The following is a 56,318-nucleotide window of genomic DNA, read 5'->3' as shown; positions in this document are numbered from 1 at the left end:
GGCGGCCAGCAGGTCGAGGTGCACGTGCCAGCCGGCGGTGATGTTGAGCTGGATTGCACGTTCCGGCAGGCGCCGATGGACGACGGTGAGCAGCACATCGCTACCCTTCGCCTCCAGCAGGAAGGAGACGCCGCCGGTATTTCCCCAGGTGATGGAAAGCTTGCGCGGCGGATCGAGTTCGGTGATCCGGCCCTCCATCCGATGCTCTTCGGGGAAGCCCGCGGGGCGCTGGCCAGGCGGGTCGGTCAGCTCGTCGTTACGCCAGACGAACTCGAACGAGCTGCCGGCCTTCATTTCCATCTGGCCTGCGGCCATCCATTGCCGTCGCAAGTCACTCTCGGTGAGATAGGCCCAGACGCGCTCGATGGGGCCGGGCAAAAGGCGCTGGATGGTGAACGTGGCGGGCTCGGTCAGCTCGCCATAGGCGCCGATGGTTCTCATCTGGTTCATTGCTCGTCTCCTTCTTTCGGATTGGGCGATTTCCTGGGCTCATCCTGGGCTTTGCGTGCGTCCTCTTCGCGAAGAAGGCGTTCGAGAACATCGAGACGACCGGTCCAGAAGCGCTCGTAGAAGCTGAGCCACTGATGGGCGCTGGCCAGCGGTCCAGGGGCTAGTCGGCACAGATGCGTGCGGCCCCTCACCTCTCGACGAATAAGCCCTGCGTTCTCCAGCGCCTTGATGTGCTTGGAGGCGGCCGCGAGCGACATCACGAAGGGTTCCGCCAGCTGGCTTACCGTTTTCTCGCCATCGGCGAGATCGCGAAGCATGTGCCGGCGGGTGGCGTCGCCAAGGGCGTGAAAAACCGCGTCCATCTGGGATGTCTCTAATTCAACCATGTAGTTGAATATAGACGCACGCTTTGAGATAGTCAACCGTTTGGTTGAATAATTTATGTGAAGCGCTGCGGGGCTGTTTGCGCCATCGAGCGCGTCGACGTGACGGGAGATACCGACGCGCCCCGCGACAGTAAGGGCGAGGCCCTCATTTGCCTTCGAAGAAAGCGTGGATCGCGGCTTCCAGCTTTTCGATAAGCTGAGGGTTGTGGCAGCTGCCAGCCCAGATCAGGGCGTTTAGCCTCATCTCTTTGTTGGTAAAGCTCACTTTCCTAGAATCCAGCAGGTATTCCGCGATCTCGTAGTGCCGCCCCTTGATAGCCTCGATGAGCGCGTTGTTTCTTCCCGTCTTGTCGGTCAGATTTACTTCCGCGCCATTCTCCACGAGCAACTTGACGACTTCGAGATGCCCGTTCTTCGCCGCCTCGATAAGAGCCGTTCTGCCGTAGTAGTCAGCTCGCGCGTTGATCTCTATTTGGCGGTGTCTCACGAGGACTGAGATACACGCGTAATGTCCCTTGGCCGACGCAAGGCTCAAGGGCGTGCTCTTCCACTTGTTTCTGGAATTCACGTCGATTTCCGGGTCTTCGATCAGCACCTCCACCACAGCTGTGCGGTCATTGAGGGCTGAAAGGTGAAGTGCAGACCAGCCGCCGTCGTCCGACTGATTGATATCGGCGCCAGCCGCCAATTCCGATCGAACCGCCTCCGCATCGCCTTTTTCTGCCGCGATCAGCAGGTGAGACCAGTCTCTTGCCCCTTCGGCTTCCAAGCTGTTGGTCAACGCAGTCGCCTCCTCGGATAGTCGGCAGAATACCACATTATCGGCAATAGTGGCGGCTCCTGTACTCGAGTCCAATGGGCCAAAAGCTGGAACGCTGTCGGCCCGAACGGACATCGAGATCAGCGCTTCACGTCCGTCTCCTCACATTCTCCTGATATCGACTGGCTTTGCCGGCCATCCGGACTAGATAGAGCCTGCGCCGGGCGGAACGATGCAGAAGGACCTGAACATGCCTGAACAGATTACCCTGAATAGACCTGAACAGATCAGATTGAACGACGGCTCCGCCATTCCGCAAATCGGCCTCGGCGTGTGGCAGGTCGATCCAGCCATCACCGCCAAGGTAGTGCGCTGGGGAATCGAGGCCGGCTACAGACTGATCGACACCGCCGAAGGCTATCAGAACGAGGAAGGTGTCGGGCAGGCAATCCGCTCGGCCGGCGTGCCGAGAAGCGAGTTGTTCATCACCTCGAAACTGCGCAACGGCGCGCATCAGCGCGACGCCGCCTTGCGCGCCTTCGACGAGACGATGAGCAAGCTCGGCATCGAGCAGATCGACCTGTTCCTGATCCACTGGCCGGTGCCCAGCCAGGACAGATATGTCGAAGCCTGGAAGACGCTGGTCGAACTCAGGCAATCAGGCCGGATCAAGTCGATCGGCGTTTCGAACTTCAACCAGGACCATCTCGAACGGATCATCGGCGAGACCGGTGTCACGCCGACCGTCAACCAGATCGAGCTCCACCCCCGCTTCCAGCAGCGTGACAAACGCGAATTTCATGACAGGCACAACATCCGCATCGAAAGCTGGAGCCCGCTGGGCAGCGGCCGGCTGTTGAACGATCCGACGCTTGAAAGCATTGCCAGGAAACACGGCAAGTCGCTGGCGCAGACGATCGTCAGGTGGCATCTTCAGGAAGGGCTGATCGTTATTCCAAAGTCGATCCACCAGGACCGCATCGCCGCCAATTTCGATGTCTTCGATTTCGAGCTGGAAGCGAAGGACCTCGAGCTCATTCGGGGCATGGATTCGCCCGACGGCCGCTCCGGCCCGAACCCCGCTACGGCCGCATTCCTGTTCTGAGGGCCGACAGTGAAGCTGCCGATCTCCCCCCCTTGTGGGGGAGATGTCCGGCAGGACAGAGGGGGGCGCTGTCCCGCCGGCCTATTGAACTCTCCGGCTCATATCCCAACCCAGCGGGACCTCAGGCAGCCGGTTCACTGACGGAAAAAAGCTGCAGGCTGCCGGGAACACCTACAAGCTCCATCTCGCCATGCTCTTCAAAAGCCAGACCGGAACCGGCCGCGAGATCACGAACCGTGCGCGACGCGATGATCTCGCCCGGTCCGGCAACGTCGAGCAGATGTGATGCCAGTTGAATTGCAACACCGGTGAAGTCGTCTCCGCGCCTTTCGCATTCGCCAATATGGACTGCCGCGCGAACCTGAAGGTCTAACCTCTTCATTCGACGACGGACCGCGATTGCACATTGGATCGCCCGCGTTGGTCGCAGAAATACCGCGAGAAACCCGTTTCCGGTGGGGCTGATTTCCTGACCGTTAGCAAGATGCAATTCGTTGCGTATCTCGTCGTCGTGTCGCTGCATCAGATCGCGCCGCGCCCGGTCGCCAGCGTTGACGGGAGCCGGCGGCAACCCGACGATTTCCATGTGCAGCACCGTCACAAGCACGCGCTCGCTCGACGTTGCCGGCAGCGAGCCGGTGACAAAAGCCTGGATCTCGTCGACCAAACGATCGGAATTCTCCCCCCAGATTACGTGATCACGGCCGGCAAGCTCAATGTATCTGGCGCCTTCGATATGCGTTGCCAGGTAGCGCCCCTCTTCCGGTTTTACCCAGCGGTCGCCCGCCGTCTGCACGATCAGTGTCGGGACGTGAACGGTTGGGAGAAGGGCGCGAACATCGATTTCAGTGCCCCAGCGCCAGAGCGCGACCGCGTCGGCAGGTGAGGCTGAATTCCTAAGATACGCGGCGAACCATTCTCTCTCGAAACTGTCGTTCATCAGGCTGGGTGCGGCGTTGCTCATGTCCGCCGGCTCCCCCCACTGTCTCTCGACGGCGGTCAGATCTTCTTCTACCTGCTCGCTTGTCCTTGCCCATGGATAATCCGGCGACCATCGGCCGCTGGCATAGGTTCCGTTGAGCACGAGAGCCGCTGTTCGTTCGGGATAGGTCGCCGCGAAAAGCATGCACATAGGCCCCCCTTCGGAGCTGCCGAACAGAACCGTTCGCTTTGATCCGACCGCATCCAACACCGCTCGCATGTCTTCCATCCGCTCTTCCAGCGTTGGCAAACCAACATTGCGATCGGACAGTCCGGTGCCTCGCTTGTCCATACGGATCAGGCGGGCAAAGGAACCGAGACGCTGGAGCATATGCGCCAGCCGCGGCGATGACCAGGCAAGGTCGAGGTTGGAGACCCACCCAGGCACATAGATCAGGTCGACCGGCCCGTCGCCGGTTACCTGATAGGCGATGTTGATTCCGGCCGATTTGACATAGTGGGTCGCGGGGCGCATCGGCTCGGCCCGGGACGCCGGCCGCTCACCTGTTCGGGCTGCCGACGTTGGCGGTGTCTGGGAAGGCGACACCGAGGCGGCTATCCGGGTAGCGGCTTGCGGCGTCACGCGGCGCGTCCGCAGGTCATCATAGAGTTGCCGGGTCTCCGGCTCGGGCTGCAAGCGGAGCTGCAGTTGCAGCACATCACGGCAGCGCTCATACTGTTTCAGCGCGAGGTTAAAGCGGCCCTGGGCGGCATAGGTCCGCATCAGGGCTCGGTGGATATCCTCCCGTAAGGGCTCCAAAGCCAGCAGGCGCACCGCCGCCCGCAGGCATGATGCAAGATCATTCGTTGCCGAATAGTGCGCGACGAGCTTCTCCAGCACGATGGTTGCGATTGCCCTCAATCGCTCGCGCTCCACTCTGAGCCAATCTTCGAACGGCTCCTCCTTCAGGCCGAACCCGTCGAGGAGGTCGCCACGATAGACGACGAGCGCTTGCTCGAGTTGCTCCGGTTCGGAGCCGGCGGCCAGCGACTCGAACCGCGCGACGTCGAAATCAAGATCATCGAGATAGAGCGTAATGCTGTCGCCGTCGCTCAGAAACCTTTCGCCATCGGATGCGCCCATTCCTTTCCTTATGGCGGATAGGGCCTGTCGAAGGTTCATCCGGGCCTGGGTTTGGCTGTTGCCGCCCCACAAAAGCGCGGCGAGCTTCTCGCGCGATTGGGAGTGTCCGGATTGCAGGGCGAGATAAGCCAGCATGGCGCGCGCCTTGCGGCTGAAAACCGGGGCCACCGCTCCTCCGGCAAAGTCAAAGCCGCCTAACAGACAGAGATGAGGGTGCGCCATCGGATCCGCCACAGCCACAGCTTCTTTGCGATCCTTTCCTGTACTTGCCTCTATTTCAACCGTCATTTCGCCCGGCCTGGTGTTTTTCACGAATCCTTCACGCTGGCTCCACCGCGTTTCTCACGACGCAGGGAAGACAAGTGTCGGGAGACCGGTATCTCAGGAGGACGCTGTGCTACCCCCGACGGAATGGCCCATCTGGCATGATGATTCAAGGCAGGACCCGCAGCCGCGCGGCGGGCCACTGCGCCACGACATTGCGCTCGCGCGCTATCTTGAGAACCAGCGGGCCCGCCGGGCGTCAATGATCCAGGGGTTCGATTTCCGGGCCGCCGCGGTCAGCTTGCGCGCACTTTTGACGAATGCGGGTAGCCGTGGATATCGGCTCTTAGAGGTCCTGGGCATTCGGCCCTTTCATATCCCCGAGCCATCCACCAGCGGCACATCTTCTCCTTCCCAGGGGCTCGGCATCGATCCCTTGCTGAGATTGGCCGATGGCAGCGGCATCCAGCACTTCAGTTCGGGTTCGGCATATTCGACGATGCGTCCTGGAGACGAATCGGAAGCGCGCCAGCCTTCGCTGCCGAACTGATCGGCGCGGGCCCAGTAGGCCATGTCGACCTCGGCCGGCCCCTGTTCGGACGGCCGAACCGTGACAAGGATTCTGCTGCCGTCCCTTGGCGCGCTCGACATGTGGCGCCACTGATCGGGCTCGTCCATTGCATTTCCTCCTGCGATCTTCGCCTCGCCCGGATAGTCGCTTCGCGTTCGGAAGCGGTCAACCCGAACTTTTTTGCCTGAGGCAAAACCCTGCCCCGTCGTTGCGGAACAAGTCATGGCACGCCGGGTTTGGGCAAGTTGTTGAAGGAAGCAAAATGAGACCAGCGCCCCGACCGATCCTTAGCATTGTTGCATGGCAGGCCGCGCCTTTCGTTCCCCACCCGGTCCGATCGCAATGAGGCAGGCCGGTTCCGATCGTTCCACCCCACCGGAGGAGGGTAAAGGCGGCATAGGCCGCGCGCTCGGCCTCGGCCTGATAACAGGGGCGGCCGACGACGATTGTTCCGCAATAGGCACCTATGCCAGCGCCGGCGCCCGTTTCGGACCCGACCTGCTTTGGACGGCTCCGGTGACGTTGCCGATGATGTACGCGGTCGTCTACCTGTCGTCGAAGCTCGGTCAGGTATCCGGGCGCGGATTGTTCCACGTCATCAAGGACTTCTACCCGCGGTGGCTGCTCTGGTCGGTGCTCTTGGGTGTGCTCGTCGGCAACACCATCGAGGCAGCGGCGGATCTCGGTGGAATGGCGGCCGCGATCAACATCTTCGTGCCGCTTCCCATTCCGCTGATCGTGCTGTTCGTCGCAGCCCTCATCTTCGCCCTCCAGGTTTTTGGCTCCTATACTTTGATCCGCAACATCTTTCGCTGGCTGGCGCTGGCGCTGCTCGCCTATGTCGGTGCCGCCATTCTGGCCAAGCCGGACGCCGCGGCGGTGCTGCGCGGAACGCTGCTTCCCAGGATCGAGTTCAACCGTGAGTTCCTGTCGATTCTGGTCGCCATCATCGGCACGACGCTGTCCGCCTATCTCTACACGTGGCAGTCCAATGAGGAGGTCGAGGAGGAGATTGCCCAGGGGCGGACAACGCTCAGCCAAAGGAAGGGCGCCACCGACAGTGAACTCCGTCGCTCTCGCCGGGACATCCTCATCGGCATGATGTTTTCAAATCTCATCATGTATTTCATCATCCTGTCGACGGGTGCTACGCTCTACAAGGCGGGCCACCACGATATCGACACAGCTGCGCAAGCCGCGGAGACGCTGCGGCCGCTCGCCGGCCAGGCCGCAAGCGTTCTGTTCGCCGCAGGCGTGATCGGCGTCGGTTTCCTCGCGGTTCCTGTCATGACCACCGGCGCTGCCTATGATGTGGCGCAAGCCATCGGCTGGAAAAACAGCCTGCACGCCCGGGCTCGAGAGGCGCCCAAATTTTATCTCGCCATCGGATTTTTTACCGCGATCGCCGCCGGCCTCAACTTCCTTGGCTTCAATCCGATGAAGGCGCTGGTCTGGTCCGGCATCGTTCAAGGCTTCTCGACGCCGCCCTTGCTGCTGCTCATCATGCTGATGACGAACAACCGCAGGATCATGGGCGACCAGGTGAACAGCCGCAGCACCAACATACTCGGTTGGGCAACGACCGCCGCTATTTTCTCGGCGACGATCGGCCTGGTGGCAACCTGGTTCATGTGATCCGGCGGAAGCAAAGCGACGCTGCCGGTTGGATTACCCGTTCCCGCTTGCGGATTGTCCCAACTTTGCCGGTCTTGGAAATTCCACAACGTCGCCCGTGGGCCGCTTGTATTGTGCCGCGACAATTGCATCGATCAGGAGATCCAGAGCCGCACGAGCCGTGCGGCTCGTCTCGTCCTCGCCGCTCAAATAATGGCAGGCTCGTTCGAGGTGGAGGTGTGCGGCGGCAAAGTCGCTTGTCATAGGCTTCTCCTTGTTGCCCGCCGGCCGGCAAGATGACCGCCTCGATTTACCCAAAAGCAAATATCCACAGCCGGATTTGAATCAAATTGGCCTGACTCACCACATGCCGCGGAGCCCACGCCAGCACCTTGGCCTGTGCCCGCGCCGCGTCCTCTCCGAGGGCCGCTAGGCCATCCAGGATCGTGGCATCAGGACATGGTTCCCCGACGTCGCGCCGGAGCGCCCGAGGGCGACTTGCCGGATATGTCCGGCCGGCTGTTCATGCGCTCTGTCCGACGCGCTGCGCTATCGCGGCTGCAGGCGCTGCGGCGATCTTTCAGCGCGCTACGGCGCGTTGAATGAACCAATTGCGGGCGATGTGCCGCAAACTCAGTTCGCTCATCGCCCTGCTTTTGAAATTTTCTCGCTCTTTTAATTCTACAAACTCTCTAGACTTAAAATAGATCGCCAGACCCAAGATCTTAAAATAGAGCGCTTGAGAGGGAGCCAGGAATGTCGAAGAAGCTCGTGGTGGGGCTGTCGGGCAACTTGACCCGGCCATCGAAGACCAAGGCGTTCGTCAGCCACATTGTCGGGCAGGCCGCCGAAAGCATCGGCGCGGCCTCGGCCGTCTTCGACATCGAGGATCTCGGCGCGTCACTGCCGCAGGCAAGGCGCCTCGGCGACCTCGACCCGGCGGCGCGCAACATCGTCGAACGGCTGCTGGGCGCCGATATCCTGGTGGCCGGCTCGCCGACTTTCAAAGGCAGCTATACCGGGCTTTTCAAACACTTCTTCGACCTGCTCGACCCGTCATCGCTGAGGGGCAAGCCCGTCATCCTCGCCGCAACCGGCGGCGGCGAGCGCCATTCGCTGATCGTCGAGCACCAGCTGCGGCCGCTGTTCGGCTTCTTCGAGGCGCTGACCGTGCCGACTGCGATCTACGCCTCCGACAAGGACTTTGCCAATGGCGTGCTGGTGTCGGAAGCCATCCACGCCCGCGCCCGGCAGGCGGTCGCCGAGGCATGCCGGGTAACCGGAGTGCCCTACGGCGTCGGCCTTGCCGCCTGAACGCACCACCGACCCGAGATCCCCTTCCGATCCATCCAGGAGCACGCCGCTATGACCAGATCCAGCAAATCCAGGCAAATCAAACTGGGCGCTTTCCTGCCCGGCGGCGGACAGCATATCGCCGCCTGGCGCCACCCTGAGGCGCCGGCCGACGGCGCCACCAATTTCGAGTTCCACAGGCAGCTTGCCCTGACCGCTGAGCGCGGCCTGTTCGATGCCTATTTCCTCGCCGACAATCTGACGGTCGGTCTCGGCGCCCGCGAAGGTGGCAATGCCAAGATCGCCGGCTTCGAGCCGGTGACGCTGTTTGCCGCGCTGGCGCCACTCACCACGCATCTCGGCTTTATCGCCACCGCCTCGACCACCTACGAGGAGCCCTACACGCTCGCCCGCAAATTCGCCTCGCTCGATCATCTGTCGAATGGCCGCGCCGGCTGGAACGTCGTCACCTCGGCCGGCGACGAAACCGCGCGCAACTTCAATCGTGAGACGCAGCCTGCCCACGCCGAGCGCTATGCCCGTGCGCATGAGCATGTCGAGACGGTGAAGGCGCTGTGGGACAGCTGGGAGGACGACGCCTTCATCCGCGATAAGAAATCGGGGCGCTTCTACGACAAGGACAAGCTCCACGACATCGACCACAAGGGCGCGCATTTCAGCGTCAAGGGTCCGCTCAACGTGCCGCGCCCTGTGCAGGGGCACCCGGTGGTGGTGCAGGCGGGGCAATCGGAGGACGGCCGCAAGCTCGCCGCCCACTCGGCGGAAGTCATCTTCACCGCCCATCAGAACCTGGCGTCGGCGCAGGAATTCTACCGCGACATCAAGGCCCGCGTGGCGGCCGTCAGCCGCGATCCCGAGCAGGTGCTGATCATGCCCGGCGTAGCACCCTTCGTCGGCCGCACCGAAGAAGAAGCGCGCGCCAAATACCAGCAGCTGAACGATCTCATCCTGCCCGAAGACGGCGTCGCCCTGCTCAACGGGCTGGCCGGCCAGACGCTCGACATCAGGGGCTACCCGCTCGACGGCCCGCTGCCGCCGAGCAAGGAGACCGAAGGCATGAAGAGCCGCCAGGCGCTGATCCGCCAGATTGCCGACGAGCACAACTTCACCATCCGCCAGCTCTACCAATGGGTGGCAACGGCCCGCGGCCATTACACCGTCATCGGCAGCGCCACGCAGGTCGCCGACCAGCTGGAGGAGTGGTTCGGCAACGAAGCCGCCGACGGCTTCAACATCCTGCCGCCCTGGCTGCCCGGCGGGCTCGAGGACTTCGTCGAGCTGGTGATCCCCGAACTGCAGCGCCGCGGCCTGTTCCGCACCGCCTATGAAGGCAGGACGCTGCGCGAAAACCTCGGCCTCAGACGGCCGGAAAACCCGTGGACCGCCGCCCGCTCGGCCGTGCTGGCCGCCGAATAATCCCGAGAAGCCCAATACTTTCCAAGCAAGAGGCAAGACGATGACCTTGCAGCACATCGAAGAGGCCGCCAGCCTCGGCACGCGCGACACCACCACAAGCCTCGGCTCGGACTTCCTGCGCCTCGGCGGCCGGGCGGGAATTCGCTTCCTGTCGCGCTACGGCGCCCTCATTGCCTTCCTCGCAATCTGGCAAGTGTCGAGTAGCGCAGGGTGGGTCAACACGGCCGTGCTGCCGCCGATCGATACGATTGTCGCGGCACTTTGGAAGGGGTTGGCCGGCGGCACTCTGCTCGGTGACATCGCCATCAGCCTGCAGCGCGCCGGTCTCGCCTTCGCGGCCGCCGTGCTGGTCGCCATCCCGCTTGGCCTGTTCATGGGCCAGGTGCGCGCCGTCGAGACCGCGCTCGATCCCATCCTGCAGGTCTTCCGCCAGACCTCGGCGCTGGCGCTCTATCCCGTATTCATCCTGCTGCTTGGGCTCGGCGAAGCCTCCAAGGTGTTCGTCATCTTCTGGGCGACGCTGTTCCCGTTGCTGCTCAACACCATCGGCGGCGTCAAGCAGGTCGATCCGAAACTGCTGGAGATGGCCCGCGTCTATGGCGCCAGGCAGCTGACCGTCTTCCGCCGCGTCGTGCTGCCCGGCGCCGTGCCGTCGATCTTCGTTGGGCTGAGGCTCAGCGCCACCACGGCGCTGCTGCTGTTGATCGCCTCCGAAATGATCGGCGCCAACAAGGGCATCGGCTTTCAGGTGATGAACGCGCAGTACAACTTCCAGATCCCGCTGATGTTTGCGGCAATCGTCATCCTCGCCGGCCTCGGCCTGATCGCCAACCAGGCGCTGGTCAGCCTGCAGCGGCGGCTCTGCCGCTGGAGCAATGCCGTCGACTGACCACCCGCCCTTACCAATCTCAACCAGGCCAGAACTCAAACCAGGAAAGACCCGGACCATGAAAATCACCCGCCGTTCCCTGCTTGCCGGCGCGCCCTTCTCCGCCGGCCTTCTCGCCGCCGGCCTGCCGCGCTTCGCCTTTGCCGAAGCCGCACCCGTCAAGTTCCGCTCCCTCGCCAGCCGCGGCAGCATCTCTCCGCATGAGCTTGCCGGCGAGCTCGGCTATTTCAAAGGCCTCGGTATCGAGATCGAGAATGTCGGCTATTCCGGCGGCGGCCCGGAATCGTTGTTCGCGCTCGCCTCCGGGAGCGTCGATATCGGCTCGGCCGCAACCGCCGCCGTGATCAATTCGATTTCCGGTGGCAACGACTTCGTCGCCGTCTATCCGAGCAACGGCATCAACGGCAAGGTGCGAAGCGTCTTCTACGTGCTCGACGACAGCCCGATCAAATCGATCGCTGACATTGCCGGCAAGACCATCGCCGTCAACACGCTCGGCGCCCATCTCGACTACACGGTGCGCGAGGCGCTGCACAGCGTCGGCCTGTCGCCGGACGCCGCCAATCTCGTCGTCGTGCCCGGACCGCAACTCGAACAGACCTTGCGCTCCCGCCAGGTCGACATCGCGGCGCTCGGCTACTGGCAGGCGACCTTTGCCGGCGCGCTGGTCGACAATGGCGGCGTGCGTGGCGTGTTCAACGACACCGACGTGCTGGGCGAACTGGCCGGCGGCTTCGTCGTGCTCAGGCGCGACTTCATCGCCGCGCATCCCGACGCCGCCCGCAATTTCGTCGAGCAATCGGCGCGCGCCTCCGACTGGTCGCTGCAGAACCCCGACGAAGCGCGCAAGGTGCTCGCGACAATCCTCGACAAGCGCGGCGAAAACGGCGAGCTGGCGCGCTACTGGACCGGCTTCGGGCTGCGCCAGGGGGCCAAGGCGACGGACCGCGACATCGACTTCTGGGTCAGCGTGCTCGAGCGCGACGGTCGCCTGCCAAAGGGTAAGCTGAAGGCAACAGACATCCTCTACCGGCCCGGCGAAACCAAGACCAACTGACAAGGCCAACCGGCAGTTGGGAGACGAGCGCGATGAGCAGCACAAGCGGCGGTGAGGTCAGCATACGCGACCTGTCCAAATCGTTCAGCATCGGCGGGCGCTCGCTTGCCGTGCTGAGGACCCTCAACCTCGACATCCGCTCGGGCGAATGCCTGGTCATCGTCGGCGCCAGCGGATCTGGCAAGACCACGCTGCTGCGCATTCTTGCCGGGCTGGAGGCCGCCGACAGCGGCGGCGTCGCCATCGACGGCAAGCCGGTGCACGGCGTCGGTGCCGAGCGCGCGGTGATTTTCCAGGAACCGCGCCTGCTGCCCTGGCTGACCGTGCTCGGCAATGTCGCCTTCGGCCTCGAAGTGCGCGGCGTGCCGAAGGCCGAGGCCGAGGAAAGAGCGCGCTTCTATATCGCGCTCGTCGGCCTCGCCGAATTCGGCGATGCGTTCCCAAGGCAACTGTCGGGCGGCATGGCGCAGCGCGTCGGCATCGCCCGCGCACTGACCGTGCAGCCCGAAATCCTGCTGCTTGACGAGCCGCTGGGCGCGCTCGACGCCATGACCAAGATCGGCATGCAGGAGGAACTGGCGCGCATCTGGAGCGAGGAGAACGTCACCATGGTGATGGTGACGCACGACCTCGAGGAAGCGATCTACCTCGCCGACCGCGTGCTGATCCTGCCCAAGGAGAAAGGCGGCACAGCGCGGCTGATCGACATCGACCTGCCCCGCCCGCGCGAGCGCAGCGAAAGCCGCTTCGTTCGCTACCGCGAAGAACTGCTGCGCGAATTCGGCCTGCACTGAAAGGCCCCTACGCGATCTTGGGTTCCTCGCCCCGCAAAGCGGGGAGAGGTGTCTCGGCAAAGCCGCGACGGAGAGGGGCCTTCCTTTGAATCCGCCTGCCCCACGCCTCTTTCCTGGAACCGGATTCCCCGCCCCCGCATTTCCTTAACCGGGAGGCGAAGGAGCGCGGCATGAAAGCTTTGTTCGCAATCTTTGGCGGCTTCGTCCTGACGCTCGCCGTATTCGCCAGCGGCCTGGCCTTCGCCACCTGGCTATTGATAGCCAAGCCGGCACGGCCGGCGGCCCCGGTCTCCAGCGTCGCCGAACTGTGGACCAAGGATCCGCGCCCGGCAAACCCGGCCTCGCAGCGCCTCGAGCGCCTTCCCGCCCGCCCGGTCCCCGTTCGCACCTCGGAAGCTGATCGCACCTCCAAACCCGCCGACACCGCCGCAGCTTCGACAGCCGACGCCACCGCCACCGGCTCCATCAAGCCACCAGCGGAAGAGCAGCAGCAAGCGCTGCCCGCCGCTCATGTCGAATGGTGCGCCACCCGCTACCGCTCCTACCGGCCGGACGACAACCGCTACACCTCCTACAGCGGCCAACAGCGCCCCTGCATCTCGCCCTATCTCGACATCACCGATGACGGCAGCTACGTCGAGGCGAGCGATACGTCGTCGGTGGAGGGCTACCCGCCATCGGATGAACCCGGCGCCGCCGAGCTCTCATCCGACCACGTCCAATACTGCTTCAGCCGCTACCGGTCATATCGACCGGAAGACAATAGCTATCAGCCGTATTCCGGCGGGCCGCGTCGGCAGTGCGAGTAGGCAGGCCGGGCGTGGCTGGCGGCCGCAGGGCATGGCGCCTTGTGCGACCCCACCCAACGATCACGCAGATTTCTGGGATCGTTCGGGTTGGCGCGGCGTTCATCCGATACCCAAAGGAGAAATCAACATGGGCGACGACCGGGAAGACAAGATTCGTGAGCGCGCATACCAGATCTGGGAACGTGAAGGCGGGATCCATGGCGATCCCGAGCGGCACTGGCACCGGGCCGAGGCCGAGATCGACAGGGAGGCAGCCCTGCCGCTGACGGCAGGCGATGCCCTGCCGGAAACCCGCGAGTTCGCGAGTTCCGACGTCTTGACGGTGGAGGCCCTGGCGGTGCGCACCGGCATATCGGGCGAACAGGCACAGGAGCTGGTCGACAGGCTGGGCAACGACCGGGCGGCGATCGAACAAGCCGCGCGCAACCTCAAGGGGAAGCAGCGGCTCGGGGAGTGACAGATGATCAGAAAACTCAAAGACGGAAAATACCGCCTCTATTCGCGCAAGAAGGACGAAAAGACCGGCAAGCGCCGCAATCTCGGGACGTTTGACAGCCGCGAGGCTGCGGAGAAGCACGAACGTGAGGTGCAGTATTTCAAGAAGCATTGAGGCGGCGTTGGGCGTGTTGTCGCTTGCCAGGCAGCCGCGCCGGATGCCTGACGGAACCTGAGCCTGCGAAGACGGCGGCCACGCATCTCTGCGCCGGACAGTTTACGAGAACATGGTGCGTCCAGAAGCAGGTAGCGACGCCCATCGCGGTCGCCCGCGGATTTTAGCACGGTATGCAAATTGTTCAGAACCGTACCTGATGCACCTCGCGCAAGCGGCATAAACCTTTCAGTGACGAAGCGTTCGCTTGCAATGTGGGCGATGCCTCCACTAGTTTCTGGCCAAATTGAACAAAACGGGAACAAAAATGTCAAGGGCGAATTGAATTCGCGTTCGCCGTCCGGCGCGTTGCGCACCACCGGGCCGGGCTGGTTGGGATAGATGTCGATGGAGGGTTCGAGATTGCCGAGGATGTCGCGGAAGGCGCGGGTCCACTGGCGGATGGCCTCCTGGCTGGTCGTGATGTTGTAGAGATTGCACATTTCAGGCCGTTCCCGGATGCTCACGCATCTTGTTGGAAACGGCCCGGAATTTCCAGCGCTGTCCGTTAGGTTGCTGACACGGCAGGCCGTGTCAGCAATGGCTGTGTGAGACCTACCGCGCCGATTGTCTCATAGCTTGTGCGGCGACTGCCGCCAGAAAAGCCCTCGCCGCGGCATCGCAGGCCGCTCGAGACGGGCCCTTGGCGAAAAGAAGAAGCTCGGCGGCTCGAATGTTGAGCCCGTGCTTCCTTGCGAATGTGGCTAGATCGTAAGGCTTGTTGTCGTAAGGCACGTCGTCGTAGTCGATCGTCAGATCGTAGTTTTCTTTCATTTTCTTCCTCCCGTTAGCGATCTTCCCCCCCTCCTGTCGCTAACGCAAAATTAACGTCGATGGCGTCGGGCGAGTCCACCAATCAGAGATTGTGTAAAAAACGTACGAGCTCGGATGCTCGCCCTCGCCACGGCGCCGCGAGCAATCGCCGCGAGCCGGACCGCTCGAAAGAGCCGATTATGGGGGCACGTTGGAAAAGGCAGCCACGGCCTGGTGCCACGGGGTGTCCGCGACCCCTACCGTGCCTAATGGCCGTCATTTTCATCTTCCTGGCCCGGTCCGCAAAGCCGGCCTCGTTGGGTCAGCTAAAGAATAAATCCGGCTAATAACACCGTAAGGAGCAGTGACAGCGGAACAGCCGCAAGACACCAAATCTCCAACGTGTTGTTTTGCAGCGGGTCCATCGTCAGCCTCACTTTTTGGTTCGTCATTGTGACACTAACGGTTGGTCGGAGGTAGCGGTTCCAAGCGACGCCGTTCATAGAGCGCTGCCTGTGCTGCATATTAGCAACAGCTTGACGACCGCTGAGCCCGTACCGCTTGGAGAACTTCACTTGGCGCCGGTGGATGCGTATTCCGCAGGAATGCAAGCACCCCTCCGCAGCAGTCGTGCGGGATCGATCGCCGCCCATGATCAGCGCCGAGCCGGTCATGCCGGAACCAATGACTGCGTCGACCTCCGGCCGAAATTTCGCCATCACCGAGCCGATCCGATCCGTTGTTCGCTTACAGCCTGCGATGCCCGTTTATAGGACCTAAGTCTGACCTGCCTGCGCAATGGTCTGGTGTACGGCCGGCGCCGGGAACAACTGCGCCCGTCTTCAGTTGATGGCGTCACCTCCTCGAGGAGAAATCGGCGCAGAATCAGTCCCTTCAGCGCTGATTAGGGTCCGCCTGCCATTGATGGATTTGGCAGGCGGACCCTTGGTTCTGTACGCTCCAGATCGAAAGCGGGTAAGCTCGGGATCACTCATCATCCCAGAAATCCTGCAGAGGCATGCGGAGGGCTCCTCGCCCTGAGATGCTTGACCTGGCTTGACATCCAAGACGACCTCCCAGCGCGCGCACGCAGCGGGGGTCGCCCTCAGCCTTCCAGCGCCTCGTGCTGGTAAAGCTCGTCCATGCTGAGCGTCGCCAGCGCGGCGAAGGGCGCCTGCTTTTTCACGCGGCCGTGGCTCAGGATCACGACGTCGTCGCAGAACGAGATGGTGCTGCGATGGTGGCTGATGACGATGGTGGTGCGGCGGCCGGCGCGCGACTTCAGCGTCTCGACGATCGCCGCTTCCGACAGGCCGTCCACCGCATTGGTGGCTTCGTCGAGGATGAGGATATCGGGATCGCGCACCAGGGCCCTGGCCAGCGCGATCCGCTGCCGCTGTCCCGCCGAGAGGTTGACGCCGCGGTAGCCCACGACCGTCCTGTAGCCCTGCGGCAGTTGCTCGATGAAGCCATGCGCTTCGGCCAGTTTTGCCGCGCGCTCGGCGTCGTCGGCCGAGGCGGCGTCCTGGCCGTAGATGATGTTGTCGAAAATCGTGCCGTCGACCAGCTCCAGCTCCTGGCTGGCGAGCGCGATGTGCTTTCGCCATTGGCTGGGGTCGATGCGATCCAGCGGCGATCCATCGACAAGGATTCTGCCGCTATCCGGTTCGACGAAGCGGCACAAAAGATTGACGATCGTCGTCTTGCCGGCGCCCGAGCGACCGATCAGCGCGGTCGAGCGGCCGCTGCTTATATCGAAACTCGCCGCATGCAGCACCACCGCGCGCTGCTCCGAACCGGAATAGGTAAAGGTGACGTCTTCGAACTTGATGCCGTGGCTGAGACCGGGGAACGCTGCATTTCCCTGCGGCGGCTGGGGCTTATCGGACGAGTCCAGCATCCACGCCACCTCTTCAAGCGATCCGCTCAGGCCCTGCAGCTGGCTCCAGGCCATTTGCAGCGACCGCATATAGGGCTGCAGCCTGTAGAGCAGGATGACGAAGGCGACGATCAGCGGGAAGCTGACATTCGCCAACCAGGCGCCGATCACCACCGCCAGGAACAGCATGGCGTGCAGAACCTCGGTCAGCGGCGGCAACGCTCCCTGACGTGTCAAAAGCACGAACGCCGCCCGGCGCACCGCATCCGATGCCTGGTCGAATGCCGCCTTCTCTCGTTGCTCCTGGCCGAAGATGCGGATCAGCCGCCCGGCATGCACCAGATGCAGCATCTGCGATGCGAGTTGGCTGTTGCGGGAGGCGACGCTGCGGCTCGGCGCCTTCAGATTGGCGGACAGCATGGCGTGCGCGACCTGGACCACCGCCAGTCCCAGCGTGACCAGCAGCGTCATCTGCCACGACAAAAGCAGCAGGAAGGTCAGGAGGATGATTGCGGCCGACGCGTTGACGATTGCCCCCAGCGTAATCTGGATGGCATCCGAGGCCCGCCAGGATTCGTTGGAGATGATGTTGAGCAGCCGTCCGGGGCTTTGCTGCAGGAAGAACGGGTAGCCCACCCGCAGCAGCTGCTCCGACAGCGCGCTGCGGATCGAATGGCTCGCCTTGCCATAGATGAAGGTGGTCAGCAGCGTGTTGGCGTAGGCGAACAGGTTCTTCAGCACGATCGAGCCGAGGATGGCGACCGATATGACGATCAGCCGGTCGCGCTCGCTCAGGCTCGATCCGACATGCTGGAAGACGGCGGAGAAGCCGGCCATGCCGGTCTGCCCCTGCCCCATGATTATGTTCAGCAACGGGATGATCAGGCCGATGCCGAACCCCTCAAGCGCCGCACTGAGCAGCCCGAGCACCACCACGGCCGGAAGCAGGCGCAACTGCTTTTGCCCGAGCGCGCGGCGCAGCATCGGCAGGCTGGGCGGCATCAGGCGCATGATTGCGGATCACCTCGCCTCGGCATTTGCCTGTTGCTCCTGTCGCATTTGCGCCGGCTGCGGCGATTTCACCAGCGAAAGCACCGCGAACTTGGCCGCGCCGAGCAGATTCATGCCGATGATCGGCCAGTGCGACAGCTTGAGTTCACGGTCGAACAGAGGGCCTTTCCTCAGTTCGCGCAAAGCCGCCCTCATCGACCAGTAGAAATGGCGAAGCAGCCACGGCGCGTGGCGGATATGTTTCAGGCAAAGCCCGCCATTGCCCATGCTGTAGTCGCGATGCAGCTTTTCGATGGCTTTGCGGTCGCGTCGGCCGTGATGGTGATAGATGGTCATGTCGGGCACATATTCGACCGGAATGCCGAGCAGCACCGCCCGCACGAGATAGTCCGTATCCTCGGCGGAGCGCAGTGGGCCGCCGGCGCCGAACCGTTCGTCGAAACGCCCGATGCGGGCGGCGACATCGCGGTGCATCGTCATGTTGCAGCCAAGCACGAAGCCGCCGGGATGGACATCCGGCGTAAGCCGCGCGCGCACCGGCGACCGCTTGATCGTGAACGGCAGGTCGCGGGGATCGCCGATCTCGACGCGGCCGCCGCGGATGACCCGTTCGCCGGCCGCATAGTGCCGCTGCAGATCGCGCAGATAGTCCTTGTGGACTGCGCAATCATCATCGACGAAGACGAGCACGCGGCCCCGCGCCCGCTCCAGCCCGGCATTCCGCGCGGCGGCCAATCCGGGTCGCGGCTCGCAAATGGCGGTGAACGGGATGTCCGACAGTTCGGCGATGCTGGCCAGCCGTTTGGCGGTGCTGTCGGTCGAGCCGTTGTCGACAACCACCAGCTCGGCGGCAAAGTCGGCATGGGCACGACACGCGGCCTGGATCGACCTGATACAGGGCTCGAGCACGGCGACGCGGTCGCGTGTGCAGACAATGAAACTGACCGCCGGCGCCGGTCCTTGCTGCGGCCGCGGCGACATGGCCGCCGGAACCGTCGAGTGGCCGCGCTGCTGGAGGTGGTGCGATTTGACGAACATGCGTTGCTAGCTCAACTGGTTCGAAGGCAAAACCGCCGCGGCCGGCACGGATTGCAGATACCGCGACAGGGCGTCCACCTGCCTGGTGACCGACATCGAGGCGAGACTGAAGCGCGGCGCGAAGGCACCAGTGCGAAACACGTACTGCTCGCGGCGCCGGATGAGCTTCCATTTCGCGGTCCGTGTCAGGAATTCGTGCATTAGCAGCGGCTGTCTTTCTCCCGATATCAGCTGATAGAGGAAATAGAACAGGTTCAGCGTGCCAGCCTGGTAGCTCGGCCTCGTCTCGGCCGACAGGGCGGCAATCCTTTCTTCCAGCGCAAGGATCCATTCGGCGGCACGGCGAACCGTGCCCATCGACAGGACCTCACCGATGTCGCGGAGGCCTTGCGTCTCTTGTGCGAGCCCTTCGCGCTCGAGGTTCTCGGCGACGATCTTCAAATGCGTCCTGCGCATTTCGCGTTTGTGCCTGTTGGTCACGCTGTCGTCATGGATACGATAGGCGATCAGACTTTCGGGGATCATGGCCGCCGGGTAGCGGTCGGTCAGCCGCCTGAACAGGTCGAAATCCTCGGCATGCTTGTAGCTTTCGTCATAAAATACAACGCTCTCTTCGATGACCTTCCTGTTGTAGACGACCGTGGAATGCATGAAGATCGTGAAGAACATCGACAAGATGCGCAGGCTATTGTCCTGGAATATCGGATCGGGCGAACCCCTGACGATGCGGTTGCCGAGCAAGGTGTCGAAGCCTGCACCGCACAGCGCAAGGTCAGGCTGCTGGTTGAACAGCGCGACCTGCCGCGACAGGCGTTGGGGATAGGCGATGTCGTCGGCGTCCATCCTGGCGACCAGATCGCCGCGGGCCACGGCCAGGCCTTCGTTCAAAGTTGCGATCAGGCCGCGGTTTTCGCGTGAGATGATCGAGATGCGGCTGTCGGCCTGGCGATATTTCTGCAGGATCTGCAGCGAGTTGTCCGTCGAGCCGTCATCGATGGCGATGATCTCCAGACGATCGTAATCCTGGCGCAGGACGCTGCCCAGCGCAGCGGCGAGATAAGGTCCCGCATTGTAGATCGGCAGCAGAACGGAGACCAAGGGAGCAGTCATGATCAGCTCCGATCGGTTCGTTGCAGCTTGCGTGGCAACGGTGAAGTGCCACCATCAAGCGGCCTGCCCAGATATGCTCCCGCCGCGAGCCATCCGGCGTTGGTCGTATCGATGCCTGTCGGGAAGCCGGCTCGGCCTCTCCGGGCAACATAGGGGAAATGGCGCTTCAGGCTGTTGAGCGGCTTCTCGAAAAGCAGCCATGAAACCGAAGCCAGCATGAGCGTCACCGTTCCCGCCACGAGGAAGCGCCCTGGCCCTTGCTCCGAGACGTTGAGCGGAATCCAGGGCTGCGACTTGACGACGAGCGACAGCACTATCGGATGGTAGAGATAAACGCCGTAGCTGATGCGGCCAAGGCCAAGCAGCGGCGGCAGTTCGAGAAGTTTGCCGGCGTGGCCGCCAATGCCCGTCGAACAGCTTGCAACGATGACCACCAGCGGCACGAGAGGCAGGATCTGCAACAGCAGCCAGAGGCACCATTCCTGCACCGGATTTGCCGGCCCCGGCGCAAACCACTGCAGAACGAAAAACGCCGCGGCGAGCCCCGGCCAGCCAGCTCGAAGCCATTGCGGCAAGCCAGCAGCTCTTGACCGGTAAGCGGCAAGCAGCGCGCCTGACGCCAATGCATCCATCGACGCCGGCGGCAGCAGGTCACGCGCCAAACCGGGTGTTCCCGTGATCGGCCAATAAAACCGGTAGGCAAGCGACAGCCCGATAACGCTGATGCAGATCGCTTCGAGCCGCCGGCGCGGCGCCAGCAGGACGATCAACGGCCAGGCGATATAGAACTGCTCCTCGATGCTCAGGCTCCAGAAATGGCAGAGCAGCCAGGGCGTCCATTCATTCTGCGCTGCGTACCAGAAATTCGACAGATAGAGTGCGTGCCAGGCCAGCGATCCCCTGGACTGCTCCAGGTCCACCAGCCAGACGAAACCCAGCACGGCGAAATAGGGCGGGAATATCCGCAGCGCCCGCCTGATATAGAAGGATTTCAGCGCCGGTCCGGTTTCGAATTCGGCGGCCGAGCGGGCTTCCAGTAGCAGGCGGGTGATCAGAAAGCCGCTCAGCACGAAGAACAGGCGCACGCCGATATGGCCCCAGAACGAGGATCCTCCGGCCGCGAAGAAGTGGGCGTACAGCACCATCGTCACGGCGATGGCCCTCAGCGCGTCCAATTGGGTGTCGCGCGCATTTCCCATTAGCGGCCTACGCCGGCGGGACGGCAAAACTGCCAATCGGTCAACATAGCGGCGTCGTTCACGGCGCATTTCCAATCGGAAGCGCCCCCCTCAGGCAGAATAGAGCCACCATTGTGCAACGCAACACAAAAAGTTGACACATTTGAAACAGGAGCGTGAGGCGCAGCTAATAAACGCCAAAAAACAGCGGGAACCAGCCCGAATTGTCCATTTTTGACGATTTTCGCGCGCTGCCTTGGCCTAGTGATATCGGCGTCGAATGTGCTGCGATGCAGCATGCTCGCCACCTACACGGAACGCGTGAAGCTGATCCGTTCGATCGCCGCCAGCGGCACGGGCGTCATCCTCGTCACACACGATCTCTCCACGGTGCGGGCGCTGGCCGACAGAATCGTGGTCCTCAGCCTCGGACGCGTGGCCTATGACGGATCCGCCAGGCACTTGAGCGCCGACCAGTTGTGGGGCCTGTGGCGAGCGGCACCCTCGCATCCGCCGGGCAGTAGAAGGCGCGTTTTGAAGCGGGGACCCGCTTCGCGCGAGCTTCCCGCTCCGGGCGACACTACGCCTCCTTGCCGGCATTCGCGAGCGCCACTGTGCGACGCTCCGGAAGCCCTATTCCGACGAGCGCGCCGGCGAGCGAGAGCAGAGCGGAGACGTCGATCGCCGCGGTGAAACCATCGCTGAACGCGTCGGTGGACGCGAAGCTCCCAGTCCCGGCGAACACCGCACCGGCGATCGCGATCCCGGATACGCCGCCCAGAAAGCGGAATGTATTGAACGTGCCGGCAGCCTTGCCGACCTCCGGCCGCGCGACCGCATTGAGAACCGCATTCTGTGCGGCAGGCATGGCCATCGACACGCCGGCACCAGTAATGATCAGGGGCGCGACTAGCTGGATGTAGGGCAGATCAGGTGCTGCGATCTGCGCCAGCCAGGCCATTCCAGCCGCTTGCAGGATCAATCCGGCCACCACAAGCCAGCGCTCGCCGACGCGGTTGATCAGGCTGCCGGCGATCGGTGCGACCACGAAAAGCGTGGCGGTCCAGGGCAGCAATCCCATGCCGGCCCCGAGCGGCCCACGGCTCTGGGCAAACTGCAGAAACTGCGGCAGCAGGAATACGAGGCCGTACATGGCGGCGCAGAGCAGGAAGTTCGCCCCTACGCCCGAGGAGAATGCGCGCGCCTGAAAGAACCGCAAAGGCAGCATGGGCTCACGGGTACGCAGCTGCCAAAGGACGAATGCGATGGCCAGAACCAGCCCGGCCGTCAGCGCCGACAGCACTTCAGAGCTGCTCCAGCCGACGATGTTGCCGCGCATCAGACCCCAGACCACTCCAAATGCCGCCGCAGTCACCAGCACGACGCCGAGGACATCGATAGCCGTGCCCGGCCCGTAACTCTCCGGAATCCGACGCAGCACCAGCGGGATGAGAACGATGCCGACCGGAACATTGAGCCAGAAGATCCAGTGCCAGGAGAGGCCTTCGGAGATCGCACCGCCCGCCATCGGACCGATGATCAGGGCCAGGCCGGTGATGCTGCTGAAGATACCCAGCGCCTTGCCTCGTTCCTCCGGGGGAAAAGCGACGCTCAGCAGCGCCATGGCCAGCGGCATGACCATTGCAGCACCCGCGCCCTGAACCGCACGGGCCGCAATCAGCAATCCGGCATTTCCAGCGAGCGCGCAGGCAACCGACGCTGCGACGAACAACGCCAATCCGGCAACGAGCGTACGGCGGCGACCGAACCGGTCACCGAGCGCAGCCCCGGTCATGAGCAGGACGGCAAAGCTCAAATTATAGGCGTTCATCGTCCATTGCAGCGTCTCCAGCGAGGCATCGAGTTCGACCCGCATCGTGCTCAATGCGGTCGCCACGACCATCGCATCGAGAACGACCATCAAGGAGCCTATCGACGTGAGGGCGAGAACCCAGACCTTCGTTGATCCCGCACTTTGCTTGCTCATGATTATGGCGCCTCCGGCTTGAACAGAGGGCCCGCCAGTCTCGCGGTCCCATGATCCAGAGACGCGGAGGCACCACCAAAGGATTCCAGCTAAAGAAAGTTTTTTCGACCGAATCCTTTTGCCATCGTCGAGCGTCTATAAGACGCTGCGCCTCATGGCGGGCGCGCCTGCCCTGGGAGATACGCAATGAAATCGATCCTTGTGCGATGACCGGATCCGCATCCGGCACGCCAGAAGGACGGGAGCCATTTGACCGGCTGCTCGGCGAATTGCGGCCGAAACTGCACCGCTATTGTGCCCGCATGACCGGTTCGGTGATCGATGCCGAGGATGTCGTCCAGGAAGCTACGGTCAAGGCGCTCGAGGCGTTCCCAGGGACCGGACCGATAGCCAATGTCGAGGGCTGGCTGTTCCGCATCGCGCACAATGCAGCGCTCGACCACCTGCGCCGTCGCGCCAGGGTGGATGCCGCGCATGCCATCGAGGATATCGACATGATACCTGACCCCGGCATGTCGGCCGAGGGTCGACACACTGCAGCCGCAAGCCTGCAGACCTTCATGCGCCTCCCCGCGGCGCAGCGTAGCAGCGTCATCCTCATGGATGTGCTCGGCTATACGATCGAAGAGATCGGCAACATTATCGACAGCAGCGTTCCGGCGGTGAAAGCCGCACTGCATCGCGGCCGTCTGCGCCTGCGCGAAGTCGCCGGCGAGCCTGACGATCGGCCTGTGCCGGTGTTGGCCGAGCCCGAGCGGGCGCGTCTGGCAGCCTATGTGGAGCGGTTCAACGCCCGCGACTTCGATACGATCCGCGACATGCTGGCCGAGGACGTGCGGCTTGACCTCGTCAACCGGCTCCGGGCGAGCGGCCGCACGAAAGTGGGCCGGTACTTCCACAATTACGCGGGTATCCACGATTGGCGGCTGCTTCCAGGCCTGGTGGATCGGCACCCAGCCATACTTGTCATCGATCCGGATGACTCGGCCGGAGGGCCAAGATACTTTATCCTGCTGGAATGGACGGGCGACAGATTGGCGAGAATTCGCGATTTCCGCTATGCGCGCTACACGCTTGATGGCGCCGAGGTGGTGCCTCTGCGAGCATAGCAATTCGCTTTTCATAATGCCGAACAAGCACTGCCAGATCGCGGCCGCTTGCCATCCAAGCGGCCGCCCTTTTCTGCTGATCCGGCTTTAAGCCGGTTGCAACTCCCGGCGCGGCAGCGGCGGGAAGGCGATCGCAATCGCCATCGCGCCAAGCCCGACAAGGGCCGAGCCGATGAACAGCCAGGAATAGCTGGCATAGGCATCGAACACCATGCCGCCGGCGAGCGGGCCGAAAGCCATGCCGAGGCTGGACAGCATGGTTACGGCACCGAACACCGTGCCGAGGATGCGCTGGCCGAAATATTCGCGCGCCAGCACCGCATAGAGCGGCATGACACCGCCATAGGTGGCGCCGAAGATGACGGCGAGCGTGTAGAATTGACCAAGCTCGCTGACCGCCAGATAGGCGGCGATGACCACCGCCTGTATGGCCAGCCCGGTGATCAGCACCGGCTTGACGCCCAGCCGATCGGCAAGCACGCCGTAAAGCAGCCGGCCACCCAGCCCTGCCAGGCCCTCGATGCTGTAGATGCTGACCGCCGCCATCGGCGCTATGCCGCACAGCATCGCATAGCTCACCATATGGAAGATCGGCCCCGAATGCGCTGCGCAGCAGGCAAAGAAGGTCAGTCCCAACACGATGAATTGCGGCGAGCGCAGCGCCTGCGGAACCGTCATGCCGGCACCCTCGGCGGCAACGGTTGGGGCAGCGCCGTCGGCAGCGGGCTGGGGCGGCTGGCGCACCAGAAGCGCGGCCGGCAGTAGCAGCACCCACGCGGTTATGCCGATATCGAACATCGCCGTGCGCCAGTCATAGGCCGAAATCAGCCAGCGCGCGAAGGGCGAGATGGTCATTGGCGCTACGCCCATGCCGGCCGAGACCAGCGAGACCGCGAGGCTGCGGTTCGTGTCGAACCAGGCGGAGGTCAGCGCGATCATCGGCGCGAAGAAGGCGCTTGCCGCGAGGCCGACGAGCACGCCATAGGTCAGCTGGAAAACGAGCAGCGAGCCGGTGCGGCTGGCCAGGACCAGCGCCAGGCCAAGCAATACGGCGCCGGTCATGACGACGATGCGAGCGCCGAAGCGGTCGTAAATGGCGCCCCAGGCGAAGCCGCCGAGGCCCATTACCAGGAAGTTCAGCGTCATCGCACTCGATATGCCGGCGCGCGACCATTGTGTGTCGAGCGCCATCGGTTCGAGGAAGATCGCCAGCGAGAACATCGCCCCGAGGGCGACACAGGTCATCAGCGCGCCAGCCGCGACGATAACCCAACGATAGGGAAGGCTCATTTCACTTTTCTCCCATGCCGGAAGCGTTGATACGGCACGACCTTTTCGAGCTTCGCCGAGCCGCTTGCGTCCGAAGGACGTTGGAGACGTTTTGAATCCGACAATCCGGTTGCATTTTTTATCCAGTCAAGAAATTGCGCCGCTCAATTGCTCCATTGCATTGACCGTGCACAGTGCTGAGCTAGATTTCCAGCCTGGCGATAAGGAGCTATCAGGTATGGAACTTCATCGCGGCCGTCTCATCGACCACATCCAGTTGGTGGTCAGGGATCTCAAGGCCAGCCGGCGCTTTTACGAGGCGGTTTTCAAGGTGCTCGATATTCCGATCGGCGGCAGCGCCGAGGATTATTTCTGGGCCGACGAGCTGTTCATCTCCAGCCCCGACAGCCCGGCAGCCCAGGGAAAGCTGACGGGCCGCCACCACCTTGCCTTCCAGGCAAAGGACCGCGCCATGGTCGACGCCTTCTACAGGGCCGGCCTCGATGGCGGCGGCACGGACAATGGCGCACCGGGCGAGCGGCAGCACTACCATCCCGGCTACTACGCCGCCTTCCTGCTCGATCCCGACGGCAACAATATCGAGGCCGTCCACCACGGCCCGGCCAACCGCAGCGCCGAGTCAGTGAAGATTGCGTTCTGAAGATCGGGTGATGGGGCAAGAATCTTGCTTGCGACGGCGTCGGATCGGCTGCGGAGGTCATTCCGCCCTGCGCTATCGCATCAGCGCCGCCATCTGGCCCGCCAGGAAGTCGACGAACAGCCGCGCCCGGACGGGTAGCTGTCGCCCATACGCATGGACGATGTACACCGGCATGGTCGGCATCGCCACCTCGGGCAGGATGCGGACCAGGCGGCCGGTGTCGAGATCGTCCTGCACGGCAAACCGCATCAGATGCGCGATGCCGGCGCCGGCAAGTGCCGCATTGCGGATGGCACCACCATCATCGGTATCGAGCCGTCCGTCCGGCACGATCATCGTACCGTCGGCAAAAGTGACGGGATAGGGCCGGCCGGCCATCTGGTAGCGGACGAATTCGTGGTTCGGTAAATCCTCGACCGATGCCGGACGGCCGCGCCGCTCGACATAGGCCGGTGAGGCCACCAGCACGATCGGCAGATTGGCGATCTTGCGCGCGATGAGCCCGGTGTCCGAGAGCTGCCCCATGCGCACCGCAACGTCATAGCCTTCGCGGATCAGGTCGGCGTGGCGGTCGGTGACGCTGAGCTCTAGTTTGACTGCGCCATGCCGCGAAAGGAACGCCTGCGCCCATGCCGCGATCAGGCCGCGGCCGAGTTCGACCGGCGCTGTGACGCGCAGCAGGCCGCGCGCTGTATCGGCCAGCTGGACGATGTCTTCGGCATCGTCCAGCGCCCTGAGCAGCGGCGCCACGCGCTCGTAATAAGCGATGCCTTCACTGGTCAGCCCGAGCCGGCGCGTCGAGCGCTTGATCAGCCTGACGCCCAGCCGCCGCTCGAGCCGCGCCACGCTTTTCGACACCGCCGATGGGCTGGAGCCGACCAGCCGGCTGGCGGCATGGAACGAGCCGGCATCGACCGTGCGGACGAAGGCGACGAGACCGGCGGTCTTTTCGAGGATGGTGGTCATTCCGGAATTCCAGGCACGAAAGAATGGATCATGATGATCCTAATACGATTTTTGATCATCATTAAATACCGCTCATCATCGACAAAGGAGAGATTTGATGAGCAAGCTGAACGGCAAGGTCGCCATCGTCACCGGCGCCTCCAAGGGTATCGGCGCTGCCATCGCCAAGGGTCTTGCCACGGCCGGCGCCGCGGTGGTCGTCAACTACGCCTCGTCACAGGAAGGCGCCGACCGCGTCGTCGCCGAGATCGAGGACCGTGGCGGCCGCGCCGTCACCGTCCAGGGCGACGTGTCGCAAGCGGCCGACGTGCGCCGCCTGTTCGAGGCGGCGAAATCGGAGTTTGGCGGGCTCGACATCCTGGTCAACAATGCCGGCGTCTTCGCGTTCGAGCCGCTGGAAGCGGTTACCGAGGCCGAGTTCCACCGTGAGTTCGACACCAATGTGTTGGGCATCATTCTGACCACGCAAGCAGCAGTGAGCCATTTTGGCCCGGGCGGCGGCAGCATCATCAACATAAGCTCGGTTGCCAGCCGCAATCCGCAGCCGAACTCGCTCGTCTACGCCGCCACCAAGGGAGCGGTGGACACGATCACGCTGTCGATGTCGCGGGAGCTCGGCGCACGCAACATCCGCGTCAACGCGATCGCGCCCGGCGGCATCGATACCGAAGGCCTCGCGCGCATCGGCATCGTCGGCAGCGAATTCGAGAAGCAGATTATCGCCATGACCCCGCTCGGTCGCTTCGGCCTGCCCGATGACGTCGCCCGCGTCGCGGTGTACCTCGCTTCCGACGAGGCGTCATGGCTGACCGGCGAGCGCATCACCGCCTCGGGTGGCTGGCGATAGGCATCGAGGGCCAGGACCTGCCGTTTCGCGGACCATGCCCCACGCCGCGCGACGTCGAGGACCACCGCAATCGATGACGACAGCGATCTAAGCCCTATGTTTCAGCGACGGAGGAGCGCCGTGCGCTATCGATGACGGCGAGATGCCAGGGAGGTAACGGATGACGGGCGACGAAACAGCAATCCGAAAGCTGGTCGAGACGTGGATGGATGCGAGTAAGCGTGGAGACATCGCGACTGTCCTCAGCTTGATGACGGACGATGCGATCTTCATGGTTCCCGGCCGGGAACCCTTCGACAAGGAGATCTTCGCGGCGGCCGCGCAGGAGACGGCCGGCGTTCATATCGACGGCACGAGCGATATCGTGGAACTACAGCTTCTCGGCAATTGGGCCTTCATCCGCAGCCGCATCGACATGACCGCGACCCCGCCGAATGGCGAGCCGGTCCATCGATCGGGATATGCGCTGACGCTCCTGCGCAAGGAGCCAGATGGTGAGTGGCGGCTCGCGCGCGACGCTAACCTGCTGACCCTGCAAGGCTAGAGCCGGTCTCCGGCATCTCTGCACCAGGAGGCGCGCTAGGGGGAGCGACAAGGTGGCGAAGATGCGTTCAACGTCGCCCTGAACAGCATTCCCCTCCTCCATCTGATTACACCGGCAAGAGGGCGTTCGGCTTGACATCGGCGATGGAGGCGAAAGTGTGCGTTTCGCGCACGCCGGGCAGAGGCAGGATGACCCGCTGCAGGAAATTCTGGAACACCGCGATTTCAGCGATCCGCGCCTTGACCAGATAATCGAAACCGCCAACCACCATATGGCACTCCAGAACCTCCGGAGCTTTCGCCACGGCTTCGGCGAAGCGGTCAAAGACATGCGGCGCCGTGTGGTCAAGCCTGACCTCGATGAACACCAGCGTTCCCCTGCCGACCTTGCGCGGATCGAGCATAGCCCTGACCGCGGTGATGAACCCGTCGCGGAACAGGCGCTTCACCCGCTGGCTGGTTCCGGTCGGCGACAGCCCGACACGCCCGGCAAGATCAAGCGTCGTCCGGCGCCCATCCTCCTGCAGCAGCCGGAGCAGGCTGCGGTCTATCTGGTCGAGATCGTCCATTCACAATCCACTCTATCTCAGGGATTTGTGTGCTTAATTCACGCACAGATGCCAAAATCAACGTATTTCATCACATAAAACCTCGCAATAGCCTGCGCTTCCCTCACCCACTCAAAGCAGATGTGGTGAGCCGATTTCGACGAACACAGGAGTGCAGGATGACCAAGGAAGCGTGCAGCCCAGCCGGCAAGAGTGCGGCGGAAATCAGCAAGGGAGCGACCGAGATCCTGGTGCTGAGCGAAGCCGACGTGATGGCGTGCATCGACCTCAGCCAGCTTCTCGACGTTCTGGAAGACGGCTTCAAGGCGCTGTCACAAGGTAAGGTCGTCAATCCACCCCGACCACAGCTCGACATCCCCGGAGCCGGCTACAGCCTCGCCATGCCGGCCTGGATGGAGGACATGAACCTGACCGTCAAGATCGTCAATGTCTTCGAAGGCAACCTGGCCAAGAACCTGCCCAGCCATCTCGCCACCATCAGCCTGTTCGATCCGCTGTCCGGCCTGCCGGTCTGCATCATGGACGGCACCTTCATAACCGCGGTGCGAACCTCCGGCTCCGCCGTGCTGTCGGTGCGCGCGCTTGCCCGCCGGGATGCCAGGATAGCGACAGTGATCGGCGCCGGCGTGCAGGCCAACCAGCACCTGCATCTGTTGCCGCTGGTGCGCGACTTTGCCGAAATCCGGGTCGCTTCGAAGAGCTTCGACGATGCGGCAGCGCTTGCCCGGCTGCATCCGTCGGTGGTGGCGGTCGCCGACCTCGAGGCGGCAGTGCGCAGTTCGGACGTGGTGTGCCTGGCGACCCACTCCTACCAGCCGGTGATCGACGCAGGCTGGGTCCAGCCGGGCACGCATGTCTCGTCGGTCGGGGTGGCGCCGCCCGGCGGAGAAATGCCGATCGAGCTCATCGGCAAATCCAGTCTTTTTGTCGAAACCAAGGATGCGTTCAAACCGACCCCGGTCGGTTCTTGCGAGCTTGCCGGCTTCGACCCGGATTTCGGCACCGAGCTTGGCGCCATGCTGCTCGACCGCGCGCCGGGTCGCGTTTCGAATCAACAGATCACCACCTACAAGGCGATGGGCATTGCGATGGAAGACATGGTCGCCGCCGACCTCGCCTATCGTTGCGCCAAGCGTCTGCGCAAGGGAAAGCTCATCGTGCTGTAGGCGCGTGCCGCGAGCCAGGCGGGTTCGACGTTGCTGACAATGGCGCTTTCGTGGGAGCGTTGGGGCTAAAGGCCGGCCCCTCAGGCCGGCTCGCGCTTCAGCGCCTGTGCCATGCAGTGGATGCCGCCGCCGGTCTTCGAGATCTCGCTCATATCGATGGCCGCGACCTCGAAGCCGCGTGCCTTGAGCTGGCCGATCAGCGCCTGGCTGGACGTCGGCGCGATCACCCTGTCCTTGCCCAGCGACATGAAGTTGCAGCCGAGCGCCATCGTGTCCTGGAACGGCACGTCGATAATCTCGTGGCCCTTGCCCTTCAGCCAGTCGACGATGCCCGGCTCCGTGCAGGCGAGGCAGACGGCGGTCAGCTTCTCGGCGATCGGCACCACCATCAGGTCGATATGGACGTAATATTCGTCGATGAACGCGATGCGGGTCTCCCAGCCCTCCTTGTCGAACCAGGCCTGCACCTGGCGGGCGCCCTCCTCCTGCGTGCGGGCGCCGCCGCACCCGATCAGCACCACGCCGTCCTCGATGACGTTGAAGTCGCCGCCTTCGAATGTGCCGGCGGTGACCATGTCATAGATCGGGATGCCGAGCTTCTCATAGGTGCGGATCGCCGCGTAGTTCTCGCCGCGTCGCCACCAGTTGGCCATCGCGGTGATGATGACGCCATATGGCGTCATCACGCTGGAATCGCGTGAATAGACCTGCATCGGCAGTTCCGGCGTCGGCTCATGCCAGTGGATGTTGACGCCGAAATGCTCATAGGCGGCGACAAGGTCCTTGTGCTGCGCCTGCGCGATCTGGACATTGCAAGGCGCCTCGCGCAGATGTTTTCGCGATAGCGAGCTGGTCGAGAGATGGCGCAGGAAATTGGGCGAGCCGAGCAGCACGTCGGTCAGCACGTCGGTCTCGTTGGCGAAGCCCCAGGCGGTCAGCTTCTTGGTGCCGCCGGCCGGGTTGCGGCGCTGCAGCGAAAACGGCTCGGTGACGATGCGGTCATGGACGGTCATGGGTTCTCCTCGTGAAGGGGCGGCTTGGTTGAGTCATGCGGCTTGGTTGCTCGGTATCCACCAGTCCCGTCCGCGCGGGGTGGTGATGTATTCCGGCCAGCGAAATCCAATTGGCGGCTCGTAGTCGCAGAGCGGCGCGATCCAGTTCGAGCCGCCGATACCGCCGCCGGTGCGGGCGGCGAATTCGTCCATCGCCGCGTCGCGCGCGGCCTCGTCTTCCAACAGGCGAAGTGCTGCCAGCGCGACCGTCTTTGCGGCGCAGATGACCATCGGGTCGATGGTGGCAGAAATGCCGCCCAGCGCATTCATCGCCCAGGACGGAAAGGCGTGACCGTTCTCCGAGCGCAATGCCGGGCGAGCGACATAGAACCGCGCCGTCGGCGTATGCCATGACATGTCGGTGTAGTCGTCGGACGTCGAATTCACCTGCGACGGCGCCAGGTCGCGGCGCAGGATCGCTTCTGCCTCGCGAGGTTCGATCAGCAGTTCCAGTTCCTCGATGAAAGGCTCCTCGCTCGCCACCCCGCCGGCATTGACCTGGATTTCGCGGGCGATCGCCTTAGCCGTCTCGTCCCAGCGCGGCGGCCCGACCGCCGCCAGCGCGTCGAAGGCAATGCCAGCCATTACGTGATTGGCGAGCCCCGGCCGCGACTTCGACACCCAGTGCCGCTCATAGCGGCAGCCGCCCATCACCGCGACGGCTTCCGCATTGCGGTCAAGCACGGCGGTGACCTGCTCGGCCATCGCCAGCGTCGGCACGCGGATCATGTACTGGATCTCGGCCAGCCCGGCCGGCAGATTGTCGGCGGTCGCCTGCCCCGCCGTCAGGATCGCCTCGCTGATCGACCAGCCGCCCTGATGCGGCAGCATGGAATCGCGTAGCGCCTTCGAGGCCATGTACATCATCATGAGCGCGTCGTTGGCGCCCGGCGCCCGGACCGCCGAATGCGCCTGCGGGATCGGCGCCGCGTTGCCTGCCGCCCTCGCCCAATGTTCCGGCTCGTCGCAGATGAAGCGGTAGATCATCGCATAGGCCGCACCGCAATGCGTGTCCCAGCGCGCCGTGTTGCACAGCGGCAGCATGTAAAAAGGATGGAAGGAGATCATGCCCGCCAGCCCATCGTAATAGCCCTTCGCGGCATGGATCGGCTTCGATCCCCTCACCTTCTCCGCCGGCTCTCCGGTGAAGCGCAGCGTGCCCGATATGCCGTGGCGCTGCATCGCCGCCTTGGTCGCCAGCAGCCCGCCGAGGCTGGCAATGCCGAGCCCGGAATGCGGATCGGTGTGGCCGCCGGCCTGTTCGCCGAGGCCCGGACGCGGTCGCTTCACCGTCGCCGCATCCTGGCAATTGCCAGGCACCGCGTCGTACTCGGCATACATGCCGATTGTCGGGCCGGTCCCGTTGGTCCAGTGGGCGCAGAAGGCGGTCGGCATGCCGCCAGAGCCCTCTTCAACGGTAAAGCCTTCGTGCTTCAGGCGCTCGACATACCAGGCGGCCGACTGGTATTCGCGCCAGGCGGTCTCGCCGAAATCGAAGATGGTCCGCGTCCACGCCGACAGCGACGGCTGGATGTCGTCCAGACAGGCAAGCGCGGTCGCTTGCGCCGAGGTCACCGGTTTCTCCATGGCGGAAAGAAAGCAGTGAAGCGCCCCGCCAAAAAGTGATATGTTTTCCCGGCTCATGCAAATTCGGTTCACCTCTTGAGAATTCCCTCGACGCAGGCGCTGCGCGCGCTCGACAGTTTTGCCCGCCACGGCAGCGTCTGGCGCGCCGCAGACGAACTGCATCTGACCCGCAGTGCGGTCAGTCATCAATTGCGCCTGCTCGAACGCGATCTCGGCTTCGACCTGCTCGCGCGCATCGGCAAGGGCGTGGCACTGACGCCACGCGGCCAACGCTATGCCAGCGACGTGCGCAAGGCGCTGACGGTGCTAGGCGACGCGGTGACACGCCATGCCGGCACCGGCATCGGCGGCTCGTTCAGTGTCAGTTGTACGCCGGGTTTCGCCTCGCTGTTCCTGTGCACCCATATCGGCGAGTTCCGGCAGATGTACCCCGATGTCGCACTGCGCATCCTGACGCCGCGGCGCCTCGACGACGTCAGCAATGCCGAGGCCGACGCCTTCATCGCCTTCGGCGTCGGCAACTGGCCGAACCGGGTGGTCGAGCTGTTGTGCGAAATCTCCTTCACCCCGCTCTGTAGCCCGACGCTGCTCAACAAGATCGGCGGCTTCTCCAAGCCGGCAGACGTGCTACGCGCCAATCTCCTGCATCTCGGTGAAACCGAGGACTGGGCGCGCTGGCTGGCCCTGTCCAAGGTCGAGAACCCCGACCCGGAAGGCGGCATCTTCTTTTCCGACATGAACCTGGTCTTTTCGGCGGCGATTGCCGGCCAGGGCATCGCCATGGGCGACGAGCTGACCAGTCGCCGGGCGCTGAGCGAAGGCCGGCTGGTCCGCCCCTTCGACATAGCGATCAATTCGCCGCGCTCGTATTTTCTGGTCTCCGAGCACGCCAAGGCAGCGCATCCGGTGCTGGAGGCGTTTGGGAGATGGCTGAGGTCGAAGCTGTCCGAGAACAAGGAGCGCTAATCTCCCCCCTCGAGGAGGAGATTGGTGCATAGATGAATCAAATTTGCCGATCAGGCGAAAACTATTCGGTTGCGGTGAGCCGCCGCCCTGCCTACGATTTCGCCTACGCTAAGGAAAGGGCAGGATGCAGCAACCCGGCCGGGCCGCAGAGATCAAGGCAATCGGGATCGGCAAGAGCTTCGGCTCGTTCCGTGCGCTGGACGATCTGACGCTCGATATCGGCCGTGGCGAGTTCCTCACCCTGCTCGGCCCCTCCGGTTCCGGCAAGACCACCTTCCTGATGATCCTTGCCGGCTTCATTCAGCCGACCGACGGCCGCCTTTACAGCGACGGCGTCGACATCACCGAGCGGCCGGCCGAGCAGCGCGCCGCCGGCATGGTTTTCCAAGGCTACGCACTGTTCCCGCATATGAGCGTCGAGGCCAACATCGCCTTCCCGCTCAAGGTGCGCAAGAAACCGGCGGCCGAGATCAAACGCCGCGTCGGCGAAATGATCGAGCGCGTCGGGCTCAAGGGCCACGAGAAGAAACTGCCGTCGCAATTGTCCGGCGGCCAGCAGCAGCGCGTGGCGCTGGCGCGTGCGCTGGTGTTCGAGCCGGGCGTGCTTTTGCTCGACGAGCCGTTTTCGGCGCTCGACAAGGGCCTGCGCGGCCAGATGCAGGCCGAGATGAAGCGGCTGCACCAGGAGACCGGCACCACCTTCGTCTTCGTCACCCATGACCAGAGCGAGGCGCTGGCGTTGTCGTCGCGCGTCGCCATCTTCAATCATGGCAAACTGCTGCAGGTCGGCGCACCGGACGAGGTCTACGACCGGCCGGACAACCGCTTCGTCGCCGAGTTCCTGGGCGAGATCAACATGCTGCCGCTGAAGGGCGTGCGCCCGGCCGACAATGGCTCGACGGGCCTCTGCGAAGACCGCGCGATCAGCATGCGCTGCAAGGCCGAGAAGGTCCGTGGAGACGCCATCCTGGCGATCCGGCCAGAATACATGTCGATCGCCCGCGAAGCCGCCGTTGGCGAAAACGGTATTGCCGCGACTGCCGTCGCCTCGACCTATCTCGGCGCTGCGACGCGGCTCGATCTGACGACGCGCCAAGGCGCCAAGGTGACGGTCTCGGTACCGAACGAGGTTGCCGCTTCCGCGCTCAGCAAGGGCAATTCCGTGTGGCTGACCTGGCCGGCGGAGAAAGGCTTCCTCCTTCCGGACGGAGGACAATGACGATCGGCGAGGCGAATTCGCCACGCTGACTTTCAGGAAATACCAACGACAAAAAAGGGGAACTGACATGACAAACCAAACCAAGAAACATTCCATCGAGGCGCTGTCCGCCAGGGCCGTGCGCGGAGAGATCTCGCGCCGGCAGTTCACGCAGCTGGCCGCGCTGGTGCTGGCCGGCACGCCGATGCTGCTGCGCTCGACCGGCGCCTTTGCCGCGGCGAAGGAACTGGTGCTGGTCAACTGGGGCGGCGACGCCATCACCGCCTATGACGCGGCTTACGGCCAGGCCTTCACCAAGGAGACCGGCATCGTCGTCAAGATGGATGGCTCCGGCCCGACCGAAGGCGCAATCGCGGCGCAGTTCAAGAGCGGCGCCCCGACCTGGGACCTGGTCGACGTCGATCCGTTCTCGGCCATCACGCTCGGCGCGCAGGGCATGCTCGAGCCGATCGACTATACGATCGTCGACAAGAAGAAGATGCGCGAGGGGTTCGGTTGGGAACACGCCGCCTCGACCTATTTCTTCTCCTATGTCATCGCCTACGATGCCGAGAAATACGGCAGCCAGGCACCGACCGGCATGGCCGATTTCTTCGACGTGGCAAAATTCCCCGGCAAGCGCTCGCTCTACAAATGGGGCGTGTCGAGCTGGGAAGCGGCGCTGCTTGCTGACGGCATCGCGCCGGCCTCGCTCTACCCGCTCGACCTCAAGCGCGCGCATGACAAGATCGCCGCCTTCAAGGAGAACGTCGTCGCCTATTGGGGTGGCGGCGCCGAAAGCCAGAGCGTGCTGCTCAATGGCGAGGCGTCGATGGCGATCGTCTGGTCGACCCGGGCTTCGCTCATCGAGCAGGATTCCGGCGGCAAGATCAAGTTCATCTGGGACCAGGGTCTGATCTCGCCCGGCGCGCTCGCCGTGCTCAAGGGCAATCCCGGCGGCAAGGACGCGGCGATGAAGTTCATCGCCAGCACCCAGGACCCTGAGAAGGAACTCATCATGTTCGACAAGCTCGGCCAGGGTCCGGCCAATCCGGCCGCCGATGCGCTGATCCCCGCCGACAAGAAGCGCATCAACCCCGTCGATCCCGAGAACATGAAAAAGCAGATCCCGCTCGACATGGATTGGTACGCCAAGAACTACGGGGCGGCACTCGACGAATACACGAAGATCATCTCCGCCTGACAAGCCGGGATAACCGGATGAGAGCATACCTCTCCGACAGGATGGGCGCGGCGCTGTTGATGGCGCCGCTGCTCCTCTTTCTTGTGCTGGCCTATGCCTGGCCATTCCTCGGCGTGGTCAAATGGAGTTTTACGCTGCCCACGCCGGGGCTGGGGCAGTACAATGCGCTGCTCACGGATCAGTTGGTGCAGTCGGTCTTTATCCGCACGCTGCGCATCGCGGCGATCGTGACGATCGTTTCGGTTGCCGCCGCCTACGCCATCACCGTTGTCTGGGTGCGCGGCACGCCGGTGCAGCGCGTCGTGGCCGAATTCTGCATCCTGGTGCCGTTCTGGATCTCGGTGCTGACCCGCGCCTTCGGCTGGGTGGCGCTTTTGTCCAATCGCGGCCTGATTAACACCTGGCTGCAGGCGGTCGGCTTCATCTCGGAGCCGCTGGCGCTGGTGCGCAACGAGTTCGGCGTCATCGTCGGCATGACGCATTTCCTCATCCCCTTCGCCGTGTTTCCGCTGGCCTCTTCGATGCGCAGTCTCGACGACCGCGTGCTGCTGGCGGCGCGCGGCCTCGGCTCCAGCCGCATGCGGACCTTCTGGTCGGTGTTCGTGCCGATGACCCGCTCCGGCATCATCGGCTCGGCGCTGATCGTTTTCGTCTTTTCGCTCGGCTTCTTCGTCACGCCGGCGATCCTCGGCGGCGGTCGTAGCGTGATGATCGCCGAGTTGATCTATCTCCGCATCTTCCAGAGCCCGGACTGGGGCCTGGGCGCTGCGATCAGCGTGGTGCTGGTGCTGTTCGTCGGCGCGCTGATGGCGCTGCTGTTCCGCTATATCAGACCAAAGCAGTTGGTGTAGCGCGATGCCGACCTACCGCCCCGGTCCCGTCTCGCTGATCCTCGCCGCCCTGGTCGCGCTGTTCCTGCTGTTGCCGCTGCTCGCCGTCATTCCGGTGTCGCTGACGCCGAGCCGCATGCTGGCGATGCCGTCGGGCGAATTGTCGCTGCGCCACTACCGGGCGCTGATCGAGGATCCGCGCTGGATCAACTCGATCCTGCTCTCGATCAGGATCGGCGTCGTCAGCAGCGCCTTCTCCACGGTGCTGGCGCTCTGCTTCAGCCTCGGCGTCTGGATGTTCCAGCCGCGCTTCACCGCGGCATTGGTCGGCTTCGTGCTGCTGCCGATGGTGGTACCGCCGGTGGTCTCGGCAATCACGCTCTACTTCCTGCTGACCTCGATCTCGGGTTTCTCGTCGTTCTTCGGCTATGACACCTGGCTGGGTGTCGCCATGGCGCATGCGGTGATGACGGTGCCCTTCGCCACGGTGCTGATCCTGGTGTCGCTCAGCCAGCTCGACCGCCGCATTGACCTTGCCGCGCGCGGCCTCGGTGCCACCGTGTGGGAGCGCGCCACCCGCATCATCATGCCCAACATCAAGTTCGGCATCGTCACCGCGGCGTTGTTGTCCTTCGTGCTGTCCTGGGAAGAGATCGGCGTCACCCTGTTCATCACCTCGGTCAACGCCATCACGCTGCCGCGCTTGATGTGGATGGGCCTGCGCGACAACATCGACCCGGCGATCGCCGCACTCTCGGTGATCCTGATCGTCATCACGGTGCTGGTGCTTGTGGCGCGCAGCGTCGTGGTCAGGCTGCGCGCGGCGCAGTGAGGGCCGCCTCACGCCGTGGTGACTAGCGCGAATGAAACCTTGCGCTACGATTTTCGTTATAGGTAGTTCAACACGTCGAAGGCTCCGCCATGAACCAAGGATGGTTTTCCAAGCCGGTTGCGGTTGCGGTCGGCATCGTGGGAGATATCCGCAACATTTCCAACGCACGGCAGGCTGTCGAATTGCTGGAAGCCCACTGGCGCGACGCCGGCAGCGCCAAACACGGCTTGGCACTGCGCACAGGCCGTCGCGCCATGAGCGACGACCGCTGGACCGAAGCCGCCAGGGATGCGTTCGTCGAGGCGGCACGGGAAGCGCATGTCCTGGTCGAGCGAGCCGTTGAACCACAGGATCGGTCCAGGCAGGCGGGGCCGTGATCGATTTGTGAGCCTCGGTGGTTCGGCCGATCTATTGCATCTCAGGCAGCATGCAGCCTTGGAATGGCACTGACGTCAACCTCGCGCTCCGCGTGCCACGCATCGTAAGCGGCCTGCATCCTGAGCCAGATCGCGGCGCCGTCGCCGAACATCTTTCCAAGGCGCGCCGCGACGGCCGGCGAGACCGGCTTCTTTTCGCGGATGATGTCGTAAAGCTGCTGGCGCGAGATTCCGAGCAGATTGGCGATTTCCACCTTGGTCTTTCCGGTTGCCGGGATAATGTCGTCGAGCAGCGCCCCAGGGTGGGATGGGCAGCGCTCCATCGGACGCATCGGCTCATAACAGGTCATGGGCTGGTTGTCCTTCGGTTGGGTCGCCACGTGCCCATAGTGATATTGCTCGAAATCTACCCGGGTTGCCAGACCTCCCGAAAACCTGGCGGCGTTGTGTCACTGCGCCACCCACTACCCCATAGCGTGGCGGATTCTCTTGGACAGGCGGCTCAAAAATGCCGGCCTCGACGACGCATCGAGCTTCCACGACAGCACCGCCGTGGCCATTTTCCGCGGCAACACCCCGACCGACAGGAACCATGCGGCAAGGATGACGCGCCGCCGCAGGGATGCGGTCATTTCGAGGCTGGCGACGGCGCCGGCCGCCCCGAGCGCCAGCCGGGAATCGTCGGCCACCGGATGTCGGTCTCTGTCGGCGCAGAGCGACGCCAGCCGCTCCTCCAGGTGGACCGGATCGTGGCGGACAGCATCCGACGGCACGATGGTCAGGCCGATCCCGGAGGCCTGGTCCGACAGTGCCTGCATGCGGCGGAAATCGTGGGTTACCCGCCAGCGTGCCCGCTCGGCGAGCTTTTCGCCGAAGACCGAATGGTTGGCGCCGTGGATGCGGTAGGCGCCGAGGCATTCGTCGATGGATTGGACGTGCCCGTACATCGGCGCCAGCGTTGCCAGATAGCCGTCGGCGCCCTGGCGGAACTCCGGCTCCGGTATCGGCATGATCGATTCGAGCGTTGCGCGGTCAAAGGCGAGCCCGCTGGTCACGGTCGTCTGATAGCGGCCCTTGTGCAGGAGTTTCGGCATGACGTCGCCGCTGTCGAAAGCCAGTTCGGGCGGCGGAAAGACATCCTTGATGCGTTGCCCTTCGTCGACGATGTGCAGTCTGGACTGGACCTGGGCGGTTGCCTCGTCCCAGGTCTCGACGATGGTGGAGACGGCGGTCGGATAGAGATAATCGTCGGCGTCGAGGAACAGGACGATCTTGCCCGAGCTCGCTGCGAAGCCGGTGTTGAATGCCGCGGCGTGTCCGCCATTTTGCGCTCGCGGACATGCGAGGATCTCGTCGCGATACGATTCCATGATTGTCGTGGAATTGTCCTGCGATGCATCGTCGACGACGATGACTTCGACATCCGCGTAGTCCTGCTCGAGGGCGCTGTCGATGCTGCGTTTGAGGAACCGCGCGTAGTTGTAGTTCGGGATGATGATGGATACCGGAATTCTCGGGACAGTCTGCATCGCGTTTGACCTCGCATCTTGCTTTGGTTCGGCAAAGGCCCGCTCATGGGCCTGCCCCCCTCTTCAAGCGCCCTCTTGGCGCGCAACGAGTTCCCTGGGAGAAAGCCTGCGCTTTCTATCAGGAGACGGGTCACGTTTCGCTTTGCGACTTCGTACTGAGGCCGCCATTGCCTTCGAGGACTGCTGCCATGGTCAGGGGTCGGCGGCAGCAAAAGCCCAGACGGTTCGGCCAAGGTGATGTCGCAACCGAGCCCGACGGAAATGTCTCGCCTCGCGATCAGGTCGGGAGCGAAGCGGACGGGTGCCCTGAAGGCATGGCGGATACTGGCCTTCAAATGCGGCTGGAACAAGCCCCGCGTCGAAAACAGGGCCACTTCAGGTTGTGTTTCAGGCGGCATGCCGCGACCGCCGGTGCTTTGCCCCAGAGCCGGCGAACCGCCTCCGGGGCTTATAGTCACGTGGCCTGGACAGTCAGGCGGCCTGCAAACCCGGCAGCGACAGGTCGACTTCCTCCGGCAAGTCGCCGGCCATGGCGGCGGCAAACTTCGTCTGGTCGAGTTCTCCCTCCCAGCGTGCCACCACCACTGTCGCCACCGCATTGCCGATGAAGTTGGTCAGCGCCCGGCATTCCGACATGAAGCGGTCGACGCCGAGGATCAGCGCCATGCCGGCGACCGGCACGGTGGGGACGACCGAAAGCGTTGCCGCCAGCGTGATGAAGCCGGCGCCGGTGATGCCGGCGGCACCCTTGGAGCTCAGCATGGCGACGGCGAGCAACAGGATCTGGTCGCCGTAGGTGAGTGGCGTGTCGGTCGCCTGCGCGATGAACAGCGCCGCCAGCGTCATGTAGATGTTGGTGCCGTCCAGATTGAAGGAATAGCCGGTCGGGATGACCAGGCCGACCACCGAGCGGTTGCAGCCGGCGCGCTCCATCTTGGCCATGAGGCCCGGCAATGCCGCTTCCGAGGACGAGGTGCCGAGCACCAGCAGCAGCTCTTCCTTGATGTAGCGGATCAGCGCCAGGATCGAGAAGCCATTGTAGCGGGCAACCGCGCCGAGCACCACCAGCACGAACAGCAGCGCGGTCAGGTAGAATGTGCCGATCAGCATGGCGAGGTTGGCGATCGAGCCGATGCCGTATTTGCCGATTGTGAAGGCCATGGCGCCGAAGGCGCCGATCGGTGCGGCCTTCATCAGGATGGCGACGAGGCGGAAGATCGGCGTGGTCAGTGCCTGCAGGAAATCGACGACCGGACGGCCGCGATCGCCGACCAGTGCCAGGGCGACACCGAACAGCACCGAGAAGAACAACACCTGCAGGATGTCGCCCTGCGCGAAGGCGCCGGTGATGGTGTCGGGGATGATGTTCATCAGGAAGCCGACGATGGTTGTGTCGTGCGCCTTCTCGGCATAGGCCGTCACCTTGGTGGTATCGAGCGTGGCCGGATTGATGTGCATGCCGGCGCCGGGCTGGACGACATTGGAGACGACCAGGCCGACGACAAGCGCCAGCGTCGAGAACACCAGGAAATAGATCATCGCCTTGCCGGCGACGCGGCCGACCTTCTGCAGGTCGGAAACACCGGCGATGCCGGTCGCCACCGTCAGGAAGATCACCGGCGCGATCACCATCTTCACCAGCTTGATGAAGGCATCGCCGAACGGCTTCATCGCCTCGCCGGTTTCCGGATAGAAGTGGCCGAGCAGCACACCGGCGGCGATCGCCGCCAGCACCTGCACATAAAGATGCCGGTATAAGGGAAGTTTGCCGCGCGGCTCGGCGGCAGCGATTGCTGTCTGCATGACGTCCTCCATGGCGCCCCGATCGAAAGCTCGACTCCCCGGGGCAGTTGTTTTGACCAGCAGCCTCGCGACTGCTGAATTCGTGTTTGCAACAGCCGTGCCAGATACGCAGAAGGGCCTTTCATCATTGATTTTGTTGAGCATTCACAAACGTCCGCACTGCTGGACACACAGACAAGTGCGAATCTCCGCATAGGTCGAATTGTGTTTTGTGCGAGTTCATGCACAAATGGGCGATGCTGCAACGCCCCGCCGGTGCCTTGTCTTCGACGCCCGAGCAACTCGCCAGGCGGGCGCGCCGAGCCTGGCTGCTGTTTGCGGCCGTCGCCCTGCTGATCGTCACGGCAGCGCTCTACGGTGCCGGCCTCTACGGCCGCACCGCCGAGGTCGGGACCCTGGCGGCGCAGGGGCGTACCGACGCCAATCTGAAGGTCGCGCTGCTGCGCGCCGTGCTCGAAAGCCCGCGCGCCCTGCCGCTGCTTCTGTCCGCGGACCAGCAAGTGCGTGACGCGCTGTCGCAGAAAAATGCCGCGGCAATCGATGTTCTGAACCGCAAGCTCGAGGGGCTGGTCTCCGGCACCAAGGCGTCGGTGCTCTATGTCGTCGGCACCGACGGACTGGCGATCGCCTCCAGCAACTGGCGCGAGCCGATCAGCTTCGTCGGCAATGACTACCGTTTTCGCGATTATTTCTCCGGCGCAATGCAGGCCGGAACCGCCGAGTACTTTGCGCTCGGCAATGTCAGCAAGCGTCCCGGCCTCTACATTTCGCGACGCGTCGGCGATGCCGCCGCACCGCTCGGCGTCGTCGTCGTCAAGATGGAGTTCGACCAGCTCGAAGCCGACTGGCGCGAGGCCAACCGCCCGGCCTATGTCAGCGACGAGAACGGCGTCGTGCTGATCACCAGCGTGCCGTCCTGGCGCTTCATGACAACCGCGCCGCTGGCCGGACCTGAGCAAGCCGCGATCCGCGACAGCCAACAGTTCGGCGACGCGCCGCTGGTTCCGCTGCCGATCATGCACCGGCAGGCGCTCAGCCCGGATGTGTCGATCGTCCACGCGGTGACGCCCGGCGGCAGTGAGGCGGAGTATCTCAGCCTTTCCACGCCGGTCCCTTCGACCCCATGGCAGCTCGACTATCTGATCCCGGCCGAAGCGCCGATCGCCGCTGCCGTCCGCGAAATGCGGCTTCTGGCACTAGGTGCCGTCGTCCCGCTGCTCGGCCTGGCCGCGTATCTGTTGTGGCGGCGGCAGTCGGCGCAGATGCGGATTGCCGCCGAACAGGCGGCGCGCACCGAACTCGAACGCCGCGTCGTCGAACGCACCGAGGATCTGAGCCAAGCCCGCGACCGGCTGCAGGCCGAGATAGCAGGCCACCGCAGCACCGAAGCCAAGCTCCAAATCGTGCAGCAGGATCTGGTCCAGGCCAACCGCCTCGCCATCCTCGGCCAGGTCGCCGCCGGTGTCGCCCATGAGATCAACCAGCCGGTCGCCACCATCCGCGCCTATGCCGACAATGCCCGCACCTTCCTCGACCGCAAGCAGACCGGGCCGGCCGAGGAAAACCTCGGCGCCATTGCAGCACTTACCGAACGCATCGGCTCAATCACCGAGGAGTTGAAGGCATTTGCCCGCAAGGGCCGCACCGCCGCCGAGCCTGTTGAATTACGTGGTGTTGTCGAGGGCGCGGTCATGCTGTTGAGAAGCCGCTTTGCCGGTCGGCTCGACGCATTGGCCATCGACCTGCCGCCGCCGAGCCTCAAAGTCATGGGCAATCGGGTCCGGCTCGAACAGGTGCTGATCAACCTCTTCCAGAACGCGCTCGAAGCACTCGACGGCCGCGACGACGCTTATGTGCAGGTATCGGTCGAGGAGACCGCGGACGGCGTGACGGTCGGCGTGTCCGATAACGGACCTGGCATTCCGCCCGGGATTCTCAAGTCGCTGTTCACGCCGTTCAACACCTCCAAGGAAAAAGGCCTCGGCCTTGGCCTCGTCATCTCGAAGGACATCGTCGCCGATTATGGCGGCCGCATCGAGGTTTCAAGCAACGACAGCGGCACCCGCTTCACCATCCATCTCATGAAAGCAGCGTAAGCCATCATGACGAACGACAATGCCGCGCCGGTCATCTTGATCGACGACGATCGCGATCTCCTCAAGGCCACCGCGCAGACGCTGGAGCTTGCCGGCTTCTCGGTCTCAGCCTTTGCGGTGGCGGCCGAGGCGCTGGCCCGGCTCGACGCCGGTTTTGCCGGCGTCGTGGTGTCGGATATCCGCATGCCTCAGATCGACGGCTTGCAGCTTTTCAACCGCATCCTGCGGCTGGATGCCGACATTCCCGTCATCCTCGTCACCGGGCATGGCGACATCGCCATGGCCGTCAAGGCGATCAAGGACGGCGCCTACGACTTCATCACAAAGCCTTTCGCCGCCGACCGGCTGGTGCAGAGCGTGCGTCGCGCGGCGGAAAAGCGCCGCCTGGTGATGGAGAACCGCGCCTTGCGCGAGGCGGCCGGAGAGGCGCAGGACAGCCTGCCGCTGATCGGCCAGACACCGGCGATGGAAAGGCTGCGCCGCACGCTGCGCCAGATCGCCGACACCGATGTCGACGTGCTGGTGACCGGCGAGACCGGCTCCGGCAAGGAGGTGGTGGCAAGCCTTCTGCATCGCTGGAGCCGCCGCGCCAAGGGCAATTTCGTCGCGCTGAATTGCGGCACGCTGCCGGAGACCGTCATCGAGAGCGAGTTGTTCGGCCATGAGGCCGGGGCCTTCACCGGCGCGCAGAAGAAACGGATCGGCCGCATCGAGCATGCCAGCGGCGGCACGCTGTTCCTCGACGAGATCGAAAGCATGCCGGTCTCGACACAGGTGCAGATGCTGCGCGTCTTGGAAATGCGCGAGGTCACTCCGCTCGGCACCAATGAGGTGCGGCCGGTGGATCTGCGCGTCGTCGCCGCCGCCAAGGTCGACCTCGGCGATCCGCGCCAGCGCGGCGCTTTCCGTGAGGACCTTTACTACCGGCTCAACGTGGTGACGATCTCGATCCCGCCGCTGCGCGAGCGCCGCGACGATGTCGCCCTGCTGTTCTTCTATTTCGCCGAGCGCGCCGCCGCCCGCTTCCATCGTCCGGTGCCGGCAGTGCCGGCGACGGTACATCGCCATCTGAGCGACCATGACTGGCCGGGCAATGTGCGCGAACTGGCGCATTTCGCCGAGCGGTTCGTGCTTGGATTGGAGGAAGGCGCCGAAGCACAACCCCCTGCCCCGACCGAATCGAACGCCGCCATGAAGCTGCCGGAGCGGCTGGAGCGCTACGAGGCCGACATCATCCGCGAGGCGCTTGGCCGCAACGAGGGCGATGTCAGGCGCACGATCGAAGCGTTGGGGATTCCGCGCAAGACCTTCTACGACAAGCTCCAGCGCCACGGCATCGTGCGCAGCGATTTTTCCAGGTAATTCGTCGCCGGGCCGAGCGGCTCGGCTATTTGGCGTCGTGGAAGATGATACCGACAGTGTGGCGCATGCCGGAGCGAAGCCGGCTGACGCCGTGCCTGAGGTTGACGCGGTAATTGCCCCGCGTGCCCTGGACCGGTCGATTGTGGACCGCAAAGGCGACCGCATCGCCCTGGCGCAGCGGCACCACCTCGACGCGGCTTTGCATGCGCGGACGCTGCTCGCTCAGCACGAACTGGCCGCCGGTGAAATCCTTGCCGGGTTCGGACAACAGGATCGCCACCTGCAATGGGAAGGCCAGATCGCCGTAGAGATCCTGGTGCAGGCAGTTGAAGTCGCCGGGAACGTATTGCAGCAGCAGCGGCGTCGGCCGCGTCTGGCCCTGCTCGTGGCATTGCTCGAGGAACGCGGCGTGTTCGTCGGGATAGCGCTGGGCGATCCCCATGCGCTCGTTCCAGTCGTTGGCGACCGCAGCCAGGCGCGGATAGAGCGCGGTGCGCAAGCCGCCGATCAAGTCGGGCAAGGGATAGCGGAAATAGCGGTACTCGCCCTTGCCGAAGCCGTGCCGCGCCATGTGGACATGGCTGCGGAAATGGCTCTCGTCCGGATAGAGCCCGGCGATCTGCCGGCACTCCTGCGGCGTCAGCAGCTTTTCCATCACCGCGCAGCCATAGCCGCTCAGCTCGCCGGCGAGTTTCGGCCAATCATAGGCGGCGACGCGCGCCTCCGCCGATTTGATCGCCGCTTTCGCGCCTATCGAATGGATGGTCATGGCTTCGCCTCCTTCTCTATGACCAGAGATGGGTGAGACAGCGCGCGCAGACCACCCGTTTCTTGCCGGGTGAGCTTCGCGGGATGGATATCATCCGATTTCCGATTTCGTTGTCGTGCGCTAAACTTGTTCCACTTCAACGGGACCGCCATCTCAATGATTGTCCAGACCTGCATCAATGGCGCGCGCAGCGCCGATTTCCACCCGCGACTGCCGCTTGATCCCGAAGCCATGGCGCGCGACGGTGCGGCCTCGATTGCCGCCGGTGCGGCCGAGCTGCATGTCCATGCGCGCGGACTCGACGGCCGCGAAAGCATCGCGCCTGCGGCTATGGACCGGACTGTGATGGCGCTCCGCCGTGCCTGTCCGGGAACGCTGATCGGCGTGTCGACCGGCGCCTGGATCGAAAACGACGACGAGCGGACGCTGGCCGCGATCGCCGGTTGGAGCGAGCTGCCCGACTATGCCTCGGTCAATCTGAGCGAAGACGCCGCGCCCGCCGTCATGGAGAGTCTGCGCCAGCGCGGCATCGGCATCGAGGCGGGGCTTGCCTCCGTCGCCGACGCCGAACGCCTGGTGAGCCTCGACCATGGCAAACGGGTGCTGCGCATCCTGATCGAAATCTCCGAGCAGCCCCTGGACGCGGCGCTGGAGGTCAGTGACGATATCGCCGCCGTGCTCGACGGCGCCGGGATGCGCCGGGCGATCCTGCTGCACGGTGCCGACGCCACGGTCTGGCCTTTCGTGCACCGGGCGGCGGAACGCCGTTGGTCGACGCGCGTCGGACTGGAAGACGGCAAGGAGCTTCCTGATGGAACAGTAGCACCCGGTAACGCCGCGCTGACAGCGGCAGCCGTCGCTATCTTCGAGACCAGCCGTTAGCGCGGGGAAACGGCCAATCTCCTCTTCACTGGGGAGATGCCAGGTTTTGACAGAGAGGCAGGCCAAAGTCGGGCGGGTCTAAAGTATGGCCGCGTGTGGTGTCAGTAAAACTTATCTAAAACTTTACGCATTAATTAAACCAGCAATTAATCAGCACATCAACGACTCCGTGTGTTAATGCTCCCCGCACAGGGGACCATTTTTCGATGAACATCATTCCAGAGAATGATCACGCTGCGCCGCGCCGGGTTCAACAGTATACATCGGTACAGATCCTGCGGGGGCAAGCAGCCCTCATGGTTGTTATCTATCATCTTCCGGCCGCACTGGGCATGCTCGATCTGGGTATTCCCATCCTAAACAGTGGTGTCGATCTGTTTTTCGTCATCAGCGGTTTTGTCATGGTTCTCTCGACGGAGAACAGACGTCGCGACCATCGTGCTTTTTTGATGCAGCGCTTCACGCGCGTCGTTCCGTTCTATGGGTTATGACCTTCGTCATGGTCGCCGCACTTTGGTTGTTTGCCGGTCGTGCAGTGTCTCTTGAGCAGCTCACCAATAGCCTGCTTTTCATTCCCTATCTCGACACTGTTACAGGTTATGTCCAACCAGTGCTTGGCGTGGGTTGGACGCTCAATCTGGAAATCCTGTTTTACATTCTGTTCGCGGCGACTATGGGTCTTGGCACCTTGACGCAAATGGCCATGGTCGGCGTTGTCTTTGCAATCGCCGTAGCGGCGCGCATCATCTTCAAACCCGCCGCCGATACTGTGCTGTTTTTCTATACCACGCCAATCCTGTTTGAGTTCCTTGCCGGCATGGCTCTCGGCCACCTGGTCGGCAGGCTGGCGCGTTCGCCTGCCGTCCTGGGTGTCTCGGCACTCGTGTTCGCCATCGTGTCCATGCTGGTGATGGGCCTTGGCTTCAACTTGCCGCGAACCCTTGCTCAGGGAATCCCGGCGTTGATCCTTGTCGCGGCTTGCATAAGCCTGGAAAGCTACTTCCGGCTTCTTGCTCCTCGCGTGCTGGCAAGGTTGGGTGATGCTTCCTACTCTCTCTATCTGACACATCCTATCGTGCTGCTTGCGACCGCTCCTGTCATTGCAAGCGCCAATGTATCACCATGGCTCGCAGGCATGGTTATTGTCACCGCCTGCATTGCCGTCTCCCTGGCCAGCTATAGTTTTATTGAAAAGCCGCTTTTGGCGATATCTCGGATGAGCCTCTCCGCCTATCAGGTGAAGGCACAATAAGTTGCGGTTGCGCCTCGCAACGATTTTGCGACAACGACATGCATAAAACAAAAAACTTAAAGCGCGTCGCAGGATCCGTTCAATGCGACGCGCTCTAGATACAAAAATAGCCGCCCGGTTGGACCCGAAGCAGCTTGTTATTTTATGCACTTCGGCAATGTGTCAGTGGCTACTTTGCAATCATGTAGGCATCATCAGTGTAGAGTTTGCCAACTCCACCATAGTGACCCACCCCAAACACGAATGACTGAGGTGTACCTGATCCGTCGGAATCTCGCCCGACCGGCCAGGTTGCGTTCGACGACGATTGCCAAAACACCCCGTCCAGATACCAATCGATGCCTACCCCTTCATAGAGATCCGCGCGCAGCTGAAACCAGCGGCCCTTCGGGGCGGGAACATCGTTAGCCGGATTGTGGACTCCGGCCGCCGCATTTTCCACATGCAGCATCACCACATCGTCAGTCGGATTGTCGGTCAGGTTGACCCACCACGTTGGATCCTGCTTGAAAGGCGATTGCTCGGTCACCTTGAACTGGAAGATATTCGTCCAGCCGTTTCCCGCGTATTGGTAATCGGAGGGAATGAAAAACCACGCGACATAAGTTCCATCGATCCCTGACGGCGACATCGCCTGGAGCGGACGTCCGAAAGCGTCGTTCTTGGCCAGGCCGCCCGCAAAGAGCCACTCCTTGTAGACTTTGGAGTGGGGCTTCCCGGCGTTGATGGCAGCCAGCGTCGTTTCGAACTTTCCGAAGCTGTTGCCGCCGTGCGAGGATACATTCCCTGCGCCGGTCGAGACCAGGCCGCTGACAATTGCGTTCAGGCTGGGATCGGCTTCCGCCGGATTCTCCGCCTGGACGAAAGACCAGTCGGTATAGCACGAGGCTCCGGTGCAAGGCCCCTCCTCCCAGTCCGCTCGCCAGTAGGGCGCATTCTGGGCATATGCGGCGCCAGCTGGCGCCATGGCGGCGGTAATGGTGCAGATTGCCGTCAGCACCAACAGATGAGAAATCTTCTTCATGTCGATCTACCGTTCCTTTCTAAGCTATGGATTCCAGGCACCTCTTGCGCCACTTGCTTCTTTCACCCTCGAACACAGCGCGTCCCGAACGGCGCTGTACCGCCAACTCAAGCCGGCGGCGCTGAACCTTCAAAGGGTATCCGGAAAACAAAAAACCCGCCTCGGGAGGGCGGGTCGGCGGCGCGATTAGCACCATACCCAAATTAGTAGCATAGCTGCCGGCACAAAGCAAGAACAAAATGTGGCATCTGCGACGAAACTGCCGACAGGCACAGGGGCACCGCGGATGACGTGGCTCTTGCCGTTGTTAAAAATCTCTCATAAGGTATTTTCATATCAGAAAGAAAATCCGACCGTTTATTTCCTTTTATGAAAGCCTGAGCGTTTGCGGGAACATCTCGATCAGACCGACCGGCGACTGGTCAAGCTGCTGTCGCAGGATGCGCAGCTTGGCGTCAACCGCCTCGCGGAGAAGATGGCGATCTCGGTGCCGACGGTGCGCATGCGGCTGCGCAACCTGCTCGACCGCAACCTGCTCAAGATCGTCGGACTGCTTAACCTGACCGAACGCCCCGAGCTGATCTCGGCCATCGTCGGCATCAACGCGCAAGGGCGCGGCCGGGCGCGTGAACTGGCGCAGCGCATCTCCGAACTGCCTTTCGTGAACTCGGCCGCCGTCGTCACCGGACGCTTCGACATCATCGTCGACGTAACGGTGGCCGGCGATGTCGCCGATCTCTACCGCGTCACCAGCGAGCTGATCCCCGGCGCCGGCGAGCCGGGCGAAGTCGTGCGCAGCGAGACCTTCGTCGTCATGGCGTCCTGCAACAAATGGGTCAGCCTGCCTGAAGGCTGCTGGTCGGACGAGACGCGAAAGGAAATGGCATGAAGATCGCGGTTCTCGGCGGCCTCGGCCTGCAAGGCCGGGCGGCGATCGCCGATCTCGTTGCCAGCGACGGCGTCGAGCAAGTGGTCTGCCTCGACACCGCAACCGACGGCGCGGCGCGGCTTGGCGGCCTGACCGACCTTGCCCGGGTGCGTTTTGTCGTGCCGGAGGGCGCGATCGGTCGGGTGCTGGCCGATGTGATGAAGGACGTCGACGCGGTCATCGACCTGTTGCCGCAGCCGCTGATGCGCGAGGCGGTGCAGGCGGCGATCGCGACGCGCACGCCGCTGGTCACCACCAATTACGGCAAGGCCATCGCCGATCTCGCTCCCGAGGCCGAAAAGGCCGGCGTCTCGATCGTCACCGAATGCGGGCTCGACCCCGGCATCGACCTTGTGCTCTACGCGCGCGCCGCAAGCCAGTTCGACACCATCACCGCGATCGATTCCTATTGCGGCGGTATTCCCGAGCCGAAGGCGGTGGTCGAGCCGCTGCGCTACAAGGTGAGCTGGAATTTCGACATGGTTCTGGTCAGCCAGAACCGCGACAGCGTGCTGGTCGAGGACGGCAAACGGGTCGACGTGCCGGCCGCCCGCCAGCACGACAATCGTTTCATCCACGACATCGAGATCGCCGGGCTGGGGCGGCTCGAGGCCTTTCCCAATGGCGACGCGCCGCATTATGCCGGCATGCTCGCCGCCGCCAAGGGGCTGCAGCGCTCCGGCCGCTATTCGCTGCGCTGGCCCGGTTGGTCGGCGTTCTGGGCGCCGCTGAAGCAGCTCGGCTTCCTGTCCGAGGACAAGGTGCCCGGCACCGGCGTCAGCCCACGCGAATTCCTCGGCCGGCTGCTCGGTCCGCAACTGCAATATGGCGCCGACGAAAAGGACCTTTGCGTGATGCGCAACGTCTTTGTCGGCAGCGAAGGCGGCCGCCGCAAGACGGTGACCTCGGAGCTGGTCATCGAACGCGACCTCGCCTCCGGCCTGTTCGGCATGAGCCTTGGCGTCGGCTATCCCGCCAGTATCGTGGCGCAGATGCTGGCACGGCGCGAGATCGCCACGCCCGGCCTGCTCAACCCGCTGCTGCATGTGCCCGATGGCCGCTTCCTCGACGAGCTGGCCAGGCGCGGCATCAAGGTCGCCGAAACGGTGAGCTGGGATTGAAGATTTTCGAACGGTGGTTGCCGCCGGCAACGGCGCCGCCGCTCAAAAGGCGCCCCGATGGGGTGAAACAACAAGTGGAACAACAAACGACAACAAGGAGGAATGCCCAAATGAAGATTGCCAAGCTTTTCATCGCCGGACTTGCGCTCGCCGGCCTCACCGCTGCCGCCAGTGCCGGAACGCTCGACGAGATTACCAAGCGCGGTGAGTTGCGCGTCGCCGTGCAGACGCAGGGACCGCCCTTCTCGCTGGTCGGCGCCGCCGGCGAACGCACCGGCAGTTCGGTCGAACTCGCCGAACTGATGGCCAAGGAAATGGGCGTCAAGATCACCTTCCTCGACTTCGACTGGGACGGCCTGATCCCGGCGCTGCTGTCGGGCAAGGCCGATCTTCTGGTTGCCGACATGACGCCGACACTGGCGCGTGGCATGAAGGTCGCCTTCACCAAGCCTTACATGTACACGGGCAGCACCGTCTTCACCAAGGCTGGGACCGCCTTCAAGTCCACCGAGGACTGCAAGGCCAAGGGCACCAAGATCGCGGTGCTGCTCGGCGCCACCGGCGAGAAGGAAGCCAAGGCCGCCTTCCCCGATGCCGACATCAAGAGCTACAAGGGCGGCGGCCCGCTGCTGCTCGACGCCGTCAACAACGGCCAGGCCGATTGCGGCGTCAACGACGTCTCGGCGGTCAAGGGCCAGTCAACCGCTTATCCGGCCGGCAGCTTCATCATCATGCCGGACATGCTGTCGAAGGAGCCACTGGCCTTCGCCACGCGCTATGACGAGCAGGACCTGCTGACCTGGATGAACCTGTTCCTCGACCAGGTCAGCCTCGACGGCCGCCTGCAGAAGAACCTCGATTACTGGGTCAATTCCGACGCCTGGAAGAAGGATCACTGAGTAGAGGGAATAGGGAGTAGGGAGTAGGGAGTAGGGAACGCTACTCGCTACTCGCTACTCGCTACTCGCTACTCGCTACTCGCTACTCGCTACTCGCTACTCGCTACTCGCTACTCGCTACTCACTACTCACTACTCGCTACTCACCATTCACCAGTCACCGCCTCACCATGCTCGAAAACTTCAGCTTCCGCACCATCGTCGAATATCTGCCCCTGTTCGGGCAGGGCCTCGTCACGACCGTGTGGCTGTCTGTCCTCTCCTTTGCCGGCGCGCTCGCCGTCGGCATCGTACTCGCCGCGATGAACCTGCAGCGCGGCCGGCTGTTCCGCGTCCCGGCCAAGGCCTATATCGATGCAGTGCGCGCCACGCCGCTGCTGGCGCAGCTTTACTTCCTCTATTTCGGCCTGCCGCGGCTCGGCTTCGTCCTGCCCGAGCTCGTCGTCGGCATCCTGGCCCTGTCGCTGAACAGCGGCGCCTATGTCGCCGAGATCATCCGCGCCGGCATCCTGTCGATCCCGCGCGGCCAGGTCGAGGCCGGCGTCGCCTCGGGCATGACCTATGTCCAGCGCATGCGCCTGGTCATCCTGCCGCAGGCGTTTAAGGTGACGATCCCGCCGCTGCTCGGCCAGGCGATCGTGCTGGTCAAGGATTCCGCGCTGTTGTCGCTGATCTCGGTCGCCGAACTGACGCGCGCCGGACAATTGCTCGCTTCCGACCGCTTCATGCCGGCCGAAGGTTTTATCACCATCGCCGCCTTCTACCTGCTGCTCTATTACGGGCTGAAGGGACTGGCGGCACTCTCCGGGCGCTGGCTCGGCCTGGCGGGGGCACGGACATGATCTGGCAGCAACTGCAAAGCATCGCCGGCAGCTATCCCCTCGCCTTGCGCGGCCTCGGCATGACCGTGGTGCTGTCGTTGATCAGCCTGGTGCTGGGCACCTTGCTCGGCTTCGGCCTCGGCATCCTGCGCACAGGCGGCAACCGGCTGATCAGCAGCGCGATCGGCGGCTGGGTCGACCTGATCCGCGGCACTCCGTTCCTGGTGCAGATTTTCCTGATCTTCTTCATCCTGCCGGAACTCGGCATCGAGCTCGACGCCTTCACCGCCGGCATCATCGCGCTGACCAATCTGGCCGCCTGCTTCATCTGCGAGATCGTCGTCGCCGGCATCCGCTCGGTGCCGACCGGCCAGGTCGAGGCGGCGCTGGCGTCCGGCCTGTCGCGCTGGCAGCGCATGCGCCAGGTGGTGCTGCCGCAAGCGATGCGCATCGTGCTGCCGCCGCTGGTCGGGCAATATGTGCTGCTGATCAAGGATTCCTCGGTCGTTTCGGCGATCGGTCTCACCGATCTCACTCGCGTCGGCTGGCTGGTGGTGCAGCGTGTGCCGAACGGCCTGCTGGTCTTCTTCCTCGTCGGCCTCGGTTATTTCATCGTCTGCTACCCCCTGATCATGCTGGCCCGACGGCTGGAACAGCGCATGGGCGCGGCCCATGGCGAGGTGCAGATATGACGAACCTCAGCAGCAAGAATGGTGCCGGCATGATCGAATTTCGCGGCGTCAACAAATGGTTTGGCCAGCTCAACGTGCTCAGGGATATTACGCTGAGCGTCGAGCCGCGCGAAGTGGTCGTCGTCTGCGGCCCGAGCGGCTCGGGCAAGAGCACCTTGATCCGCTGCATCAACGGGCTGGAGACGATCCGCGACGGCGACCTGACGGTCGACGGCCAGCGCCTCGGCGACCCCGCCACCAACATGACGCGGCTGCGGACCGAGATCGGCTTCGTCTTCCAGTCGTTCAACCTCTATCCGCACAAGACCGCGCTCGAGAACGTCACCCTGGCGCCGATCCATGTGCGCAAGATCCCGCGCACCGAGGCCGAGAAGGCCGGGCGCGAACTGCTCGCCAAGGTCGGCCTCGCCGACAAGGTTGATGCCTATCCGGCGCAACTCTCAGGCGGCCAGCAGCAGCGCGTGGCGATCGCGCGCTGCCTCGGCATGCGCCCCAAGATCATGCTGTTCGACGAGCCGACCTCGGCGCTCGATCCCGAGATGATCTCAGAAGTCCTCGACGTCATGGTCGCGGTCGCCGAGGAAGGCATGACGATGATGGTGGTGACGCACGAGATGGGCTTTGCCCGCAAGGTCGCCCAGCGCGTCGTGTTCATGGACGCCGGCGCCATTGTCGAGAGCGGCACCCCGGACGAGTTCTTCTCCAACCCAAAGACCGACCGCAGCCGCGCCTTCCTGAGCAAGATCCTGCGGCATTAGGGTTCAAACTCAACTCAGCTGGCTGTCGTCGATGGCCGAGATGGATGGAAAGCGGCCCTTCGCTGGACGTTCCCTAATACGACAGATGCGCGCCGGGCTTCCTCTTAGGGCGGCCATTGCCGCACTTCCACCAGCCGCTTCCCTTATGCGGGCATCAAATCGATGACCCGCATGATCGCGACCGCACTGCTCGTGTTCTGGGTGCCTTCTGTCGTAGCGCCATTAGCGCAGGCCCAAACATCGCCCTTCTTGACTGTGAACTTTTGTTTGTTGTGAACGACCGAAAGTTCTCCCTCAGTCATGTGGCAGAGCATGTCGTTCTTCATCATGTTGTCAGCCGTCTTCGCTCCGGGCTGAATGACAACATCGCGCAGCTTCACCGTTGCATAGGCTGGTATGACCGACTTGCGCTCACCAAGCGCTACAACTCTGACGCCGGGTGAGACCTCCTTGCCCTCATCGGGGCCGTAAGTCTGGGCGGATGCTGGTGTCCCCCAAGCGATCAGAGGCGTTGCGGCCAGTGTAAGACCGAGTGCAAGTGTGGATCTACGATTGACGGCTTCCATTGTTTCCTCCCTGTTCAAAAGTTGGTCGGAAAGGTAGGCCAACAATCAAGGATGGGCCGTTGCGGCGAAGAGTCAACTGACCTTCCGAGTTAGTTCAGTCTCGCTCGCGGCTAGCGAGGTTTCACAAACCACCCGGGTCGCCGAGACGGAGAGGGGGAATTGCGCTGACCATGTCATTGCGTGCGACCTTGTCCCGACATTAAAGACATTTCATTCTTGCGAATGCCCTCGCTGCCAAAGACCCCTCTCCGGCCGCTTTGCGGCCACATCTCCCCCCGCTTGGCGGGGGCGAGGAAGCCAAACCTATTGCATATCGGCGTGGGTGCTCAATTCGGCCCTCTTCTCATCCGAGACGACGGCGAGGTCGAGGACCTTCTGCAATTCGGCAGCATGCCGGAACGACGGTTCGGCCTGGACGCCGTTGCGGACTGCATCGATGAAGCGCTGGTAGTTGGTGGGCACCGTTCCGGCGTCCAGAACTTGCCATTTAGCGTTCTCGACGTCTTCGCCGAGGAAGGCATGACCATGATGGTTGTGACGCACGGGATGGGCTTTGCCCGCAAGGTCGCCCAGCGCGTCGTGTTCATGGACGCCGGCGCCATCGTCGAGAGCGGCACCCCGGACGAGTTCTTCTCCAACCCGAAGACCGACCGCAGCCGCGCTTTCCTGAGCAAGATCCTGCGGCATTAGGAGGGCATTAGGACAAAGCGGACCTCAGACGATGCCGTGCTTTCTCAACAGCGCCTGCTCGTCGTCTGATATCCAGCCGAAAACCTTCGGCTCCGCGTCCAATTTCTGCACGAGGTAGTGGACGTCAAAATCTATCGCCACCTTCGATTGATCCCTGCGGGCATAGGTTGCCGTCCAGGCGACATGGGCCACGCAATGATGTTCGTCTATCGGCGAGAGCCTGAGGTTGCGTATCCGCATTTCCTTCGTACCTATCGCGCGATAGTGCGCATAGCCTTGCGCCATGACCTGCTTGAGTTGCCCATCGTTCTTTCCAGTCATGACCCCGGCGGGCGAAGCCGCTATGAAGTCCGAAGCATACAGCGATGCGACTTCATCCATGTCCATGTCGCCGCCGAGGGACTGGTTGAAAAAGCGCTCATATCTCTCGAATAGCTTCCTTACGCTGGTTTCCATCATTTCATCTCCAGGTGAGGCTATGTTGGGTGGGAGCAGGAAACGCTCCGCCGATCTCCGACATCCGCAATGGCCTCAGCCATGATGACTTCGTCCCGGGGGTGGAGCAAGGAGCGAAGCGACGCGGCGCAGACCCTGGGATGACGAATGCGTGGTGCGACCCGATTGTGCACGACTTCGATGCCACCCTTGTCGCCGCAGACGCAACAAGCGAAGCCCTGTTGCTCGGCCTTCGTGATGGCGAGCGCGCGGCTAGCGGCGCGCTCGCCCCATTCGATTTGGGCGATCGGAGCTATAGCCGCGCCCCTAGTTGTGAGCTTTCAGAGGGTTGTCCATTCGGACCGCACCGAGGAGACTGGAGTTACCAAGCTTCAGCATCCATCGGAGGGTCCGAAT

53 protein-coding genes and 4 pseudogenes (1 of these 57 running past the window's edge) are annotated in these 56,318 nt (G+C 63.3%); 31 read left to right on the top strand and 26 right to left on the bottom strand.

All coding sequences use genetic code 11. The features are described 5' to 3' along the window. The 3 genes from NKH01_RS22265 to NKH01_RS22255 form a co-directional block, all read right to left on the bottom strand. Window positions 1-450: the 5' portion of an SRPBCC family protein gene (locus NKH01_RS22265; RefSeq protein ID WP_352481679.1), read on the bottom strand. 84 nt of this gene lie to the left of the window's left edge; only the first 450 of its 534 coding nucleotides appear in the window; it begins with the start codon at window positions 448-450; its stop codon lies off the left edge, out of view. Then, entirely contained in the window at window positions 447-836 is a 390-nt protein-coding gene (locus NKH01_RS22260) for an ArsR/SmtB family transcription factor (RefSeq protein ID WP_352481715.1), read from the bottom strand. Before NKH01_RS22260 ends, NKH01_RS22265 begins: the two co-directional genes overlap by 4 nt. Before the next feature lie 145 nt (window positions 837-981). Then, the gene (locus NKH01_RS22255; protein WP_353022409.1) at window positions 982-1,617 is read right to left on the bottom strand and encodes an ankyrin repeat domain-containing protein; all 636 of its coding nucleotides are present in this window, start codon (window positions 1,615-1,617) and stop codon (window positions 982-984) included. Between the two features lie 229 nt (window positions 1,618-1,846). Here NKH01_RS22255 and NKH01_RS22250 point away from each other — a divergent pair, with 229 nt between their 5' ends. Continuing rightward, entirely contained in the window at window positions 1,847-2,701 is an 855-nt protein-coding gene (locus NKH01_RS22250) for an aldo/keto reductase (RefSeq protein ID WP_031195088.1), read from the top strand. Window positions 2,702-2,822: 121 nt separating this feature from the next. Here NKH01_RS22250 and NKH01_RS22245 read toward each other — a convergent pair whose 3' ends face one another. Beyond that, window positions 2,823-5,078, bottom strand: a complete 2,256-nt coding sequence (locus NKH01_RS22245; protein WP_353022407.1) for an alpha/beta fold hydrolase — start codon at window positions 5,076-5,078, stop codon at window positions 2,823-2,825. Window positions 5,079-5,402: 324 nt separating this feature from the next. Beyond that, complete coding sequence (locus NKH01_RS22240) at window positions 5,403-5,708, bottom strand: hypothetical protein (RefSeq protein WP_023722367.1); 306 nt, start codon at window positions 5,706-5,708, stop codon at window positions 5,403-5,405. 235 nt (window positions 5,709-5,943) lie between these two features. Here NKH01_RS22240 and NKH01_RS22235 point away from each other — a divergent pair, with 235 nt between their 5' ends. The 8 genes from NKH01_RS22235 to NKH01_RS22200 all read left to right on the top strand — a co-directional run bounded on the left by NKH01_RS22235 (window position 5,944) and on the right by NKH01_RS22200 (window position 13,951). Then, entirely contained in the window at window positions 5,944-7,236 is a 1,293-nt protein-coding gene (locus NKH01_RS22235) for an Nramp family divalent metal transporter (RefSeq protein ID WP_353022406.1), read from the top strand. Window positions 7,237-7,971: 735 nt separating this feature from the next. Then, entirely contained in the window at window positions 7,972-8,529 is a 558-nt protein-coding gene (gene msuE, locus NKH01_RS22230) for an FMN reductase (protein WP_023677302.1), read from the top strand. 51 nt (window positions 8,530-8,580) lie between these two features. After that, complete coding sequence (locus tag NKH01_RS22225; RefSeq protein ID WP_353022404.1) at window positions 8,581-9,945, top strand: LLM class flavin-dependent oxidoreductase; 1,365 nt, start codon at window positions 8,581-8,583, stop codon at window positions 9,943-9,945. A 40-nt stretch (window positions 9,946-9,985) separates the two neighbouring features. Then, window positions 9,986-10,834, top strand: a complete 849-nt coding sequence (locus tag NKH01_RS22220; protein WP_353022402.1) for an ABC transporter permease — start codon at window positions 9,986-9,988, stop codon at window positions 10,832-10,834. Between the two features lie 58 nt (window positions 10,835-10,892). Beyond that, window positions 10,893-11,891, top strand: a complete 999-nt coding sequence (locus tag NKH01_RS22215) for an ABC transporter substrate-binding protein (RefSeq protein WP_353022400.1) — start codon at window positions 10,893-10,895, stop codon at window positions 11,889-11,891. A 32-nt stretch (window positions 11,892-11,923) separates the two neighbouring features. Continuing rightward, window positions 11,924-12,685 carry an ABC transporter ATP-binding protein gene (locus tag NKH01_RS22210; RefSeq protein ID WP_353022398.1) on the top strand — a complete coding sequence of 254 codons (762 nt, stop codon included), beginning with the start codon at window positions 11,924-11,926 and terminating at the stop codon, window positions 12,683-12,685. Window positions 12,686-12,855: 170 nt separating this feature from the next. Then, on the top strand, window positions 12,856-13,494 hold the full coding sequence (locus NKH01_RS22205) for a BA14K family protein (RefSeq protein ID WP_353022396.1): 639 nt from the start codon (window positions 12,856-12,858) through the stop codon (window positions 13,492-13,494). Window positions 13,495-13,621: 127 nt separating this feature from the next. Next, complete coding sequence (locus NKH01_RS22200; RefSeq protein ID WP_353022395.1) at window positions 13,622-13,951, top strand: DUF2934 domain-containing protein; 330 nt, start codon at window positions 13,622-13,624, stop codon at window positions 13,949-13,951. A gap of 479 nt (window positions 13,952-14,430) precedes the next feature. On the opposite strand, the pseudogene NKH01_RS22195 reads toward NKH01_RS22200, so the two are convergent. The 8 genes and pseudogenes from NKH01_RS22195 to NKH01_RS22160 all read right to left on the bottom strand — a co-directional run. Next, window positions 14,431-14,586 (bottom strand): annotated as a pseudogene (locus NKH01_RS22195) (SOS response-associated peptidase); the annotation flags it as partial. A 112-nt stretch (window positions 14,587-14,698) separates the two neighbouring features. Further along, a complete protein-coding gene (locus NKH01_RS22190) occupies window positions 14,699-14,917 on the bottom strand; it encodes a hypothetical protein (RefSeq protein WP_051409764.1) in 219 nt (72 codons plus the stop codon). A 305-nt stretch (window positions 14,918-15,222) separates the two neighbouring features. Continuing rightward, window positions 15,223-15,618 carry a hypothetical protein gene (locus tag NKH01_RS22185; protein WP_353022394.1) on the bottom strand — a complete coding sequence of 132 codons (396 nt, stop codon included), beginning with the start codon at window positions 15,616-15,618 and terminating at the stop codon, window positions 15,223-15,225. Between the two features lie 383 nt (window positions 15,619-16,001). Then, complete coding sequence (locus NKH01_RS22180; RefSeq protein ID WP_502912671.1) at window positions 16,002-17,786, bottom strand: ABC transporter ATP-binding protein; 1,785 nt, start codon at window positions 17,784-17,786, stop codon at window positions 16,002-16,004. A gap of 9 nt (window positions 17,787-17,795) precedes the next feature. After that, the gene (locus NKH01_RS22175) at window positions 17,796-18,767 is read right to left on the bottom strand and encodes a glycosyltransferase family 2 protein (RefSeq protein WP_353022535.1); all 972 of its coding nucleotides are present in this window, start codon (window positions 18,765-18,767) and stop codon (window positions 17,796-17,798) included. Between the two features lie 63 nt (window positions 18,768-18,830). Continuing rightward, complete coding sequence (locus NKH01_RS22170; protein ID WP_353022392.1) at window positions 18,831-19,934, bottom strand: glycosyltransferase family 2 protein; 1,104 nt, start codon at window positions 19,932-19,934, stop codon at window positions 18,831-18,833. A 2-nt stretch (window positions 19,935-19,936) separates the two neighbouring features. Next, window positions 19,937-21,133: an acyltransferase family protein gene (locus NKH01_RS22165; RefSeq protein ID WP_353022390.1), complete on the bottom strand. Its 1,197-nt coding sequence runs from the start codon at window positions 21,131-21,133 to the stop codon at window positions 19,937-19,939. 559 nt (window positions 21,134-21,692) lie between these two features. Further along, complete coding sequence (locus NKH01_RS22160; RefSeq protein WP_353022389.1) at window positions 21,693-23,099, bottom strand: DHA2 family efflux MFS transporter permease subunit; 1,407 nt, start codon at window positions 23,097-23,099, stop codon at window positions 21,693-21,695. 206 nt (window positions 23,100-23,305) lie between these two features. On the opposite strand from NKH01_RS22160, the gene NKH01_RS22155 reads away from it, so the two are divergent. Beyond that, complete coding sequence (locus tag NKH01_RS22155; protein ID WP_352589597.1) at window positions 23,306-24,208, top strand: sigma-70 family RNA polymerase sigma factor; 903 nt, start codon at window positions 23,306-23,308, stop codon at window positions 24,206-24,208. A gap of 87 nt (window positions 24,209-24,295) precedes the next feature. Here the strand turns inward: NKH01_RS22155 and NKH01_RS22150 are convergent, their stop codons facing one another. After that, the gene (locus NKH01_RS22150; RefSeq protein ID WP_023722387.1) at window positions 24,296-25,498 is read right to left on the bottom strand and encodes an MFS transporter; all 1,203 of its coding nucleotides are present in this window, start codon (window positions 25,496-25,498) and stop codon (window positions 24,296-24,298) included. 217 nt (window positions 25,499-25,715) lie between these two features. Between NKH01_RS22150 and NKH01_RS22145 the strand changes: the two genes are divergently transcribed. Next, on the top strand, window positions 25,716-26,138 hold the full coding sequence (locus NKH01_RS22145) for a VOC family protein (RefSeq protein WP_023722388.1): 423 nt from the start codon (window positions 25,716-25,718) through the stop codon (window positions 26,136-26,138). A gap of 72 nt (window positions 26,139-26,210) precedes the next feature. Here NKH01_RS22145 and NKH01_RS22140 read toward each other — a convergent pair whose 3' ends face one another. Next, a complete protein-coding gene (locus NKH01_RS22140) occupies window positions 26,211-27,104 on the bottom strand; it encodes a LysR family transcriptional regulator (RefSeq protein ID WP_023722389.1) in 894 nt (297 codons plus the stop codon). Window positions 27,105-27,201: 97 nt separating this feature from the next. On the opposite strand from NKH01_RS22140, the gene NKH01_RS22135 reads away from it, so the two are divergent. Continuing rightward, entirely contained in the window at window positions 27,202-27,951 is a 750-nt protein-coding gene (locus tag NKH01_RS22135) for an SDR family NAD(P)-dependent oxidoreductase (RefSeq protein ID WP_353022388.1), read from the top strand. Window positions 27,952-28,111: 160 nt separating this feature from the next. After that, window positions 28,112-28,495 carry a YybH family protein gene (locus NKH01_RS22130; protein WP_023722391.1) on the top strand — a complete coding sequence of 128 codons (384 nt, stop codon included), beginning with the start codon at window positions 28,112-28,114 and terminating at the stop codon, window positions 28,493-28,495. 106 nt (window positions 28,496-28,601) lie between these two features. Here NKH01_RS22130 and NKH01_RS22125 read toward each other — a convergent pair whose 3' ends face one another. Next, window positions 28,602-29,063 (bottom strand): Lrp/AsnC family transcriptional regulator, encoded by a 462-nt coding sequence (locus tag NKH01_RS22125; protein ID WP_353022386.1) that lies wholly within the window; start codon window positions 29,061-29,063, stop codon window positions 28,602-28,604. A gap of 158 nt (window positions 29,064-29,221) precedes the next feature. Between NKH01_RS22125 and NKH01_RS22120 the strand changes: the two genes are divergently transcribed. Further along, a complete protein-coding gene (locus tag NKH01_RS22120) occupies window positions 29,222-30,229 on the top strand; it encodes an ornithine cyclodeaminase family protein (protein ID WP_023720585.1) in 1,008 nt (335 codons plus the stop codon). 80 nt (window positions 30,230-30,309) lie between these two features. Here the strand turns inward: NKH01_RS22120 and NKH01_RS22115 are convergent, their stop codons facing one another. Next, window positions 30,310-31,242: a dimethylarginine dimethylaminohydrolase family protein gene (locus NKH01_RS22115; RefSeq protein ID WP_023720586.1), complete on the bottom strand. Its 933-nt coding sequence runs from the start codon at window positions 31,240-31,242 to the stop codon at window positions 30,310-30,312. A gap of 33 nt (window positions 31,243-31,275) precedes the next feature. Beyond that, entirely contained in the window at window positions 31,276-32,868 is a 1,593-nt protein-coding gene (locus tag NKH01_RS22110) for a zinc-binding metallopeptidase family protein (RefSeq protein WP_353022533.1), read from the bottom strand. Between the two features lie 75 nt (window positions 32,869-32,943). Here NKH01_RS22110 and NKH01_RS22105 point away from each other — a divergent pair, with 75 nt between their 5' ends. The 6 genes from NKH01_RS22105 (at window position 32,944) to NKH01_RS22080 (ending at window position 38,275) form a co-directional block, all read left to right on the top strand. Further along, window positions 32,944-33,834 carry a LysR substrate-binding domain-containing protein gene (locus tag NKH01_RS22105; RefSeq protein WP_353022384.1) on the top strand — a complete coding sequence of 297 codons (891 nt, stop codon included), beginning with the start codon at window positions 32,944-32,946 and terminating at the stop codon, window positions 33,832-33,834. Window positions 33,835-33,958: 124 nt separating this feature from the next. After that, complete coding sequence (locus NKH01_RS22100; RefSeq protein WP_352816463.1) at window positions 33,959-35,053, top strand: ABC transporter ATP-binding protein; 1,095 nt, start codon at window positions 33,959-33,961, stop codon at window positions 35,051-35,053. A 67-nt stretch (window positions 35,054-35,120) separates the two neighbouring features. Next, window positions 35,121-36,236: an ABC transporter substrate-binding protein gene (locus tag NKH01_RS22095; protein WP_352589588.1), complete on the top strand. Its 1,116-nt coding sequence runs from the start codon at window positions 35,121-35,123 to the stop codon at window positions 36,234-36,236. A gap of 17 nt (window positions 36,237-36,253) precedes the next feature. Beyond that, window positions 36,254-37,087: an ABC transporter permease gene (locus NKH01_RS22090; RefSeq protein ID WP_031194462.1), complete on the top strand. Its 834-nt coding sequence runs from the start codon at window positions 36,254-36,256 to the stop codon at window positions 37,085-37,087. A 4-nt stretch (window positions 37,088-37,091) separates the two neighbouring features. Continuing rightward, window positions 37,092-37,898 (top strand): ABC transporter permease, encoded by an 807-nt coding sequence (locus tag NKH01_RS22085; protein ID WP_353022382.1) that lies wholly within the window; start codon window positions 37,092-37,094, stop codon window positions 37,896-37,898. A gap of 89 nt (window positions 37,899-37,987) precedes the next feature. Continuing rightward, on the top strand, window positions 37,988-38,275 hold the full coding sequence (locus tag NKH01_RS22080; RefSeq protein ID WP_353022380.1) for a DUF982 domain-containing protein: 288 nt from the start codon (window positions 37,988-37,990) through the stop codon (window positions 38,273-38,275). A 41-nt stretch (window positions 38,276-38,316) separates the two neighbouring features. Here the strand turns inward: NKH01_RS22080 and NKH01_RS22075 are convergent, their stop codons facing one another. The 3 genes from NKH01_RS22075 to NKH01_RS22065 form a co-directional block, all read right to left on the bottom strand. Beyond that, window positions 38,317-38,625, bottom strand: coding sequence for a HigA family addiction module antitoxin (locus NKH01_RS22075; RefSeq protein WP_353022378.1), 309 nt, complete (start codon window positions 38,623-38,625; stop codon window positions 38,317-38,319). 114 nt (window positions 38,626-38,739) lie between these two features. Further along, window positions 38,740-39,804, bottom strand: coding sequence for a glycosyltransferase family 2 protein (locus tag NKH01_RS22070; protein WP_023720595.1), 1,065 nt, complete (start codon window positions 39,802-39,804; stop codon window positions 38,740-38,742). Window positions 39,805-40,275: 471 nt separating this feature from the next. After that, window positions 40,276-41,607 carry a dicarboxylate/amino acid:cation symporter gene (locus tag NKH01_RS22065; protein WP_292659748.1) on the bottom strand — a complete coding sequence of 444 codons (1,332 nt, stop codon included), beginning with the start codon at window positions 41,605-41,607 and terminating at the stop codon, window positions 40,276-40,278. A 236-nt stretch (window positions 41,608-41,843) separates the two neighbouring features. On the opposite strand from NKH01_RS22065, the gene NKH01_RS22060 reads away from it, so the two are divergent. Both NKH01_RS22060 and NKH01_RS22055 read left to right on the top strand, forming a co-directional pair. Next, on the top strand, window positions 41,844-43,703 hold the full coding sequence (locus tag NKH01_RS22060; protein WP_352494436.1) for a sensor histidine kinase: 1,860 nt from the start codon (window positions 41,844-41,846) through the stop codon (window positions 43,701-43,703). Between the two features lie 6 nt (window positions 43,704-43,709). Continuing rightward, the gene (locus NKH01_RS22055; RefSeq protein ID WP_353022377.1) at window positions 43,710-45,065 is read left to right on the top strand and encodes a sigma-54-dependent transcriptional regulator; all 1,356 of its coding nucleotides are present in this window, start codon (window positions 43,710-43,712) and stop codon (window positions 45,063-45,065) included. A gap of 25 nt (window positions 45,066-45,090) precedes the next feature. Here NKH01_RS22055 and NKH01_RS22050 read toward each other — a convergent pair whose 3' ends face one another. Beyond that, window positions 45,091-45,834 (bottom strand): 2OG-Fe(II) oxygenase, encoded by a 744-nt coding sequence (locus NKH01_RS22050; RefSeq protein ID WP_353022375.1) that lies wholly within the window; start codon window positions 45,832-45,834, stop codon window positions 45,091-45,093. A 156-nt stretch (window positions 45,835-45,990) separates the two neighbouring features. Between NKH01_RS22050 and NKH01_RS22045 the strand changes: the two genes are divergently transcribed. Together NKH01_RS22045 and NKH01_RS22040 are read left to right on the top strand one after the other, a co-directional pair. Beyond that, entirely contained in the window at window positions 45,991-46,716 is a 726-nt protein-coding gene (locus NKH01_RS22045) for a 3-keto-5-aminohexanoate cleavage protein (protein ID WP_353022374.1), read from the top strand. Between the two features lie 206 nt (window positions 46,717-46,922). Then, window positions 46,923-47,968 (top strand): annotated as a pseudogene (locus tag NKH01_RS22040) (acyltransferase family protein). A 169-nt stretch (window positions 47,969-48,137) separates the two neighbouring features. Here the strand turns inward: NKH01_RS22040 and NKH01_RS22035 are convergent. Then, a complete protein-coding gene (locus NKH01_RS22035) occupies window positions 48,138-48,992 on the bottom strand; it encodes a hypothetical protein (RefSeq protein WP_353022372.1) in 855 nt (284 codons plus the stop codon). Between the two features lie 385 nt (window positions 48,993-49,377). On the opposite strand from NKH01_RS22035, the gene NKH01_RS22030 reads away from it, so the two are divergent. From NKH01_RS22030 to NKH01_RS22005, 6 genes are all read left to right on the top strand, one after another. Then, window positions 49,378-49,881, top strand: a complete 504-nt coding sequence (locus NKH01_RS22030) for an Lrp/AsnC family transcriptional regulator (protein WP_023677254.1) — start codon at window positions 49,378-49,380, stop codon at window positions 49,879-49,881. Then, a complete protein-coding gene (locus NKH01_RS22025) occupies window positions 49,878-51,041 on the top strand; it encodes a saccharopine dehydrogenase family protein (RefSeq protein WP_353022370.1) in 1,164 nt (387 codons plus the stop codon). The genes NKH01_RS22030 and NKH01_RS22025 overlap by 4 nt, the downstream gene beginning before the upstream one ends. Before the next feature lie 110 nt (window positions 51,042-51,151). Further along, a complete protein-coding gene (locus NKH01_RS22020; RefSeq protein ID WP_023720608.1) occupies window positions 51,152-51,940 on the top strand; it encodes an ABC transporter substrate-binding protein in 789 nt (262 codons plus the stop codon). A 169-nt stretch (window positions 51,941-52,109) separates the two neighbouring features. Continuing rightward, complete coding sequence (locus NKH01_RS22015; protein ID WP_023720609.1) at window positions 52,110-52,781, top strand: amino acid ABC transporter permease; 672 nt, start codon at window positions 52,110-52,112, stop codon at window positions 52,779-52,781. Continuing rightward, window positions 52,778-53,452 (top strand): amino acid ABC transporter permease, encoded by a 675-nt coding sequence (locus tag NKH01_RS22010; protein ID WP_352484003.1) that lies wholly within the window; start codon window positions 52,778-52,780, stop codon window positions 53,450-53,452. Before NKH01_RS22015 ends, NKH01_RS22010 begins: the two co-directional genes overlap by 4 nt. A gap of 29 nt (window positions 53,453-53,481) precedes the next feature. Further along, complete coding sequence (locus tag NKH01_RS22005; RefSeq protein WP_376703691.1) at window positions 53,482-54,210, top strand: amino acid ABC transporter ATP-binding protein; 729 nt, start codon at window positions 53,482-53,484, stop codon at window positions 54,208-54,210. A gap of 143 nt (window positions 54,211-54,353) precedes the next feature. Here the strand turns inward: NKH01_RS22005 and NKH01_RS22000 are convergent, their stop codons facing one another. Both NKH01_RS22000 and NKH01_RS21995 read right to left on the bottom strand, forming a co-directional pair. After that, window positions 54,354-54,776: a hypothetical protein gene (locus NKH01_RS22000; protein WP_352641025.1), complete on the bottom strand. Its 423-nt coding sequence runs from the start codon at window positions 54,774-54,776 to the stop codon at window positions 54,354-54,356. A 303-nt stretch (window positions 54,777-55,079) separates the two neighbouring features. After that, window positions 55,080-55,319: pseudogene (locus NKH01_RS21995) on the bottom strand (Gfo/Idh/MocA family protein); the annotation flags it as partial. On the opposite strand from NKH01_RS21995, the pseudogene NKH01_RS21990 reads away from it, so the two are divergent. Beyond that, window positions 55,269-55,466, top strand: a pseudogene (locus NKH01_RS21990) (polar amino acid ABC transporter ATP-binding protein); the annotation flags it as partial. The pseudogenes NKH01_RS21995 and NKH01_RS21990 sit on opposite strands and share 51 nt — an antisense overlap. A 24-nt stretch (window positions 55,467-55,490) precedes the next feature. Here the strand turns inward: NKH01_RS21990 and NKH01_RS21985 are convergent. After that, window positions 55,491-55,922, bottom strand: coding sequence for a DUF6841 family protein (locus tag NKH01_RS21985; protein WP_023720614.1), 432 nt, complete (start codon window positions 55,920-55,922; stop codon window positions 55,491-55,493). Between the last annotated feature and the right edge of the window lie 396 nt (window positions 55,923-56,318).

This window comes from Mesorhizobium sp. M1403, assembly GCF_040317695.1.
Taxonomy (GTDB): Bacteria; Pseudomonadota; Alphaproteobacteria; order Rhizobiales; family Rhizobiaceae; genus Mesorhizobium.
This window is presented reverse-complemented; position numbering and strand designations above follow the sequence as displayed.

Coding starts and splice junctions, on each gene's coding strand:
- NKH01_RS22260 (WP_352481715.1), bottom strand. CDS start 836: ATGGTTGAATTAGAGACATCCCAGATGGACGCGGTTTTTCACGCCCTT.
- NKH01_RS22250 (WP_031195088.1), top strand. CDS start 1,847: ATGCCTGAACAGATTACCCTGAATAGACCTGAACAGATCAGATTGAAC.
- NKH01_RS22240 (WP_023722367.1), bottom strand. CDS start 5,708: ATGGACGAGCCCGATCAGTGGCGCCACATGTCGAGCGCGCCAAGGGAC.
- NKH01_RS22235 (WP_353022406.1), top strand. CDS start 5,944: ATGAGGCAGGCCGGTTCCGATCGTTCCACCCCACCGGAGGAGGGTAAA.
- msuE (WP_023677302.1), top strand. CDS start 7,972: ATGTCGAAGAAGCTCGTGGTGGGGCTGTCGGGCAACTTGACCCGGCCA.
- NKH01_RS22225 (WP_353022404.1), top strand. CDS start 8,581: ATGACCAGATCCAGCAAATCCAGGCAAATCAAACTGGGCGCTTTCCTG.
- NKH01_RS22220 (WP_353022402.1), top strand. CDS start 9,986: ATGACCTTGCAGCACATCGAAGAGGCCGCCAGCCTCGGCACGCGCGAC.
- NKH01_RS22215 (WP_353022400.1), top strand. CDS start 10,893: ATGAAAATCACCCGCCGTTCCCTGCTTGCCGGCGCGCCCTTCTCCGCC.
- NKH01_RS22210 (WP_353022398.1), top strand. CDS start 11,924: ATGAGCAGCACAAGCGGCGGTGAGGTCAGCATACGCGACCTGTCCAAA.
- NKH01_RS22205 (WP_353022396.1), top strand. CDS start 12,856: ATGAAAGCTTTGTTCGCAATCTTTGGCGGCTTCGTCCTGACGCTCGCC.
- NKH01_RS22200 (WP_353022395.1), top strand. CDS start 13,622: ATGGGCGACGACCGGGAAGACAAGATTCGTGAGCGCGCATACCAGATC.
- NKH01_RS22190 (WP_051409764.1), bottom strand. CDS start 14,917: ATGAAAGAAAACTACGATCTGACGATCGACTACGACGACGTGCCTTAC.
- NKH01_RS22180 (WP_502912671.1), bottom strand. CDS start 17,786: ATGCGCCTGATGCCGCCCAGCCTGCCGATGCTGCGCCGCGCGCTCGGG.
- NKH01_RS22175 (WP_353022535.1), bottom strand. CDS start 18,767: ATGTCGCCGCGGCCGCAGCAAGGACCGGCGCCGGCGGTCAGTTTCATT.
- NKH01_RS22170 (WP_353022392.1), bottom strand. CDS start 19,934: ATGACTGCTCCCTTGGTCTCCGTTCTGCTGCCGATCTACAATGCGGGA.
- NKH01_RS22165 (WP_353022390.1), bottom strand. CDS start 21,133: ATGGGAAATGCGCGCGACACCCAATTGGACGCGCTGAGGGCCATCGCC.
- NKH01_RS22160 (WP_353022389.1), bottom strand. CDS start 23,099: ATGAGCAAGCAAAGTGCGGGATCAACGAAGGTCTGGGTTCTCGCCCTC.
- NKH01_RS22155 (WP_352589597.1), top strand. CDS start 23,306: ATGACCGGATCCGCATCCGGCACGCCAGAAGGACGGGAGCCATTTGAC.
- NKH01_RS22150 (WP_023722387.1), bottom strand. CDS start 25,498: ATGAGCCTTCCCTATCGTTGGGTTATCGTCGCGGCTGGCGCGCTGATG.
- NKH01_RS22145 (WP_023722388.1), top strand. CDS start 25,716: ATGGAACTTCATCGCGGCCGTCTCATCGACCACATCCAGTTGGTGGTC.
- NKH01_RS22140 (WP_023722389.1), bottom strand. CDS start 27,104: ATGACCACCATCCTCGAAAAGACCGCCGGTCTCGTCGCCTTCGTCCGC.
- NKH01_RS22135 (WP_353022388.1), top strand. CDS start 27,202: ATGAGCAAGCTGAACGGCAAGGTCGCCATCGTCACCGGCGCCTCCAAG.
- NKH01_RS22130 (WP_023722391.1), top strand. CDS start 28,112: ATGACGGGCGACGAAACAGCAATCCGAAAGCTGGTCGAGACGTGGATG.
- NKH01_RS22125 (WP_353022386.1), bottom strand. CDS start 29,063: ATGGACGATCTCGACCAGATAGACCGCAGCCTGCTCCGGCTGCTGCAG.
- NKH01_RS22120 (WP_023720585.1), top strand. CDS start 29,222: ATGACCAAGGAAGCGTGCAGCCCAGCCGGCAAGAGTGCGGCGGAAATC.
- NKH01_RS22115 (WP_023720586.1), bottom strand. CDS start 31,242: ATGACCGTCCATGACCGCATCGTCACCGAGCCGTTTTCGCTGCAGCGC.
- NKH01_RS22110 (WP_353022533.1), bottom strand. CDS start 32,868: ATGGAGAAACCGGTGACCTCGGCGCAAGCGACCGCGCTTGCCTGTCTG.
- NKH01_RS22100 (WP_352816463.1), top strand. CDS start 33,959: ATGCAGCAACCCGGCCGGGCCGCAGAGATCAAGGCAATCGGGATCGGC.
- NKH01_RS22095 (WP_352589588.1), top strand. CDS start 35,121: ATGACAAACCAAACCAAGAAACATTCCATCGAGGCGCTGTCCGCCAGG.
- NKH01_RS22090 (WP_031194462.1), top strand. CDS start 36,254: ATGAGAGCATACCTCTCCGACAGGATGGGCGCGGCGCTGTTGATGGCG.
- NKH01_RS22085 (WP_353022382.1), top strand. CDS start 37,092: ATGCCGACCTACCGCCCCGGTCCCGTCTCGCTGATCCTCGCCGCCCTG.
- NKH01_RS22080 (WP_353022380.1), top strand. CDS start 37,988: ATGAACCAAGGATGGTTTTCCAAGCCGGTTGCGGTTGCGGTCGGCATC.
- NKH01_RS22075 (WP_353022378.1), bottom strand. CDS start 38,625: ATGACCTGTTATGAGCCGATGCGTCCGATGGAGCGCTGCCCATCCCAC.
- NKH01_RS22070 (WP_023720595.1), bottom strand. CDS start 39,804: ATGCAGACTGTCCCGAGAATTCCGGTATCCATCATCATCCCGAACTAC.
- NKH01_RS22065 (WP_292659748.1), bottom strand. CDS start 41,607: ATGCAGACAGCAATCGCTGCCGCCGAGCCGCGCGGCAAACTTCCCTTA.
- NKH01_RS22060 (WP_352494436.1), top strand. CDS start 41,844: ATGCTGCAACGCCCCGCCGGTGCCTTGTCTTCGACGCCCGAGCAACTC.
- NKH01_RS22055 (WP_353022377.1), top strand. CDS start 43,710: ATGACGAACGACAATGCCGCGCCGGTCATCTTGATCGACGACGATCGC.
- NKH01_RS22050 (WP_353022375.1), bottom strand. CDS start 45,834: ATGACCATCCATTCGATAGGCGCGAAAGCGGCGATCAAATCGGCGGAG.
- NKH01_RS22045 (WP_353022374.1), top strand. CDS start 45,991: ATGATTGTCCAGACCTGCATCAATGGCGCGCGCAGCGCCGATTTCCAC.
- NKH01_RS22035 (WP_353022372.1), bottom strand. CDS start 48,992: ATGAAGAAGATTTCTCATCTGTTGGTGCTGACGGCAATCTGCACCATT.
- NKH01_RS22025 (WP_353022370.1), top strand. CDS start 49,878: ATGAAGATCGCGGTTCTCGGCGGCCTCGGCCTGCAAGGCCGGGCGGCG.
- NKH01_RS22020 (WP_023720608.1), top strand. CDS start 51,152: ATGAAGATTGCCAAGCTTTTCATCGCCGGACTTGCGCTCGCCGGCCTC.
- NKH01_RS22015 (WP_023720609.1), top strand. CDS start 52,110: ATGCTCGAAAACTTCAGCTTCCGCACCATCGTCGAATATCTGCCCCTG.
- NKH01_RS22010 (WP_352484003.1), top strand. CDS start 52,778: ATGATCTGGCAGCAACTGCAAAGCATCGCCGGCAGCTATCCCCTCGCC.
- NKH01_RS22005 (WP_376703691.1), top strand. CDS start 53,482: ATGATCGAATTTCGCGGCGTCAACAAATGGTTTGGCCAGCTCAACGTG.
- NKH01_RS22000 (WP_352641025.1), bottom strand. CDS start 54,776: ATGGAAGCCGTCAATCGTAGATCCACACTTGCACTCGGTCTTACACTG.
- NKH01_RS21985 (WP_023720614.1), bottom strand. CDS start 55,922: ATGGAAACCAGCGTAAGGAAGCTATTCGAGAGATATGAGCGCTTTTTC.